Raw genomic sequence first — 41,623 nt, forward strand, 5'->3', positions numbered from 1 at the left:
CAGGAATCCGCGCAGTCCACCGACCACCGCAACAACTGGAATGTGGCGTTGAGCGCCGGCGGCAATCTGAGCCAAAGCACACCAACCGCCGCCGATGAAAAAGTCAGCAGCGACCACGGCTTCAACGCCGGAGCCAAAGTTGGCGTGGATTACCTGCAAGGCACCACCCAGCAGAACAGTCAGATCAAGGCTGACACGGTGGTGTTGAACAGCGCGGGCGACACGAGCCTGAGCGGTGCGCGGATCGATGCGCGCAACGTCAGTGGCAAAGTGGCCGGTGATCTGTCGGTCGAAAGCCGTCAGGACTCCAGCAATCACGCCGAGGTTGATGTGGATCTGGGCCTGAGCGCCAAAAAGACTCCAGCCGACGACAAGGGAAAACTCGCGGGCACCGACTACAAGCCAATGCTGAAAGTCGAAGGCGAATACGCGCACAAGGACAGCATCAAACAGGCTTCCGGTATTAGCGGTAGCCAGGGTGTGAACCTCTCTGTCGGTGGCGCTACGCAGCTGACCGGCGCGCGGATTACTGCCACCGAAGGCAAGGTCGATCTGGGCGGTTCGAAGGTCAGCAGCACCGACCTGAGCAATCTCGACTACGGTGTGAAAGCCGGCCTGGACCTGCCACACAAAACCGAAGAAAACGCACCGAAGGTTTCCCTTGAAAACGGCAACCTGAAAGTCGGCCCGGTGACGCTTGGCGGTCATCTGGACAGTCAGCCACTCCAGGCAGGTATTGACGAAAAAGGCTGAGCCACCCTGCGTTCAGGGCTGCTCAGCCGGGGGGCTTGACAGCCCTGCAATAATGGAATGTGCACCGCGATCTGCGCGGTGCACTTGATCACGATGCAGAGGAAGGTTTCCATGGACAATCAAGCACTCAAGGCCTTGTTCGACCAGCAGTCAGCTGTATACGACAAACAGTGGAGCGGCATGGCGCCCTTGCGTGATGCCCTGTATTTACTGCTGGATTCCGTGTTCGCGGGCTTGCCGGCGAATGCCCGGATACTCTGCGTCGGCGTGGGCACCGGTGTGGAAATGGCGCATCTGGCGCAGCAGTTTCCCGGCTGGGAATTCACCGCAGTCGACCCTTCGGGCGCCATGCTCGACGTATGCCGTCAGCGAGCGAAAGAGGGCGGTTTTCTCGCCCGTTGCCGGTTTCATGAAGGCTATCTCGATACGCTGACGGATGAATCCGGTTACGACGGTGCGACCTGTTTTCTGGTATCGCAGTTTTTGCTCGATCCCCAGGCCCGTATCGACTTTTTCCATGAGATTGCCCGTCGTCTGCTGCCGGGCGGGGTTCTGGCGAATGCTGATCTTGCCTCTGACACCGCATCGCCGGCCTATGAAGCATTGCTGCGTCACTGGATGACGCTGATGGAATCGGCCCAGGTGCCGGCGCAAATGCTCGAGCGAGCGCGTCTGGCCTATGCCCGGGATGTGGCGATCCTGCCGGCGCCGCAAGTCGCCGGTCTGATCGAGTCGGCCGGGTTCGAGGCGCCGGTCCAGTTCTTTCAGGCGGGTTTGATGCACGGGTGGTTCTGCTCGCGCAAGGCAGAGATTAACGCGGGTTAGAGCGCTGGAGGGGTAGGGAAAACAGCTTCGTCGGCATTCCCGAGGAATACGTTGCTTCGGCTTAATAGGAAGCATTACTATTCACGCCCCTTTCCTCAGCGCGCCGCAATGATCCCCATGCTGCCCCGCAGACCCGGCTTTCTCGAGCATTACGAAGAGTTGATCGGCACCTGGACCCGTCGCCTGCGCAATCGCTCGCAGGCCGAGGATCTGGCGCACGACACCTTTGTGCGGGTGCTCGAATCCGATTCGTCGGCGGTGCAGCAACCCCGGGCATATTTGCATCAGACCGCGCGCAACATCGCGGTGGACGGCTATCGGCGGGAGGACCGGCGGGGTGCCATGGAGTCGGAGGCGATCGATCTCAGTGAGTCGCCGACCGGCGATCCGGAGCATTACATGCATGCGATCCAGCTGGCCGATTCCATCGAACGCGCGCTCACGGAGCTGCCGGTCAACTGCCGACGAATCTTCGTCTGGCAGAAGATCGAGGGCCTGACCCAGGCGGAAATCGCCGAACGCCTGGGCCTGTCCAGGAACATGGTGGAAAAGTATATGATCCGCACCCTGCGGCATCTGCGTGATCGCCTGGACGGGGCGCAATCATGAGCCGTGGCGTCTTTTCATCCCCAGCCAAACAGGACATTCCATGACGGATACTCGTGATTGCGCGTGCGGGCAAACAACGGTGCGCGATGACGCGGCACGCTGGTTTGTGCGTTTGCAGGAGCCGGCCATCAGTGTCGATGAACAGCAGCGCTTCGACGCGTGGCTGAACCAGCATCCGCAGCACCGTGATGAGTTTCAGTTGCTGCAAGGCTTGTGGACGGCAGCGGATCTGCTGCCGGCGCCACGCCTCAAGGCCCTGTGCGAAACCCCGCCAGCGCGGCGCGAACGCCGTCCGTTGTTGCGTTATGCCGTGGCGGCCAGCGTGGTGGCGGTGGGGCTCGGGCTCGGTCTGTTCAGCGGTTTGAATCATCCGTCGGGTTACAGCGCTGAATTCGCCACCGGGCTCGGCGAGCGCAAGCATGTGGCGTTGCCGGACGGTTCAGTGATCGACCTCAACAGCCGCAGCCGCCTGCAGGTGCGTTTCGAGAAGAATCGCCGGCTCATCGAGCTGACCGAAGGCGAAGCGATGTTCAGCGTCGAGCACGACATTTCCCGCCCGTTCGTGGTCGAGGCCGGCAGCGGCAAGGTCACGGTCACCGGCACCCGCTTCGACGTGCGGCGTGACGTGACCCAGACCCGAGTCGCGGTGGAACAGGGCACGGTCAAGGTGCAGGGTCGTGATGCGGCGGATGCCGATTTCATCAGCCTGACCGCCGGCCTCGGCACGCGGATCGATGCCCGGGGCAAAGTGGCGCCAGCTTACGCGGTCAACCCGGCGGAACTGACGGCCTGGCGCAGCGGCAAACTGGTGTTCAACAACGCCAGCCTCAGCGAAGTCGCCGAGGAAGTGTCGCGTTATCGTGACAAGCCGCTGAAAGTCTCCAACCCCGCCGTGGCCAGTCTGCGCCTGACCAGCGTGTTCAAATCCGACAACACCGATGCCTTGCTCAAGGCCTTGCCGAGCATCCTTCCGGTGGCCGTGCGCACCCTTGCCGACGGCAGCCAGGAAATAATTTCAAAATAAAATTCAGGTTTTTTTCGAGTTCGTCGTCTTCCTGTTTAACTGCAACTGGTTTGCATTAACAGCCGCACACTTTTGCGATCCACAGGACTCCGTTCGACGTGAAAAACTCCACCACCAAAAACAAAAAATCCTCCTGGTTGCCGCTGGCGCTCGCGCTGGCGGTCAACGCCGCCGTGCCGATGGCTTTCGCCGCCGAAGCCATTCACATCCGTGCACAGCCGCTGGGTCAGGCCTTGAGCGAACTCGGTCAGCAAACTTCGTTGCAGGTTTTTTTCAGCCCGGACCTGGTCGCCGGCAAACAGGCGCCGGCGGTGGACGGCAATCTTTCTCCGGAGCAGGCCCTGCGCCAATTGCTGCAAGGCAGCGGTCTGGATTACCAGATCAATGAAGGCTCGGTGACCTTGTCGCCAGCCCCGACTTCCGCCGACAGCGGCCCGCTGGAGCTGGGCGTGACCGACATCAAAGTGGTCGGCGACTGGCTCGGCGACGCCGACGCCGCCGTGGTGCAGAACCACCCCGGCGCGCGTACGGTGATCCGTCGTGAAGCGATGGTCGAGCAGGGCGCGATGAACGTCGGCGACGTGCTGCGCCGCGTACCGGGCGTGCAGGTGCAGGAAGCCAACGGCACTGGCGGCAGCGATATTTCGCTGAACGTCGGCGTGCGGGGTTTGACGTCGCGTCTGTCGCCACGCTCCACCGTATTGATCGACGGCGTGCCGGCTGCGTTTGCGCCGTATGGCCAGCCACAACTGTCGATGGCGCCGATTTCTTCCGGCAACCTCGACAGCATCGACGTGGTCCGAGGTGCCGGCTCCGTGCGTTACGGGCCGCAGAACGTCGGCGGCGTGATCAACTTCGTGACCCGCGCGATCCCGGAAAAAACCACCGGTGAAATCGGCACGACTCTGGAAACCTCGCAGCACGGTGGCTGGAAACACATCGACACCGCGTTCCTTGGCGGCACCGCCGACAACGGCATCGGCATGGCGCTGTTGTACTCGGGCGTCAACGGCAACGGTTACCGCGAGCGCAACAACGGCAACGACATCGACGACGTGATCCTCAAGACCCACTGGGCACCGACCGAGCAGGACGATTTCAGCCTCAACTTCCACTACTACGATGCCAGCGCCGACATGCCCGGCGGCCTGACGCAGAAGCAGTACGACGACAAACCGTTCCAGTCCGACCGCGACTATGACGGCTTCAGCGGCCGCCGCAAGGACGTGTCGTTCAAGTGGATCCGGCAGGTCGACGAGCGCACCCAGGCGGAGGTGCTGACTTACTATTCCGACAGTTTTCGCGGCAGCACCATCGCCGCCCGCGATCAGAAAACCCTCAGCTCGTTCCCGCGTTCCTACTACACGCTGGGGATCGAGCCGCGTGTGTCCCGTGTGTTTGATGTCGGCCCGACCACCCAGGAAGTCAGCGTCGGTTACCGTTATTTGAAAGAGGCGATGCACGAGCAATCGAGCCGTCTGGCGCTGGTCAACAATGTGCCGGTGGTCACCAAAACTTCCGATGGTCACGTATTCCAGGACCGCACCGGCGGCACCGAGGCCAACTCGGTCTACATCGACAACAAGATCGACGTCGGCAACTGGACCGTGACCCCGGGCATTCGCTTCGAACACATCAGCACCGACTGGCATGATCGCGCCGTGCTCGACACCGCCGGCAAACGCGTGCCGGAGAAAAACCGCAGCATCGAGAGCAACGAGCCGTTGCCGGCGCTGAGCGTGATGTATCACCTGTCCGATGCGTGGAAGCTGTTCGCCAACTACGAGACGTCGTTCGGCAGCCTGCAATATTTCCAGCTCGGCCAGGGCGGTTCGGGTGACCAGACCGCCAATGGTCTGGAACCGGAAAAAGCCAAGACCTACGAAATCGGTACGCGCTACAACGATGACGTGTGGGGCGGGGAAGTGACGCTGTTCTACATCGACTTCGATGACGAACTGCAATACATCAGCAATGACGTGGGCTGGACCAACCTCGGCGCGACCAAGCACCAGGGTATCGAAGCTTCGGTGCACTACGACATGGCGGCGCTCGATCCGCGCCTCGACGGCCTGACCGCCAACGCCGGCTTCACCTACACCCGCGCCACGTACGAAGGCGAGATTCCAGGCTTCAAGGGCCGCGACCTGCCGTTCTATTCGCGTCAGGTGGCCACCGTCGGCCTGCGCTACGACATCAACCGCTGGACCTACAACATCGACGGTTTTGCCCAGTCCAAACAGCGTTCGCCCGGCACCGGCGTGAATGCTGATGGCAGCTTCAATGGCAATTACATCACCGAAGGCACGGCGGACGGGCAGTACGGCGACATTCCGGGTTACGTGACCTGGAACGTGCGTGGCGGGTATGACTTCGGTTCGCAGCTGTCGAACCTCAAGCTCGGCGCCGGGGTGAAGAACATCTTCGACAAGCAGTACTTCACCCGCTCCAGTGACAACAACTCGGGGATCTACGTGGGCACGCCACGGACGTTCTTCGTGCAGGCCAGCGTAGGCTTCTGATCTGCATCGATTGTTCCCACGTCGAACCGTCTGCGTGGGAACGATCTGAACAGATCAGATCAGGCTCAGACCTTCAGCGCTTTCCCGCCAATCGCCACCGCCACCAGCAACGTCGCCATCAACCCGAAGGCAAAACTCAGGCTGCTGGCGTGGGCGACAAACCCGATCACCGCCGGCCCTGCCAGAATCCCTGCATAACCCAGTGTGGTGATTGCCGGCACGGCGATGCTTTCCGGCATCACCGTCTGTTTGCCCACCGCCGTGTACAGCACCGGCACGATGTTCGAACAGCCGGCACCGACCAGCGCATAACCGAGCAGCGCGGCTTGCCAGCCCGGGGCGAACGTCGCCAGAAACAATCCCGCCGCCGCCAGCAGACCGCCAAACAGAATGATCCGCGTCGCACCCAATGCCCGGACGATCCGGTCACCGGTCAAACGGCCGGCCGTCATGGTCAGCGCGAACGCTGCATAACCCAACCCCGCATAGGCAGTATCGATCCCGCGTTCCTGGGCCAGAAACACTGCGCTCCAGTCCAGCGCCGCGCCTTCGGTGAGGAACACGATGAAACACATGCCGCCGATGAACAGCACGATTCCGTGGGGCACCGCGAACGCCGGCCCCGAGCTTTCACTGCCGTAAGGCAACATGTGCGGGACGGCTTTGAACAGCGCCGCGATCAGCACCAGGACCACCACCAGCATCGCCGCCAGTGGCGACAGCCCCATGCCGAGCAGGGCGCTCACGCCCGCTGCACCGACGATCCCGCCGAGGCTGAACAGGCCGTGGAACCCCGACATCATGTTCTTGCCGCTGGCCCGCTCAACGATCACTGCTTGCAGGTTTACCGTCGAATCCACCGTGCCGAGCCCGGCACCGAACATGAACAACGTGGCGATCAGCGCCGGAATCGACGACACCGTCGCCAGCAACGGCAACGCCGCACAGATCAGCAGCGTGCCGCCGGTGGCCACTTTTTTGCAGCCAAACCGCGTGGCCAGAATCCCCGCCAGCGGCATCGCCAGAATCGAACCGACGCCCAGGCACAGCAGCAACAACCCCAGCGTGCCTTCATCGAGCCCGGCCCGCGCCTTGGCATACGGCACCAGCGGCGCCCACGCGGCGATGCCGAGTCCGGCAATGAAGAAGGCGATGCGCGTGGACATCTGTTCGAGGCGTCCGGGAACGAACGTGTCTTGAGGGGTGAGGCTGGTCATAACGATCCTTGGCAAAAAACGTTTCAGCAGCGGACATCCTTGCACAGCTCTTCTGTGGGAGCGAGCTTGCTCGCGATAGTGTCGTGTCAGTCGACGCTCATTGACGGATACACCGCCATCGCGAGCAAGCTCGCTCCCACAGGGAATTGCGTTTTACAGTGACGCCTTTGACAACTTGAAACCGAGGGGCGGTTCATGACGCAGTTCTACGATGCACGGGGCAATATCTACGGGGTGATTTCACCGCAGGCGCTGCGCGACTCGGGTATCGATCTGCCCGCCAGTGCCACGCAGTGTGCCTTGTCACGACAGGCGTGGAGCCACGCCGCGATTACCTTGTGTTGCGATTGGCCCGAAGGTCGTCGTCCAGCGGGTAGCAAGTCCCATCGCAGCGATGGCTTGCTGATCGGCCCGTTTCAATCTTCGCCACCCTTCGACCTGCTGATCGTCAACACCGACGGCACGCTGGCCGAGCGCAGCGGCAACGGCCTGACGATTTTTTCTCAGGCACTGCTTGAGCAGGGGCAGATGCCGCAGGAGGGCGCGACGATGCGGGTGCATCACGACAAACAGGATGCGCAGTCGCCCGTGTCGACCTCGGTGAAACCGGCGCAAGTGGCGGGCGTGCAAGGCTTCTGGCTTGATCTCGGGCAGCCCGATTTCGGCCCGGCGGCGGTTGGTGCGCTCGGCGTTGAACCGGTTCCGTTCAACGGTGCGCAGGTCAGCCGTGTTCGACCGTTGGCGCAACTCGATCCTGCCTGGGCACACAGCCAGTTCGTACGCATCGGCAATCCGCATTGCGTGACGCTGGTGCAGGACGAAGCCGCATTGCCGAGCAACGCACAGATGCTTGAATCGCCGCTGACGGACAGCCTGACCGCCATCGCCTACGCCATGCCCACCGGCGCCGGCCAGCCGTGCCCGGCCGGGGTCAACCTGCAATGGGCGATGCGCGCCGGGGATCAACGCATTGTGGCGCGGGTGTTCGAACGGGGCGAAGGCCCGACCGCTTCCTCAGGCACCAGCGCCAGTGCGGTGGCGAGCGCGGCGTGGCGGGTGGGCTGGGTGTCGGCGGGAGAAGTTCAGGTGGTGATGCCGGGCGGTACGGCGCCAATCCTGCTGGAGGAGCGCGACGGAGAACTGACCGGCGTGCGTCTGTTCGGCACCGCAGTGCGCGACGAAAAATAGCTGCAACCTCAAGATCAGAAGCGCCCGACGGTGTCGTTCACGGCACCGCTGGTGAATGCGTTATTCGCGCCGGCCTGCCAATACACCGCCGCCTGAGTCTGGCCACGCACGATGCACTTCCACTCGAGTTTTTGCTGACCCGGCACCTCAACCCTGGCGCTCCAGCGGTTATTGGCCAATGTCAGTGCTAGCGCATGCTGCGGGTCCCATGCCCCGAACTCCAGCGATGAACCCGCTGCATAGACGCTTTCGCCCGGTTGCGGATTGGCGTTGTCGCAATGCACGTTGACTGCCACCGTCGCAGGTTCGACAGGGCCGGTCCAGATCCGGATATCGCCGTTATCCCAGCTCAATGTCGGCGTGCCCAGGCCCTGTGGCAGCTGCTGCAGATCGGATTTCAGGGCGATCACCAATGTGCCGCGCACGCCCTGTGTGGTGGCGACCAGCCCCTTATAGGCGGTGTTGAAGCGAACCGGCGAATCCGCGCGGACACCGGCGGCCTTGCGCAGTTTGATCAATTCCCGGATCAGTTGATCGCGCTGCCAGTCGTACATGTGCGGCCAGTACACGGTCGGTGTGCCGGGACTGCTGAGGATGTAGGCGTAAGCAAGATTGACCTGAGGATCGGGCAACGCCCAATGATGCTGGCCGCCGTAGGCGCCAGGTGAGTAACCGGTATCGTGGTTGTCGACGAAGGTTACTGCGATTGCGCGCCAGGCGGGATCCGGATTGCCATTCAAACCGTGGCGCCAATCGGCGAGTGAGCCGTTCTGCATGCGCTCCTTCAGGGCAAAATCGAACACTGTGCAATGCGAGCGATCCGACCAGTCCTTGAGCACATCCTGCCAGCTTGCACTGCGTCGCCAATCGCCCTGCAGGTATTCGTCGGGGCCTTTCCAGTTTTCGCCGACGCAGAACTGCTGGTTGCCGAAGGCGTTCATCCAGCGATCCACCGTTTCCGGTGCATAACCACGGACGAAGTCAAAGCGCAGGCCTTCAGCACCATAGTTATCGCGCAAGTTGCTGAATTCTTTTTTGAAGGCGTCGAAGACTGTTGGGTGAGCGGTGTTCAGATCCGCGGCGCCATCCATGAACGCGTCGCCTTCGTCACATTGCGCGCAGTCATGCCGCCACTCATTGCTCCCACGGGGGAACATGGAATAGACCGCTTGGTCGCTCATGTGATTGGGCACCACGTCGTAGACGACTTTTACTCCGGCATTCTTCAGAGCTGACGCCGCCGCCTTGAGTTGCTGATCGCTGCCATATTCGCTGTTCTTGTCGAAGTTGCTCCAGAAATAGCCTTCGCCACCACCGGAAGTCTGAGCCTGGCTGTTGGACCAGCTTGATTTATCCATCCAGGGTGGCGGGAACCAGACAAGGGTGAATCCATCTTTGCCAATGGTCGTCGCCTGTTGCGCAAGTACCGAATACCAAGGTGTTTGATTGCGGCTTGAGTTCCAGTGAAAGCCCTGCAACAGGATTTCTTCACCGCTGCCGTTGCGAACGCCAGCCATCGCCGCTGCCGTTGTGGCGATCATCAGGCAGACAGCGAAGCTCAGGCGAAATGGTGAAGTCCCTTTCATGGTCGTCCCCCCGGGAACGATGGATCCCTTGGGGCTTACTGTGAGCCGGCTCGCAGCAGTTGTCGCCTGTCAGATCTGACAGGCTGGCGCTAACCTTTCGCGATAAAACCGCTGCGAACCATAACCGCTGCTCAACCCTCCATGAACTCCACCACCGGCATCTGCCGTTTCATCAGCACCTTGCCGTTGCGGATCGAATACAGCGGCAGGCCCTGGCTGCGGATCACTTCGTAGTCGCTGTCCGCCGAGAGGATCAGCAGGTTGGCCGGGCGGCCCTGTTCCAGACCGTAGCGCTCACCGAGGTGCATGGCTTTGGCACTGTTGTCGGTGACCAGATCCAGCGCGCTTTGCAGGTTGCGGTAGCCGAGCATGTGGCAGATGTGCAGGCCGGCTTCGAGCACCCGCAGGATGTTGCCGTTGCCCAGCGGATACCACGGATCGACAATCGAGTCCTGACCGAAGCAGACATTCATCCCGGCTTCGAGCAATTCGTTCACGCGGGTCACGCCACGGCGTTTCGGGAAGTTGTCGAAGCGCCCTTGCAGGTGAATGCTTTCGGTCGGGCAGGAGACAAAACTGATCCCCGAATGCCCGAGCAGGCGGAACAGTTTGGCGCAGTAGGCATTGTCGTAGGAGCCCATCGCGGTGGTGTGGCTGGCGGTCACGAGCGCGCCCATGTCGCGGCTGCGAGCCTCTTCGGCCAGCACCTCGAGGAAGCGCGAATGCGGGTCGTCGGTTTCGTCGCAGTGCACGTCCACCAGGCAGCCGGTGCGCTCGGCCAGGTCCATCAGGAACTTCACCGAGCTGACGCCCTGATCGCGGGTGTACTCGAAATGCGGAATCCCGCCGACCACGTCCGCGCCCATGCGGATCGCTTCTTCCATCAGTTCGCGACCATTGCTGAACGACTCGATGCCTTCCTGTGGGAACGCGACGATTTGCAGGTCGATCAGATGACGGCTTTCCTCGCGCACTTCGAGCATCGCCTTGAGCGCGGTGAGTTGCGGGTCGGTGACGTCGACGTGGGTGCGCACGTGCTGGATGCCGTGGGCGGCCAACGTCTGAATGGTTTTCCTGGCGCGGGTTTTGGTGTCTTCCTGGGTGATGGTGACCTTGCGTTCGCCCCAGCATTCGATGCCTTCGAACAGCGTGCCGCTCATGTTCCAGCGCGGCTCGCCGGCGGTCAGGGTGGCGTCGAGGTGGATGTGCGGCTCGACGAAGGGCGGCACCACCAGATTGCCGCCGGCGTCGAGGTCGTCGGGGCCCAGGGTCGGCGCTTCGGTCTGGCGCGCGATGCTGCGGATCAGGCCGTCTTCAAGGTGCAATTCGTGCAGACCTTCCTGGTTGCGCAGTCGGGCGTTGATGATGTGCATCGGGCGAATCCTTTTATAGATCTTGTAGAGGGGCGGCCGCGTTGCGGGCGCCGAGCAGGCCGGTCACTGCGATATACGTTAACGCGGCAACGGCGATCCCGACCAGCGGCGCGACCCACGGCGAGCCGAACGCCGCGACGGTTCCGGCCGCGTAAGCCGCGAGCCCCGGCCAGTTGAACGCCGGTAACCGTGCGTCGGCCAGACGCGGATAACGTCCGCGCCAGCGGAAGAAAAAGTCGGCCATGATCACGCCGCCAATCGGCGGGATCACCGTGCCGAGCAGGATCAGATAAGGCACCAGCATGTCGTACATGCCCAGCAGCGCGAGCACCGTGCCAATCACCGCGCCGGCCAGGGTCACGGTCTTGCGGCGACCGGTGCGCAGCAGGTTGCAACCGGCGACGGCGAAGTTGTAGATGGTGTTGTCCTGGGTGCTCCAGATGTTCAGCAACAGCATTGCCATCGCCGCCATGGCGAAGCCCTGCAACAGCAGCACTTCGACCACGTCGGGTTGTTGATAGACGATTGCGCCATAGGCACCGATCAGCACCATCAGGCCGTTACCGATGAAAAAACCGATCAGGCTGGCCAGCACCGCGACCCGCGCCGAACGGGAAAAACGCGTCCAGTTGGTGGCCTGGGTCGCACCGCTGACGAAGGTGCCGAACACCAGCGTGATGGCGGTCGACCAGTCCAGCGAACCGCTGGGTACGACGCTGAGCAATCCGTCGAGGCCACCTACTTTCACCGTGGCGACCCACATCGACAGCATCAGCAGCAACATCATCGCCGGCACCGCGATGTACGACAGGATCTCCAGCCCGCGATAACCGACATACGCCGTGGCGCAGAACACCAGACCGAACAGCACCATCAGCCCCAGCACCGTGCCTTCGTTCAGATCGAAATATTTGCCGAGCACCACGGCGGCTGTCGCGGTGCCCCAGGCGTACCAGCCGATCTGGGTGAACCCGAGGATCAGGTCGCTGAGCTTGCTGCCGACTTCGCCAAAGCAGAAGCGTCCCATCAGCACCGAATTCAGGCCGCTCTTGAAGGCGATGTATCCGAGGCCTGCGGCGTACACGCCGAGCAGCAGGTTGCCGATGACGATGACGGCGAGCATCTCGCCGAAGTTGAACGCCACGCCGAGCTTGCCGCCGGCAAACATGGTCGCGGTGAAAAAGGTGAAGCCGAGCAGCACCATCGCCGTGGAGGCCAGGCCTTTGCGCGCGTGCATCGGCACTTCGCTGAGGGGGTAATCGTTGCCGGGATCGTTTTGCGTCATGGGGCGTTCCTTGCTGGAAAGGGGAGGACGCGAAGAGGTTGCAGCGGTCGTGCCAAACGCGATGTTGCGGGTATTTATAGACGAGACACGGATGATCGGCGCGAAAGCAGTGCATGGGGCGTCCTGCCGAACCATGTGGGAGCAGGGCCGTTCCCACAGGCGCGCGCAATGGGGTCAGAGGAACCGCTGCAGGGCGGCAACAATGGCTTCCGGCGCATCCTCCTGCACCAGATGCCCGGCATTCGGGATCGGGTGAAACTGCGATCCGGGAATCAGCTTGTGCAACTCGCGCCCGCGTTCGATGGGAATCCACTGATCCTCCTCACCCCAGAGAATCTGCACCGGGCAGCGGATCGTCGGGTACAGCGGCTGCGCTTCCAGCGTGTAGCGCTGATCCATCTGCGCGATCTGCCGGTAGAACGCTGCTTGCCCCGGATCGCCCAGCCACGGCTGTACGTAGGGCGCCAGTTCATCATCCGGAATGTCCCGGTGAATCGCCCCGCGAATATAGGTCGGGACAATGGCGCGCTGGATGTAATCCGGCAGGCCGCTGAACGCCGCTTCATGCTGGCGCACGTGCTGTACGAACGGCGAACCCCACGGCGTCAGCGCCACCGGGTCGATCAGGGTCAGGCTGCGGTAATCCTTGCCGTTGAGCAGATGCGCGCGCAACACGGTGGCGCCGCCGAAGTCGTGGGCGACCACGTCCGGGCGTTGCAGATTCCAGTGGTCCAGTAACCGCACGAGCAATTCGTTCTGCACGCCGAGGGAGACATCGGCGTCCGGTTGCTCGGATTGCCCGTAGCCCAGCAGGTCGAAGTAGTGCACGCGGTGCGTGGCGAAAAAGTGCGGCGCGATGCGGTGCCAGACGTAAGAAGAGAATGGCGTGCCGTGCACGAACACCAGCGGCGGGCCGTCGCCGCGCACCCCGTGGCGAATCTGTCGCCCGTTGAAGTCAAAGACCTGATCCAGCAGCCAGTCCGTCATGGGCCTGTCCTCTTGGCGGTTTCGAGCCAAAAAGCATAGGCGTAAAAAAACAGCCTCGGGGGCTGTTATTCAAACACTGAGGCGCCTTCTATCCCTGTGGGAGCGAGCTTGCTCGCGAAGGCGTCGTGTCAGGCAACACTTGCTTCACTGGCAAACCGCTATCGCGAGCAAGCTCGCTCCCACAGGGCTTTTCGGCGACTTCAGGATCGGTTACTCGCCGCGATAGATGCAGCCGCTGGTGCAGGTCTCGTGGATGCGGATCGCACTGAGTTCCGGCAGCAGGGGCTTCAATTCATTCCAGATGAATTTGGCCAGCACTTCGCTGGTCGGGTTCTCGAGACCCGGAATGTCGTTCAGGTAGTTGTGATCCAGTCGCTCGTACAGCGGCTTGAAAATCGCCTTGATCTCGGAGAAATCACGGATCCAGCCGGTGTGCGGGTCGATGTCGCCGCTCAGGTGAATCGCCACTTTGAACGAGTGACCGTGCAGGCGTCCGCACTTGTGGCCGTCCGGTACGTGGGGCAGGCGGTGGGCGGATTCGAAAGTGAACTCTTTGAAAATTTCCACAGTGATTTCAGCTCTGTTCAGATGGCGTTCGCCGCAGCGAATTCGGGCAGGCGGCGAGTTTACCAGCTTGTCCAGGGCTGTGCTGACTAAAGGGTCAGCAAGCGCTCGGCGAGGCGACCATTGGCAGTCAGTTCAAGGAATTCGTCGCCCAGCCGGCGGCTCTCGTCCATCGCCGCGCGCCAGTATTTCTGCCGGCTCGGCGCGTCGCCCATGAAGCGCTTGAAGTCATTACGGTCGGGAAGTTTGCCGTAGGGCAGGCGCGCCAGGTATTCCTTGGAGGGCGCGAGCAACAGCACGTCCTGCAAGCGCTCCACCGAGGCTTTGCGCCACGGCAGGGTCTTGTCGAACCAGCCCGGAATCACCCGGTCGGTGAAGTGCGGATAGAGCACGATGCCGTCGCCGCTGTAGGGCAGGTCAAGGTGATAGTCCAGCAAGCCGCCGTCGCGGAAGGTGCCGGCACCGGCGCCCGGCAGGTCGCGCACGCCCTCCATGACCATCGGGATCGAACCCGACGCCAGCAGCGCCTGACGCAGGTTTGTGGCATCGAGGGCGACGAAACGCGACGGGAAGTCATTCAGCGCATGCACCGGCGGCGCCAGACGCGGGTCGTGGATGATCAGCCGTTCGAAGTGCCGCGACAATCGCGCGCGGCCCCGCAGGTTGTCGGCGATCACCGAGCCCAGCGCCAGCCCGAGCCGGCCGCGATGGTCGTCCGCCAGCCCGCCGTGGCTTTTGACCACCATGATGTTCAAGCGGTAATGGGCGTTGGTCAGAAGGCTGGCGTCGCGCCCGTCGAGCAGGTCATCGAGCATGCGCTGCGAACTGCGGCTGACGTCGCTGATGGTCACGCCTTTGTTGAAGTTCTGCTCGGTGTACAACTGACCGAGGCGACGGATGCCTTCGGCGGCGTCCGGCAGACAGGCGCTGGCGAACCGCCAGGAACCGACCGATGCACCGATCAGCGAACGCTCACGCGGCGCGGCCGGCAACCACTCGCCGAACAACGCCAGATCCAGCCCCTGAATTCCCAGCGCCTTGGGCCCGCCGGCAGCGCCGGGCAGGGTGCCGACGTCGGCGGCGTTCAGGCCTTGGGCACGAATGCGCGCCATGGCCCGGGGGCCGGCCTTGAGGGTGAGGGACGGGAACTTGATGTGAATGGCGGTCATACCGGTCTCGATCGTTAGCAAGCGAAAGATTATAAGCACATGTTGCCAGCTCTGCAGGAGCAGGCCCGATGATGGCCATTCAGTTTCAGTTAAGTTCCCGGCGCTAAGGTGGCCACAAAGGAAGCACCACCTCACAGACGGAGATCTCCATGAAAATTCTCGCGAGCCTGTTCATCGCGTTCCTGCTGTTTGGTCTCACCGCCAACCGTGCTCATACCCGCGACCTGCTCGCAGATGAAGCCCGGAAACTGATCGACGCTGGTACCATTGTGCCGATTGAAACCGTCATGGCCACGGCCAGGGCTCGCCATCCGGGTTCGACCCTGATCGATATCGAACTGGAAAAGCGCTATGGCATTTACCTGTATCAGATCGAGCTGAAAGACTCGCAAGGTGTGGAATGGGAGCTGGAACTGGACGCAAGCGACGGGCTGCTGCGCAAGGACCATCAGGACACTTAATGAAATCGTTTTTACCTGATTCATCGACGCGCGCCACGGGCCTTCTGGCCCTGGCGCTCGTTGCATTCTGCTCGGTGACGCTGGCGCGCGACCTCAATCAGGACGAAGCCCTGCGCCTGCGTCAGCAGGGCGTGATTTTGCCGCTGGAGCAAGTGCTGCATAAGGCAATGGAGCGCTACCCCGAGGCGAAACTGCTGGAAGCCGAGCTTGAAGAGAAGCACGACGTCTACATTTATGAAGTCGAGCTGCTGACCGTCGAAGGTGTGGCTCGCGAGCTGCATTTCGAGGCCGCCACCGGCAACCTGATCAAAGACAAGGAAGATTGACCGATGCGCTTGCTTCTGGTGGAAGACCACGTACCGCTGGCTGACGAACTGCTCGCCGGCCTGCAACGTCAAGGCTATGCGGTGGACTGGCTGGCGGACGGGCGCGATGCGGTCTATCAGGGCAGCAGCGAGCCCTACGACCTGATCGTCCTCGACCTCGGTCTGCCCGGCGTGCCGGGGCTCGAGGTGCTGACGCAATGGCGCGCCGGCGGTCTGACGATTCCGGTGCTTATTCTCACCGCCCGCGATTCCTGGGCCGAGCGTATTGAAGGCCTGAAGGCCGGTGCCGACGATTACCTGACCAAACCCTTCCACCCCGAAGAACTGTATCTGCGCATCCAGTCGCTGCTGCGTCGCTCCAAGGGGCAGGCCAACCAGCCGACGCTCCAGGCCGCCGGTCTGCACCTGGACGAGGGCCGCCAGTGTGTCGTGCGCGACGGTGCCGACATTCAGCTGACCGCTGCCGAATTCCGTCTGCTGCGCTACTTCATGCTGCATCCCGAGCAAATTCTTTCCAAAAGCCACCTCGCCGAACACCTCTACGACGGTGAGACCGAGCGCGATTCCAACGTGCTTGAAGTCCACGTCAATCACCTGCGGCGCAAACTCGGCAAAAGCGTGATCGAAACCCGTCGTGGTCAGGGTTATCTGTTTGGCGGACAGGCTTCGTGAGATCGATCCAGCGCCGTTTGAGCCTGGGGCTGATCAGCGTGATGGTGATCGTCGGCCTGGTGCTGGTGCAAACCAGCCTGTGGCTGTTCGAAGTGGGCTTGCAGCGTTACCTCGAAGCGGGTCTGCGCAACGACAGTGAAAACCTGCTGGTGGCGCTGGTGCGTGGCCCGCAGGGGCTGCAACTGGATGAGCGGCACTTGTCGCCGGCGTATCAGCGGCCGTTTTCCGGGCACTACTTCCGTATCGATTTCGCCGACAGCCACTGGCGTTCCCGCTCGCTGTGGGATCAGGAACTGCCGATGCTTGAACACCCTGGTCTGCACAGCAACCTGCAATTGGGGCCGGACGGTCAGCAATTATTGGTGCTGCGTTCGGACTATCGACGGCTCGGTCAGTCGATTTCCATCAGCGTGGCCCAGGATTACACGCCGGTGCGCGAGAGCTTCCAGCGCATGCGGCAGATCGGTCTCGGCCTCGGGCTGGCCGGGTTGTTGCTGATTCTGCTGTTGCAACGCCTGACCGTGCGCCGCGCATTGCGGCCGCTGGAGAAGGCTCGTGAACAGATCGCCCAGTTGCAGCAGGGCCAACGTTCACAACTCGATGAGCAAGTGCCGGCGGAACTGGAGCCCCTGGTGGCGCAGATCAACCATTTGCTGGCGCACACTGAAGACAGCCTCAAGCGTTCGCGCAATGCCTTGGGCAATCTTGGGCATGCGCTGAAAACTCCGCTGGCGGTGCTGCTCAGTCTGGCGTCGAGTGAACAGCTCGATGCACATCCGCAATTGCGCAAGATCCTCAAGGAACAACTGGAACAGGTTCAGCAACGGCTGAATCGCGAGCTCAACCGCGCGCGCCTGGCCGGCGATGCGCTGCCGGGGGCGTTGTTCGATTGCGACGCCGAGCTGCCGGGGCTGCTGTCGACGTTGAACATGATTCATGGCGAACATCTGGATCTGAGTTACGTGGCTCCTTCGGGCCTGCAATTGCCGTGGGATCGCGAAGATTTGCTGGAACTGCTGGGCAACCTGCTGGACAACGCCTGCAAATGGGCGGATGCCGAGGTGCGGTTGAGTGTGGTCGAGACGGCTGAAGGTTTTGTGTTGAGCGTGGAAGATGACGGGCCGGGGATTCCCGAGGCGCAGCGGGCCCAGGTGTTCAGCCGGGGGACGCGGCTGGATGAGCAGACCCATGGGCATGGCTTGGGGCTGGGGATTGTGCGGGATATTGTCGAAACGTGGGGCGGGGTGCTGGTGCTGGGCGAAAGCGAGTGGGGCGGGTTGAAGGTGCAGATTCAGTTGCCTCGGCGGTGAGCCCGCCCCCACAAGGTTTGTGGTGAGCGGGCCTGAGCGTCACACGCGAAACTGATCCATCAAACTCTGCTGCTGATTCGCCAGACTATTGAGCGACTGACTCACCCGCGCCGATTCATTCGCCTGCCCCGACAGCGACTCCGTCACATCACGAATCGTCGCCACGTTGTTGTTGATCTCTTCGGCCACCGCGCTCTGCTCTTCGGCAGCGCTGGCGATCTGCAGGTTCATGTCGCTGATTACTGTCACCGCATCGCCGATCTGGCGCAGTGCGGTGACGGCCTGGCCGACCTGTTCGACGCTGCCCTGGGCCTGACGATGGCTGTTGCCCATCGAACCGACCACGTCCTGGGTACCATTCTGCAATTGCTCGATGACCTGGCGGGTTTCTTCCACCGATTCCTGGGTGCGGCGGGCGAGGTTGCGCACTTCGTCGGCGACCACCGCAAAACCGCGGCCGGCTTCACCGGCGCGGGCGGCTTCGATGGCGGCGTTCAGGGCCAGCAGGTTGGTCTGCTCGGCAATGGCGCGGATGGTTTCCAGTACCGTGCCGATCTTCTCGCTGTTGGCGGCCAGGCCTTCGACCTGCACCATGGCGGCGCTCATGTCGGCGGCGAGGGTGTCGATGCTGGCGGTGGTGCGGTCGATCACGGTCAGGCCCTGACGCGTGGCGCGGTCGGCATCCTTGGCGGCTTCGGCGGCTTGTGCCGCACTGCGGGCCACGTCCTGGGCGGTGGCGCTCATTTCGTGGGACGCGGTGGCGACCTGATCGACCTGACGGTATTGCTGCTCCATGCCGGCGCTGGTCTGGGTCGCAATCGCCGAAGACTGGTCGGCGGTGTTGCGCGCATCCTGCACCGAGCGTTTCACCTCGGCGATGATCGGTTGCAGCTTGTCGAGGAAGCGGTTGAACCAACCGGCCAACTGGCCGAGTTCGTCTTTCTTGTCGTAGGCCAGACGCCGGGTCAGGTCGCCTTCACCGCTGGCGATGTCTTCGAGCATGTGCGCTACGCCAAGGATCGGCCTGGTCACGCTGCGTGCCATCAGCCACACCAGCAACAGGCCGATCAGCGCGGCGAGTACGCCCAGGCTCAGTTCGATCAGGGTGCCCGAGGTGTTGCTGGCATCCAGCTGTTGCTTGAGCGCTTCGGCGCGTTCTACCAAGACTTTTTCCGGCACATCGAGCAGCACGCCCCACGACGGGCCGCCAGGAATCGGCTGGAACGGCGACAGCACTTTCAACTGCGCGTTGCTGTGCAGGCTGCTGACGGTTTGGCTCGACGCAAGCAGACGCAGCAGTTCGGCGCCGCTGGCGGTGTCCACGGCATCGAGACGCTGGCTGAGTTTGTTGGCGTCCGGGCTGTAACCGGCAAGCAGGCCGGCGGGGCTGATGATGCTCACGGCAGTCTGGCCGTCGTAGAGCTTTTTGCTGGCGCTCTGGCTGATTGCTTGCAGGCTGTTGAGGTTGATGTCCACCGACAGCGAGGCGATGACTTTGCCGTTGACCATCAGCGGGAACACGATGCTGGTCATCAGCACCTTTTGCCCGTCGATCACATAAAAGTAGGGTTCGATCACGCACGGCTTGAGCGTGGTGCGCGGGCAGGTGAACCAGGCGTTGGCCGCCTGGCCGCTGGGGCCGGTGCTGGTGTCGGCCATGTCGCTTTCCGGCAGGGCCATGGAGGTTACTTTGCCCGGTGTCGGTTGCGACCAGTACAGGGCGAAGCGGCCCTTGTCGTTGCTGCCTAATTCAGCTTGCCCGGCAAATAGCTCGTCTTTGCCGTCCAGCGCGTTGGCTTCGAACACCAGCGACAGGCCGAGCAGATCCGGGTTGGCCTGCAGCGCCGATTTCACCTGACGGGTCATGTCCTCACGCAGGTCGAAAGCGTCCAGAAAGCGCTTCTCGGCCTGTTCGCGCAGGAACAGCACCTGACGCGAAAAACCATGACCATATTGATAGGCGTCCATGAACTGCTGGCGAATGCCCGCCGCCTGGACTTCGCCTTGGGATTCAATGCGGGCCTGGGCCGACTCGGTGAGCATTTCCATGCTCGAAGCCTTTACCAGTTCGGAACTGTGCTCCATGCGATACAGCGAAAGACCCACCAACAGGGTCACGATACCGGCCAGGCAGAGCCCGGCGAGCAGGGTGATTTTCCATTGGATGGAAAGTTGTCTGAGCGACATGGAGACGTCCTTATTCGATAAATATCTGAGACTTTGCACTGTAACGGCCGCGTTTCGAGTTTCTTTATGGCGTAAATGCAATACGGCGAATTGACGCATGTTGTGGCCGATATGCCGTCTTCAGCAACCTGATCATGGAAAGTTACACAGTGCCGCGACCGCTCGCTTTGACACTGCGCCCGCTCTGCGGCACAGTGCGCGCCCTTCTAATAAGACCCTCTATGCAAATCCGCTGGCGAGCCGCGTGGCTTGCCGGCCGGACTCATCCTGTCTGGCGGTGGATGGCTTCACCGTCGTGTTTTTGAGGTAGTGAAATGAATGCAGTGATTGCTGCGGTCGGCGTCATGCTGATCCTCAGCCTGTCCCGGGTGCATGTAGTGATCGCGTTGATCGTCGGTGCGCTGGTCGGTGGCCTGACCGGTGGTCTGGGCATCGACGCCACGCTCAAGGCGTTCAACAGTGGCCTGGGTGGCGGGGCGACGGTGGCGTTGTCCTACGCGTTGCTCGGCGCTTTCGCCGTGGCGATTGCCAAGTCCGGCCTGGCCCATGCGCTGGCCGACAAGGCCCTGGCGATGGTCGACCGCCAGCATGCGAGCGGTGGTGGCAGCGTCAAATGGCTGCTGATCGGCCTGCTGTGGGTGGTGGCGATCGCTTCGCAGAACATCCTGCCGATTCACATCGCGTTCATTCCGCTGCTGGTGCCGCCGCTTCTCTATGTCCTGACCAAGTTGCAACTGGATCGCCGGCTGATCGCCTGCGTCATGACTTTCGGCCTGATCACGCCGTACATGTTCTTGCCAGTGGGCTTCGGCAACATTTTTCTCAACGAGATCCTGTTGGCCAACGTTGCCCGCAGCGGCGTGGACATCAGCGGCATCAACGTCACGCATGCCATGGGCATTCCGGCACTGGGCATGCTGGCCGGCCTTGGCATGGCATTCATCAGCTATCGCAAGAAGCGCGTCTACGACCTGGGGAAAATCGAGCAGGTCGAGCAGGTGGCGGTGCAATACAACCCGCGAAGCCTGTTGATCGCCGGTGTCGCCATTGCGGCGGCCTTCATTATTCAGCTGCTGCTGGACTCGATGATTATCGGGGCGCTGTCCGGTTTCCTGATCTTTTCGGCATCGGGCATCGTCAAATGGCGCGAGACGGATGATCTGTTCACCGAAGGCATGAAGATGATGGCGATGATCGGCTTCATCATGATCGCCGCATCCGGATTCGCCGAAGTGATGAAGGCCACTGGCGAGGTGCAGACGCTGGTCGAGTCTTCGGCGTCGTGGATCAATCACAGCAAGGGCATCGGTGCCTTGCTGATGCTGCTGGTCGGGCTGCTGGTGACCATGGGCATCGGCTCGTCGTTTTCGACGGTGCCGATCCTGGCGGCGATTTTCGTGCCGCTGTGCGTGCAACTGGGCTTCAGTCCGATCGCCATCGTTTGCATCGTCGGCACGGCCGGTGCCTTGGGCGATGCCGGTTCGCCCGCGTCCGACTCGACCCTTGGCCCGACCTCCGGTCTGAACATCGACGGCCAGCACCATCACATCTGGGACACCGTGGTCCCGACCTTCCTGCACTACAACTTGCCGCTGCTGGCGTTCGGCTGGGTGGCCGCAATGGTCCTCTGACTTGATTGTTGATCGTTCCCACGTCGAGGCGTCGAACCGTCCGCGTGGGAATGCAGCCCGGGACGCTCCGCGTTCCAAAGCGTGACGCAGAGCGTCACAAGAGGCATTCCCACGCAGAGCGTGGGAATGATCTGCGTCGAGCGTCCGCGTGGGAACGATCTCAAGCCCCAGCTCAACTTTTGGTTTCGCGTGCCGTTATAGCCTGTAACCACGCCAACAAAACCAAAAAAGTGAGTTCCCTATGCGCCTGAGTCTCAAGGCTAAAGTCCTGTCCCTTGCCGTCCTTCCGGTCTTGCTCTTTGCGCTGGTGATCAGCCTGACCACGCTGTTCATCCTTCAGGAACAGGCGCGCAAGGAAGTCGAACAGACTCGCGAACGCCTGCTTGGCGACGCCAAGGCCACCCTGGCCAGCTATGTCGCGGTGGCCATGACCACCATCAAACCGTTGTACGACGCTGCCGCTCCCGGTGACGCCGAGGCGCGGGCGCAGGTCATCAAACTGTTGTCGAGCATCAAGTACGGCAAGGACGGCTACTTTTTCGGCTACGACTCCGAGACCGTGCGCCTGTTCAAGGCCAACGATCCCGAAGGCGTGGGCAAAAGCTTCAAGGACAACCGCGACCCGAACGGCGTCTACGTCAATCGCGACCTGGTGAAAGTCGCGAAGGACGGCACCCACTACCTGCAATACAGCTCGCCGCTGCCGGGCAACGCGCAAGTGCTGGTGCCGAAACTCGGCTACACCGAATACCTGGCGAAGTGGGACATGGCGGTCGGTACGTCGGTCAACCTCGATGGCATCGAAGCGCAAGTGGCGGTGGTCGAGGCCAAGGTGCAGGAACGCATGCAGGGCGTGGTGCTGAGCATCGTCGGCGTGGCGGTGGTGGTGCTGCTGGTGATCGCGGCGGCGGGAATGCTGCTGGCCAATACCATCCTGCGACCGCTGACCCTGATGAAAGCCAACCTCGATGACATCGCGGCGGGCGAGGGCGACCTGACGCGGCGCCTGACCATCACCAGCCAGGACGAACTCGGCGAACTGGCCGGCTCGTTCAACCGCTTTGTCGACAAAATCCACGGCCTGGTGCGGCAAATCACCGAGATGACCTCGCAACTGACCGGACTGGTGACGCAAGTCTCGGATCAGGCCCAGCGCTCCGATCAGGCCATGGAGCGTCAACGCCACGAAACCGATCAGGTGGCCACGGCGATCAACGAAATGTCCGCCGCCGCCCAGGAAGTCGCCAAGAGCGCGCAGAACGCTGCCGTCGCCGCGCAGCAGACCGACGAAGAAGGTCAGACCGCCAAACGCGTGGTGGCCGGCAGCATCAAACAGATTCATGCGCTGGTGGACGACATCCGCAGCAGCGGCGTGTCCCTCGACAGCCTGCAACAGGACGTGTCGTCGATTGTCGGCGTACTCGGGGTGATCCGCTCGATTGCCGAACAGACCAACCTGCTGGCGCTCAACGCCGCGATCGAAGCGGCCCGGGCCGGTGAGGCCGGACGCGGGTTTGCGGTGGTGGCGGACGAGGTGCGGGCGCTGGCGTCGCGCACACAGATCAGCACTCAGGAAATCCAGGGGATGATCGATCGCTTGCAAGCGGGGACGCAGTCGGCGGTTGAAGCGATGCGCCGTTCCAGCGAGGCGGGTGACGGTACGTCGGCCCAGGCCAATCAGGCGGGGGCGTCGCTGGATGCGATGGCGGATCTGATTGCGACGATCAACTCGATGAATGCTCAGATTGCCAGCGCCGCTGAAGAGCAGACGGCGGTGGCGGAAGAGATCAACCGCAGCGTGCATCAGATTGCGGTGGCGGTGGATAACGTGGCGGATGAGACACAGTTGGGGGCGCAGACTTCGCGCAGTCTGGCGGAGTTGGGGCAGCGGCTTGGGAAGTTGGTGGGGCAGTTCCGTATCTGATGGCGTTGTCGGGACAGATCATCAGGGTCTGTCCCAATACGGCACCTCGCCAAAACACTCAACAAAGAAATCAATCACCGTCCGCACCTTCACCGACAACCGCCGGCTCCCCGGCCACAGCACCGCAATCTGCTGCGGCTCCACGCTGTTCGACACCTGATACTCCCCCAGCAACGGCACCAGCGTGCCCTCACGCACCGCTTCACCGATCAGCCATGACGGAAACATCACCAGCCCCAGTCCTTGCACAGCGGCCTGGGTCAGCGTGTCCGCGTGGTTACCGGTGATCGGGCCCTTGACTGCATACGGCGTCCACTCGCCCTGATCCTGACGGAAGAACCAGCGTTGCTGGCCGGTCGCGCCCTTGTAGGCCAGACACTGGTGGCGGGCGAGGTCGTCGGGATGCCGGGGCGCGCCGAAACGCTTGAGATACGCCGGGCTGGCCGCGACCTGAAAACGGTGCGGCGCCAAAATCCGCGCCTGCATGCTCGAGTCGTGCAGCGGGCCGATGCGGAACAGCAGGTCGGCGCCTTCCTGCAGCGGATCGATGTAGTGGTCGGTCTGCTGGATGTCCATTTGCAGCTTCGGATAGCGCTCGCACAATCGCCCGAGCCATGGCGTGAGGTGACGCTGGCCGAACACCACCGGGGCGTTGATCCGTACCAGGCCGGTCGGTTCGCTTTGCTGTTCCTGCAAGGCCTGTTCGGCCTCCTCCAGTTGCACCAGCACCAGCCGCGCGTGATGGCCGAGCATGCGCCCGGCTTCGGTCGGCGTGACCGCGCGGGTGTGACGGTAGAGCAATTGCTGGTTCAGCGCCTGTTCCATCAACTGGATCTGCCGGGAAATCGACGAGGGCGCAACACCCTCGCGGCGGGCGACTTCGGAAAAACTGCCATGGTCGAGCACCGCCACAAACAGCCTTAGCGCCTTGAATCCCAGTTCGTTGAGCCCGTGCATCGTCTGTCCTGTTGTGCGAGTTGCGCAAAAGTGTTGTCCGGATGCTCCCATTTATCGCACAGCTGCGCCAGCCGATAATCCGCGCCATCGTTTCCTTCAGAGGTTTTCAGATGCAGTCGTTTGATGAAGTGAGTGCTGCGCCGGCCCCGGTCGCCCGGCCTGGTTTGCGTTTGTTGCTGTTGCCGCTGGTGATCATGGCCGGCATGGGTTTGTCGGTGGAGGCCGGATTGCTCGGGCCCTTGGGTGAGCAGGTCGGGCATTTGTGGGCGACCTTGAGCATCTTCGGGGTCGGGACGGCGATTCTGTTTTTGTTGTTGCTGTTTGCGGGGCCACAGAAGGGGCCGGCGCTGACCGACTTGCCGCGCTGGCAGTTGATCGGCGGATTTCTGGGGCCGATGTACGTGGTGGTGTTGACGCTGGCCACGCCGCATATCGGCATCGCCATGACCATGATCGCGATTCTGTCCGGGCAGGTCGGCAAGAGTGTGCTGATCGACCATTTCGGCTGGTTTGGCGCCACGCGCAAGAAGGTCAACGGTGAACGGTGGCTGGCGTTGGGGTTGATTGTGGCGGCTTTGGTTTTGATTGCGCGGGGGTGAGTGATGAGTCTGGTTATTTTGTTGGCGGTGGTGGTGTTGGCCGGTGCGGTGTTGAGTGTGCAGGCGGCGATCAACGGGCGGTTGGGGGAGACCGTTGGGGTGCTGCGCAGTAGCCTGTTGACGTTTGCGGTCGGCGCCGTGAGTACGGGGCTGCTCATCCTGTTTTTCGAACCGGCCCAGGCGATCAGCCTGCTGGACGTACCGAAATGGCAGCTCAGCGGTGCACTGTTCGGCGTGGTGTACATGATGGTCATGGTGGGTGCGGTGCCGCGCATCGGTACTGCGGTGGCGACGGTGGCGGTGATTGTCGGGCAGTTGGGAATGGGGATGTTGATCGACAATTTCGGTTGGCTGGGCAACCCCGCCATTGAGCTGTCGGGCGCGCGGATTCTGGCGATGGTCTGCCTGGGGCTGGCGCTGGTGTTCATGTATCGCAGCAGTGTGCGGCAGGCGGACTGACAGCTTCTACACTGGTGGTACGACCTGCTCTTCAGGTCTCAGACAACCACCACCGAAGGAGTCTGTCCCATGCCAGATAGAAAATGCGATTGCCCGGGCTGTAATTGCAAGATCAAGGAAGGCGACCACGCTTATGTGGCGCACGGTAAACACTATTGCTGTGAAGCCTGCGCGCATCACCATAAGGACGGTGAAGCATGTACCGGCAAGGGATGCCACTGCGCGCATCCTAAATAACGCAAGCCATGAAAACGTGGAGCCTAGTCAGGCTCCACTTCCAGTTTCAGGCTGTCATCGTCCAGCCGTTCGACATGGCGGACAGTCCCTTGCAGCCGACGGCCTTCAACGCTGACAACGACGGTTTTGGCTTTTTCGAGGTCTTGCGGCAAGGGCGCCGGCACGCGCAGGGAGAAGCGGAAGGGATCATTTTCGACGGGCTCCAGACCCACCGGACAGTCGACGCTTCGGGTCATGCGGCCAAAGAGCGTGTCCAGACCATAGTCCAGGTGCGCCGGGCTGTTGATGGTTGTCATGTGTGTTCCCCCGAAATAATCCCCAGCTGCGCGCAAGCTTAGCTTGCCGGACGCCACGTCACGTTTTCCACGCCGAATTTTTCTGCCATCGGCTTGCTGGTCTTTTGCACTTTCTCCCGGCCGAAACGCGGGATGCGGCCGACCCCTGCGTCGCAGCTTGCCCAGTGCCACGCCTCGGTGTTGTCCATTCTGTCCGAGCGGATAATGAACGACTTGGGCGCGCCGTGAAGGGTGTATTCGATGACAAACAGTTTTGCGTTGTTCATAAAGCCGGTCTTCCTCCCTGTGGTAATAGAAGGATCGCTGGGCATCGGGAAAATTCACTCGGATTGTCCGACGGTATCTATCAATGGCGAGGGACCGGGCTGACTGGTTACCATGACGCCTTCGCCAATCCCGATGAATGTTCCACATGGCCCTCGCCGCACCTCCTGACCTCACTGACACCGATGTGCCCGTACAGCCGCTGGCGCGCACCTATCCGCGCGGGTTGTTCATCGAGCCGCACGAGCATGTCTGGGGCCAGTTGCTGTATGCGATGAGCGGGGTGATGTGGGTCGAGACGCCGCACGAGGCGCTGGTGGTGCCGCCGCAGCGGGCGGTGTGGTTGCCGCCGGGGGTGCCGCACGGGATTCGCGTGGTGTCGGATTTGCAGATGCGCAATATCTATCTGCGCCCGGCGCTGGCGGCGACGCTGGATGAGACGGTGCAGGTGATTGAGGTCGGCGGTTTGCTGCGCGAGTTGATCGTCGGGCTGGTGGCGCAAGGTGACAGCGGAGATGCCGAGTATTACGAGGCGCTGGTCGGGCTGGCGCTGCTGGAGCTGAAACGTGCAAGGCGTTCACAGCTGAAGATCCCGTTGCCGGACGATGCAGACCGGCGGTTGATGAGTCTGTGTCAGGCGGTGATGGCCGCGCCGTCGCTGGACATTCCTTTTGAGCAACATGCCGAGAACGCCGGGGCCAGCGTGCGCACCCTGGCGCGGTTGTTCAAGGAAGGGCTGGGCATGGGCTTCGCCGAGTGGCGGCGTCAGGTGCAGTTGGCGACGGCGGTGGCGGAGTTGATCCAGGGCGTGCCGGTCAGCGCGATCGCCCGTGAGCTGGGTTATTCGCCGAGCAGTTTCAGCGACATGTTCCGCCGGGAGCTGGGTGTCGCGCCTTCGCAGTTCGATGGCGGGCCGCTCGCCGGCTGATTTGGCCGAAATTCAGAAGTCCTTGGCCGGTGCCGGTCGCAGCCTTTCCCTAGACTTCGCCCATTCCCTTTGTGTGGCGGAGTGATCCCATGAATTACCTGATTTCACTGGGCGTCGGTCTGGGTGTCGGCCTGCTGTATGGCGCGCTGGATGTCCGTTCTCCGGCGCCGCCGACCATCGCGCTGGTGGGCCTGCTGGGCATGCTGGCGGGCGAGCAGTTGTGGCCGATGGGCCGGCAACTGGTCAGTGGCTGGCTGTTCTGAATCCTGTCTTTTCCTTCGGTGGAGATTTCCATGAAAGCACTGCAATTCGATAAAACCGGCGAGCTGTCGTCCCTGCGCTTCGTCGAGGTGCCGACGCCGGTGCCGGGGGCCGACGAGGTGCTGGTGCAGATCAAGGCGGCGGGCCTCAATCCCAGCGACGTGAAGAACGTGCTCGGGCGCTTCCCGTACACCACGCTGCCACGTATTCCCGGTCGGGACTTTGCCGGTGTGGTGGTCGAAGGGCCGCAGGCGTTGATCGGTCAGGAAGTCTGGGGCACCGGGCGTGAGCTGGGCTTTTTTGCCGATGGCTCCCATGCGCAGTTCGTCAAACTGCCGGCCAATGGCGTGGCGCACAAGCCTTCGCATTTGAGCTTCACCCAGGCTGCCAGCCTCGGCGTGCCTTACACCACGGCGTGGGATGCACTGGAGCGCAGTCTGGTCAGTGCCGAAACCCGTTTGCTGGTGATCGGCGGCGGGGCGGTGGCGGCGGCGGCGCTGGCGTTGGCCAAGGTGCGCGGCGCGCAGTTGCTGGCGGCAGCGCGGCGTCCGGAGCAGGTCAAAGACTTGCAGGCTCAGGGTTATCAGACGATTCAGCTGGATAAACCCGAGGATCTGGGTGCACAGGTCAACGCGGTGTATCGCGGTGGCGCCGATGTGATCTTCGACACCACCGGTTTCTGGCTGCCGGCCTCAGTCGCGGCATTGGCGCCCTTCGGGCGGATCGCGATCATCGCTGCGCCGGTGGACGGGCATGTGCAACTGCCGGCACTGGCGCTGTATCGCAAGGGCGGTTCGGTAGTCGGTATCAACTCGTTGCTGTACGGCGTTGAAGCCTGCGCGGCGATGCTCGAGCAGTTCGGCCGGTTCTTCGACGAAGACCTGCTGCCACTGCCGCAAGGGCTGGTCGAAGCGCCTCTGGCCGAAGGGCAGGCGCGCTATGCGGATGTGAATCAGGGCAGCGGTGACAAAGTGATTCTTATCCCCTGATCGTCGCTGTTATTCATGTCATCACATAGCCCTGTGGGAGCGCGTTCGCACCCACAGGGCTTTGTGGGTTTCAGGACTGCGGGACGCCGTTCTCCCACGCCGACCAGTTTTTCAGGATGTCCTGCACCAGCGGATTCCCCGTGCGATAGAGGTTTTCCAGGGCCGGCACAAATCCGCCCTGATCGGCGTACTTGAGCAGGTTGTCCACTTCGCTGCCACCCGGCGCCGGGCGGTCGAAGTCAGAGCCGGCGCGCACCACGGCGAGGCGCTGCACGTCCACCAGGCCCTCGCGGCTGGCGCGCAACAAAGCCTCGTAGGTGGAGTTGTCTTCCTGTTGGGTGGTGCAGTACTCGCCCTTGTTGTCGGTCAGCAATTTGGTCCAGACCTCGGCGCGTTCGCTCAGGCGTGTGCCGGAGAACCAGGTGTTGCCCGCCAGCGTGTCGCAACGGGTGACCACCGGCGGCTGATTGGCCGGTGCTGCCGGGTATTTCAGGCGCCATTCGGCCGACTCTTTGCTTTCGCTCAGTTTGACCTTGTGGCTCAGGGCGAAGGCCTTGGCTTGCAGTTTCGGGTTGAGTTCGAAGACTTCGGTCTTGTAGTCCAGCGGTGGTTTTTCGTTCGGGCCTTTGGTGTTGATGCCGAGGTAACCGGTCGGCCAGCTCGAGGGTGCATCGCGCGAGTCCAGTTCCCACTGGGTGCCGAATTCGACCAGATAATGCGCCCACGCAGCGGTACCGATGGTCCCGTGTTTCGGGCTGATGCCGGCAATCCCGGCAATCAGGAAGTAGCTTTTGCGCAGGTCGAATTTCGGCGACAGCGCCAGTGCCAGGGTTGAGGCGGCGGCGTTGGTCTGGCCCATGCCGGTCGTCATCAGGCACACCTGCTGCGTGTTGCAGCGAATCGTCGGGTACTCGGCCGACAGGCCCGGTACGCGGATTTCCTGCTTGAGTTCGAGGCGATCGATCCAGTGCTGTGCCTCCGGGGCGAACATGGTGATCAGCACCACTTTCGGTTGAATCGGTGCCTCGGTCGCCCACGCGGGGGACGAGAGCAGGGCGGCAGCGGCCAGTGATACACGCGTCATTGCTTTCATGTTTGCTCCTTGATTCAGAACTGATAACCGATGCCGGCGTAATAACCCCAGCCATTGGAACGTGCGCGGAAGTTGCCGTCGCCGAAGTTCAGCTCGCTGCCGTCCTCCCAGTTGCCGCCGTTGTGGAAGTAACGGCCGACCAGGGTGAAGCGCAAGTGGGTGAACGAGTACAGCAACACGTTGGTCGCCACCGTGGCATTGGCGGTGCGCGCCGGGTTGTCCTTGTGCAGGTCCGAGCCGAAATCGAAGTTGGTAAAGCCGATGTAGGTCAGCGACGCACCGTTGCTGAATTTGTCGATCGGCACGATGTACTTGAGCTGTGCGCGGTAGCCGTCCCACGAGTATTCATTGCTGGCGCCGTAGTTTTCCCACTGGTAGCGCCCGTACAGGTTAGCCGACAGATTGACCCGCGAATGGGTGTCGATGTCGGTGCCTAAACCGCTGTACAGCGTGTTGGCGCGATTCTCTTTGCGGCTGCCGTGATCGTAGATCCAGTCGAACGCCACGTACCATTCCTTGAACGGCCCGATGGCCAGGCTGCGGCCGGCGAGGTAGTCGATGGAGATGCGCGGTTCGTGCTCCATGAACACCGGCGAACCGTGGTCCCACACACCTTTGTCGTGGCTGTTGCCGATGTTGAAGATTTTCGGGATGTCGATGTAGCCGTACAGCTCGAACGGGCCCTTGCGCCCGAAATACTCGTATTCCAGGTAGATGTCGTCGGCCGGTTGCGGGCCGAAGCTGATGTCCTTGCTGCCGATCAGGGTCAGGTCCTGGTTGTACCAGTCCGACAGGTATTCGCCTTTTTTCGGTGGGCTGACTTCGGGGCTGAGGGCTTCGCCCTGGGCGGATTCTTCGGGCAAGGCAGGTTGTGCCAGTGCTGTCTGGCTGAGAACTCCGGTAACGCCGGCCAGTAGGAGGGAAACAGCAAAGGTACGCATACCGCGACGGCGGTGGCTGGAAGAAATGTGCATTCAAAGTCCTTTTTGTGGATCGGCCCCGTAACGGCGGGGTGGTGCGATTGTGGAGGCAAAGTGTCGGGATTGACGCTTCGCAAACGTTTGCACAAGTCATACCAGTTTTGCGCGCGCACCTGATGGATCCTTATTCCTGAAGGCTCTATCACAAAAGTATTAATGCCATTTAACCAATGTTCCATTGCAGGGCATCAACTAGCGTCTTTGGGGAATGAGACGGTTGGAAGACCGTCGCGCTCTTGATGCGCGTGTTCGATTTGCCTGCCGTTGCGCGCTTTCAAGGATGAAATTGACCACGAAAGGAGTATCCCGTGGAAGCAAGGTTTGGTGTCGCCCTCGTTTCGCGTTTTTCCCCGCTTTCCCTTGCTGTGCACCTGAGCGTTGCCGGATTTCTGTTCGGCGGTGTCAGTGCACCGGCGCTTGCAACCTGTTCCACTGCCGGATCCACGGTGACCTGCACCGGGGTGCCGAGTCTGCCGCTGTTTCTCAATGACTTCAGCAGTGCCAGCAACGGCCTGACGGTCAACGTCAACTCGGGCGCGCAGATGAACGCGACGCTCGGCGGCAAGGTGCTCAACCTGACGGGCGTCAACATCAGCCTGAACAACTCCGGCACCATCGACCCTGCATTGCTGGGCCTGGTGTCCGTGCTCAGCGGCGGCGCGTTCATCGGAACGGGCGCCTCCAGCACGGTCAGCGTGCTCAACAACGCCAGCGGCCTCATTCGTGGCACCGGCATGTTGCTCGGCCTCAACCTGACCAGCATCGATGGCCTGGGGATAGGGGTCAACAATGCGGCGGCCGGCACCACCACCATCACCAACAACGGGACGATCACCTCGACCGGTCTGTCGGTGGGCGGGATCACCCTGGCCGATACGCCGGTGGTGGGTGTGTATGGCGGTTCACAAGTCGTCATGAACAACAGCAGCACCGGCACGATCAACGGCCGGGTGGCCTTCGAGACATCGGCGGCGGGTAATACTTTCACCAACGCCGGTAACATCACCGGCAGCGTGTCGATGGGCGCGGGCAGCACCAATACGTTCTACGCGATCACCGGTTCGAGCGTAAACGTCGGTGACGGCGTGCAAGTCACCGTCGGCCTCGGCGGCCTGATCGGCATCAACCTGACCTTCGCCCCGACCGGTACGATCGATGGCGGTGCAGGTGGCACCAATACCCTGATTCTGCAAAACCCCATAGGTGTCGGCGGCGGCACCACCGGTTCAGGCACGGCGTCCAGCGCCACCTATGTCAACTTCAACAACCTGACCCTCAACAGCGGCACCTGGACCCTGCAGGGACCGTTGGTCAGCGGGGCGACGACCCTCAATGGCGGTGTCGCGCTGTTCAATGACAATGGCGCGTTCGGCAGCGGTGTATTGACGTCCAATGGCGGCATCCTGCAGGCCAGCACTGCCGGACTGAACATCAGCAACCTGATCTCGCTGGGTGCCGGCGGCCTGACGGTGCAGGGGACCAACGCCACAACGCTCAGCGGCGTGCTGTCCGGCAGCGGCGGCCTGACCAAGATCGGCAGCGGCCAGCTCAACCTCAACGGGGTCAATACCTACACCGGCAGTACCGTGCTCAATGGTGGCGTGGTGCAGGTGGGGAACAATCAGGCCTTCAGTACCGGCGGCATTACCGTTGGCGGCGCGTCGAGCATTTCGGCCTCCGGCCCGATTTCGTTGAACAACGCGCTCACCCTCAACAGCACACTGACGGCGACCGGCACCGGGGCCCTGACCCTGGGCGGGCTGATCAGCGGCGCCAGCGGCCTGACCAAGACTGGCAGCGGCAGCCTGACGCTCAGCGGCGCCAACACCGGTTACAGCGGCACCACGACCCTGAGTGCCGGCACCTTGCGCGTCGGCAACAACAATGCCTTGGGCACCGGGGTGCTCAACACCGCCACCGGCACCAGCCTGGACAGCACCGCCAACGTGACGTTGGCCAACAACATCGGCATCACTGGCGCGTTGAACGTGCTCGGCAGCAATGCCCTGACCCTGTCCGGCATTCTCTCCGGCACCGGCGCGATTACCAAGAGTGGCACGGCCAGCCTGACCCTGACCGGCAACAACACCAACAGCGGCACCACCGCGCTCAACGGCGGTACCTTGCTGGTCGGCAGCAACACCGCCCTCGGCACCGGCGCGCTGAATGCGGCGGCGGGTACCACGCTGGATGCGACCACGGCGGTGACCCTGGCCAACGCGGTGGCGCTGGCGGCGGACCTGACCATTGGCGGAACGCAGGCACTGGGCCTGAGCGGGGTCATCAGCGGTGCCGGCAACCTGATCAAGAACGGCACCGCGAACCTGACCCTCAGCGGCAATAACACGTTCTCCGGCGGTACGACGCTGAATGCCGGGACGCTGATTGTCGGTTCCAATACCGCGCTGGGCACGGGCGCACTGACCACGGCGGCGGGCACTACGCTCGATGCCAGCGCCACCGTGGCGCTGGGCAATGCCGTCGCGCTCGGCGGCAACCTGAACATTGCCGGCAACGCCAACCTGACCCTGGGTGGCGTGGTCAGCGGCAACGGCGGGCTGACCAAGAATGGCGCGGCCAACCTGATTCTCAGCGGCGCCAACACCTTCCTCGGCGGCACCACGTTGAATGCCGGTACTCTGACTGTCGGCAATGCCGGCGCACTGGGCAGCGGCAGCCTGACCGTCGCCAACGCCGCGACCCTGGACAGCAGCGCCGCCGTCAGCCTGAACAACGACGTAGCGCTCAACGGCAATCTGAGCATCGGCGGCAGCAATGGCCTGACCCTGGGCGGTGTCATCAGCGGCGCCAGTCAATTGATCAAGAACGGCACCGCCAACCTGACCCTCAACGGCGTCAACACCTTCACCGGTGGCACGGCGCTCAACGCCGGCAGCCTGACCGTCGGCAACGCGGCGGCTCTCGGCACCGGCACGCTCACCGTCGGTGGCTCGGGCGGCTCGCTCAACAGCAGCGCCAACGTCACGCTGAACAATGCGATTGCCCTCAACGCCAGCCTCACGGCCGGTGGCGCCAACCCGCTGACCCTCGGCGGCGTGATCAGTGGCGGCAGCAACCTGATCAAGACCGGCGCCTCGACGCTGAGCCTGACCGGCAACAACACCTACACCGGCAATACGGCGTTGAATGCCGGGACCCTGAGCGTGGGCTCCAACACCGCGCTGGGCACCGGTGTACTCAATGCGGCAGCCGGCACCACGCTGGATGCCAGCACCGCGACAAGCCTGGCCAACAACGTCAACCTCGGCGGCAACGTGACCCTCGGCGGCAGCAATGCCCTGACGCTCAATGGTGTCGTCGCCGGTGTCGGCGGCCTGATCAAAAACGGTCCGGCCGATCTGATCCTCAACGGCGCCAACACCTACTTCGGCAACACCGCGTTGAACGTCGGCAAACTGATCGTCGGCAGCAACATCGCGCTGGGCAGTGGTGTGCTGAATGCGGCCGCCGGCACTACGCTGGATACCAATGCCACCGTCAGCCTGGGCAACCAGGTCAACCTTGCCGGCGCGCTGAATGTCGGTGGCAGCGCCGACCTGACCCTCACGGGCACCGTTGCCGGGGCCGGCAGTCTGGTGAAAAACGGTGCGGCCAACCTGAATCTGAACGGCACCAATACCTACATCGGCGGCACTACCTTGAACGCCGGTACCGTGACCGTCGGCAACAGCTCGGCACTGGGCACGGGGGCCTTGACCGTCGGCGGTGCCGCGACGCTCGACAGCAGTTCCTCGCTGGCCAGCCTGGCCAACGCGGTTGTCCTTAACGCAGCGCTCAGTGTCGGCGGTACCCAGAACCTGGCCCTCGGCGGTGTCGTCAGCGGCGCCGGCCAGTTGATCAAGAACGGCGCGGCCAACCTGACGCTCAATGGCAGCAACACCTTTGGCGGCGGCACCACGCTCAATGCGGGCACGCTGACGCTGGGCTCGGCCGGTGCCCTGGGCAGTGGCGGCCTGACCGTCGGTGGCGCAGCAACGCTGGATAACAGCAGTGCGCTCAGCGTCGGCAACAACATCACGCTCAATGCCGACCTGACCGTGGCCGGCAACAACGGTCTGAACCTCAGCGGGGTGATCGACGGTGCGGGCAACCTGATCAAAACCGGCCTGGATGACCTCGCCCTCAGCGGCACCAACACCTTCACCGGTGCGCTGAACATCCTCTCCGGCAGTGTCAGCACCCTGACCGGCGGCGCACTCGGCAATACCTCCGGCGCCAACGTCAGCGCCGGCGCCAGCCTCAACCTCGGCAGCAACGCCAGCCTCAATGGCCTGAGTGGCAGCGGCGGCGTGCAGATCGGCGGCGGTAACACTTTGACCGTGGGCGGGGTCAGCAGCACCAGCACCTTCGACGGCGATCTCAGCGGCAATGGCGGTTTGACCAAAGTCGGCACCGGCACACTGAACCTGACCGGGATCAATGGCCTCGTCGGCAACACTGCCGTCAACGGCGGCACCCTGAACCTCAGCGGTTCGCTGGCCAGCGCCCAGGTCAGCGTCAATACCGGCGCGAGCGTCACCGGCAGCGGTTCGATTCTCGGAACCCTCAACGTCAACAATGGCGGCCACCTGGCGTTGTCTTCGGGCAATACCCTGTCTGCCGCGTCACTGGTTCTGGCTGCCAACAGCAATATCGATGCGAACCTCGCGACGCCATCGACCACCTCCCTGATGAACATCGGCGGCAACCTGACACTCGACGGCAATCTCAACGTTACCGATGCCGGCGGATTCGGCGTCGGGGTCTATCGCTTGTTCAACTACACGGGGGCACTGACCGACAACGGCCTGACCGTGGCCGGTGTACCTGTGGGGTTTGGCCTGGGCGATCTGGTGGTGCAGACCTCGGTCGGTAACCAGATCAACCTGTTGGTGTCCGCGCCGAACGCCAATATTCGCTTCTGGGATGGCAGCCAGACGATCCCGAACGGTACGGTCGATGGCGGCAGCGGAGCATGGGATGCCGTCAACACCAACTGGACCAACGTCAACGGGACGCTCAACCAGAGCTGGGCCGGCGACTTCGCGGTGTTCCAGGGCACGGCGGGCACGGTGTCGGTCAACGGCACGCAGCTGTTCACCGGGATGCAGTTCCTCACGGACGGCTACAACGTGGTCAACGGTACGTCGGGACTGCTGACCGCCGTCAACGGCAGCGGCGGCACCACGGCGATGCGGGTTGATCCGGGCGTGACTGCCACGGTCGGCGTGAACATTGACGGCAGCGGGATTCTCAACAAGCTCGACAGCGGCACCCTGGTGCTCAACGGCGCCAACAGCTACACCGGCGGCACGCAACTCGATGGCGGCACCCTGGTGGTCGGCAGCAATACCGCACTGGGCAGCGGCGCGCTGATCGCCAACGCCGGCACGCAACTCGACAGCAACACCGCCGTGACCCTGACTAATGCGACCACGCTGAACGGTAACCTCACCGTGCTGGGCAGCAATGCGCTGACCCTCAACGGTGTCATTTCCGGTACCGGTGGCTTGATCAAGAACGGATCGGCCAGCCTGACGCTCGGCGGCAACAACGCTTTCCTCGGCCCGGTGGCACTGAATGCGGGCGGTCTGATCCTGGCGTCGAACGCGGCGCTGGGCTCCGCCACCCTGAACGCGGCGAACGGTACCACCCTGGATGCCAGCGGCGCCGTCACGGCGGGTAATGCGATCAACCTGGCAGGCAACCTTGGCGTGGTCGGCAGCAACGATCTGACACTCAGCGGAGCCATCAATGGCGCCGGCAGCCTGACCAAGAACGGCGCAGCCAATCTGATCCTCAGCGGTGCCAACAACTTCCTCGGTGGCATCACCCTCAATGCCGGCACCCTGACCGCCGGCAGCAACGGCGCCCTCGGTCTGGGCAACCTGACCGTGGCCGGTGCCTCGGCGCTGGACAGCAACACCTCGGTGTCGCTGGGCAACAACGTGGTGCTCAACGCCAATCTGACCAACACCGGCAACAGCGATGTGACCCTCGGCGGTGTGGTCAGCGGCAGCGGGGCACTGATCAAAAACGGGGCCTCCAACCTGACCCTCAACGGCATCAACACCTACAGCGGCGGCACCACGCTGAACGCCGGCACCGTGACCCTTGGCACCTCGGCGGGCCTGGGTTCCGGCGCGGTGACCGTGGCGGGCGCCTCGACTCTCGACAGCACGGCGCCGCTGGTGCTGGCCAACAACCTCAACGTCAATGCCAACCTGAGCGTGGCCGGCAACAACAACCTGACGCTCGGTGGCGTGATCGCCGGCGCGGGCACACTGACCAAGAACGGTCTGGCCGACCTGACGCTGACCGGCAACAACACCTTCAGCGGTACCTTCGACGTGCAGGCCGGCAGCCTCACCACGCTGGGCAACTCGGCGCTGGGCAGCAACGCCGGGGTCAATCTCGGCGCTGCGGCGACCCTCAACCTCGGCGGCTCCGGCAGCCTCGCCAGCCTGACCGGCAGCGGCACCGCACTGATCGGCGGCGGCAACACACTGAGCATCGGGGGTAACAACGCCAGCAGTATTTTCGACGGCGTGCTCACCGGCACCGGCGAACTGAGCAAACTCGGCACCGGCACGCTAACCCTGACCGGCCTCAACAGCCTGACCGGTAACACCACGGTCAACGCCGGTACTTTGAACGTCAGCGGTTCGCTGGACAGCGCCAGTGTGCTGGTCAACAGCGGCGGCACCCTGACCGGCAGCGGCTCGCTCGGCGGGGCCGTGACCGTGGCGGACGGCGGCCATCTGGCCGGCGCTACCGGCAGCACGCTGTCGGTGAATTCGCTGGTGTTCAACGCCAACTCCAACTTCGATGTCGGCCTCGGCACACCGGTTTCCGGTGGCGGCAACGCGCTGGTCAACGTCGGCGGCAATCTGACCCTCGACGGTACCCTCAACGTCAGCGATATCGGCGGATTCGGCAGCGGCGTGTATCGCCTGATCAACTACACCGGCGGCCTGACCGACAACGGCATGCTGATCGGCACCGTGCCGGGCAGCGTCACGCCGGGCGACCTGACCCTGCAAACCGCGCTGGCCAACCAGATCAACCTGCTGGTTACCGCACCGGGCGTTACCGTGCAGTTCTGGGACGGCAACCAACTCGTCGCCAACGGTTCGGTGGATGGCGGCAGCGGCACCTGGGGCACCGGCACCACCAACTGGACCGACGTCAACGGCACCACCAATCAGGCCTGGGGCAACAGCTTCGCGGTGTTCCAGGGGACGGCGGGCACCGTCACGGTGAACGGTGCGCAAACCATCACCGGCATGCAGTTCGTCACCGATGGCTACAGCCTGCAGAACGGCACGGCCGGTTCGCTGAATCTGGTCAACGGATCGCTGGGTAACGCGACCGTGCGGGTCGACCCGAACGTCACCGCCACCGTGGGCGTGGCGCTCAACGGCGCCGGCACACTGGGCAAGTACGACACCGGCACCCTGGTGCTCAACGCGGCCAACGGTTACACCGGCGGCACCGCGCTCAACGGCGGCAAGATCGTGGTCGGCAATAACTCGGCCCTTGGCACCGGCGTATTGACCGCCGCCAACGGCACGGCGCTGGACAGCAACACAGCGGTCAGCCTGGCCAACGCCGTGGTGCTCAACGGCGGACTCACCGTCGCCGGCTCCAACGCATTGACCCTCGGCGGTGTGGTCAGCGGCAGCGGCAGTCTGATCAAGACCGGCGCATCGAGCCTGACCCTCAACGGCAGCAACACTTACAGCGGCGGTACTCAACTGTCCGGCGGCTCGCTGATCCTGGGCAACAACAGCGCGATCAGCAGCGGTGCCCTCAGCGTGCTGGGCAACGGCACCCTGGACAGCACCTCTGCACTGCAACTGGCCAACGCCATCAACCTGGGGGCGCAACTGATCCTGGCCGGCAACCAGGACACCACGCTGATCGGCGCGATCACCGGCAGCGGCAGTCTGGTGAAAAACGGCAGTGGCGACCTCGTCCTCAGCGGCGCCAACACCTACAGCGGCGGTACGACGCTGAACGGCGGCAGCACCCGTGGCGACACCAGCAGCCTGCAAGGCGCCATTGTCAACAACGCGACGCTGACCTTCGAGCAGAACAGTGACGGCAGCTACACCGGCAATCTGACGGGCGCCGGCACACTCAATAAAACCGGTACCGGCGCCTTGCTGCTGACCGGCAACAATACCTTCACCGGCAACACATCGGTGCAGGCCGGTTCGCTGAACGTCATCGGTGTGCTCAACAGTGCCAACGTCAATGTCGCCAGCGGGGCGAAAATCGGCGGCAGCGGCGTATTCGCAGGCGCCGTACAACTGGCCAACGGTGCGACGCTGACGGGCGGCGGCACTGCAACGCCGTTGTCGGTCGGTTCGCTGGCGTTGTCGTCGGGCACCAACCTGGACTTCTCCCTGGGCTCGGCTGCGAGTTCCACCACGGTGGTCAACGTCGCCGGCAACCTGTCCCTCGACGGCACGCTGAATATCAGCAACGCCGGCGGTTTCGGCACCGGGGTCTATCAACTGTTCAGCTACGGCGGCAGCCTGACCGACAACGGTCTGGTCTACGGCAGCCTGCCGGTGTCGGCGGCCAACCTGACCCTGCAGACCGCGCTGGCCAATCAGGTCAACCTGCTGGTGCAGAACACGCCGGGTGAAGTGCAGTTCTGGAACGGCGGCACCACCAACCCGGATGGCAGCATCGGGGGCGGAAGTGGCGTGTGGGGCCCGGGCACCAACTGGACCGATCCGAGCGGTACTCAGGCGCTGGCGTCGAACGGTCAGTTCGCCGTGTTCGGCGGGCAGAGCGGGACGGTCACCGTGCAAGGCAATCAGAACTTCACCGGGTTGCAGTTCCTCGCCAGCGGTTACAACCTGGTTCCAGGTGCTGGCGGTACGCTGACCCCGGTCAACGGTCCGGGCGGCAGCCTCGCGCCGGTGCGAGTGAATGCCGGTGGCAGCACGGAAATCTCCGTACCGCTGGTGGGCAGTGGCGGCATCGAGAAGCTCGATTCCGGCACTCTGGTTCTCAGCGGGGCCAACACCTACAGCGGCGGCACCACCGTCAGCGGCGGTACGCTGATCGGTAATACCCTCAGCCTGCAAGGCAACATCCTCAACAACGCCTCGCTGGTGTTCCAGCAGAACGCCAATGGTCAGTTCAACGGACGCCTGAGCGGTGTCGGAACCATGGCCAAACGCGGTGCAGCACGCTTGCTGTTGACCGGTAATCAACCCTTCAGCGGCACCGTGGCGGTGGATCAAGGTGTGCTGCAAGTCGGCAGCCGCGCGGCGCGAGCCTCTCTCGCCGGGCAGGTCACCGTGGCCAATGGCGCAGGCCTGAGCGGGAATGGCAGCGTCGGTTCGGTGGTCAACCATGGCGTGGTGGCTTCCGGTGGCGAGGACGGCACCTTGAGTGTCGCCGGCAACCTGAGCAACGCCGCCGACGGTGTGCTGGCCCTGACCGTCAGCTCGCCGACCGCCACACCGCTGGCGGTCGGTGGTAGCGCCACCCTGGGCGGCGGTCTGCAGGTCAACAGTCTGGCACCGTTCACCGGCAATACCGTGTACTCGCTGATCACTGCCGGTGGCGGGGTGAGCGGCACCTTCAGCACCGCCGATCTGCCGCAATACGCGTTCCTGAATACTGCGCTGGTGTACGACGCCAACGCGGTGAATCTGGTGGTCAGCCGCAACGGCAACTCGTTCGTCGACGTCGCCGCCACCCGCAACCAGCGCAACACCGCTTCGGCGTTGATGCGCAACGGCGCGGCGGGCAGTGCGTTGCAGGGCGAAATCGTCAACCTCAGCGTGGCCGGGGCACGCAACGCCTTCGACAGCCTGTCGGGGGAAATTCATGCCAGCACCGCCAGCGCCATCCTCGAGGATTCGCGCTACGTGCGCGACGCGGTCAACGACCGTATGCGCCAGCCATCGTGCAGCGCGCCGGACGATCCACGCCGCGCCCTGGCCCCAAGCGACAACCAGCTGAGCAGCAACGGCTGCCACGGCGAAATGGTCGGTTGGGCCCGTGCCCTCGGCGCCTGGGGCGAGTCGGACGGCGACAGCAACAGTGCGAAACTGGATCGCAACCTGAGCGGCTTCATGCTCGGCACCGACAAGCAGCTCGACGACCAGTGGCGCGTCGGCATGGCCGCCGGTTACACCCGCAGCGATCTGGATGCCCATGACCGTCGCTCGGATGCCACGGTCGAGAGCTACCACCTGGCGGCGTACCTCAACTCGCAATTCGACGCTTTGGCAGTGCGTCTTGGCGCGGCGTACAGCTGGCACGACATCGAAACCAAGCGCGATGTCAGCGTCGGCGCCTACAACGACCGGTTGAAGGCCAATTACGACGCGCGCAGCGCTCAGGTGTTCGGTGAAGTCGGCTATGCCATCGAAGCGGCCGGAATTGCCCTGGAACCGTTCGCCGGTCTGGCGTACGTCAACTACGACAGCGACAAGGCCAAAGAGAAGGGCGGAGCAGGGCGTCTGCGCGCCGAGTCCGATCAGGACATCACCTTCTCGACCCTGGGCGTGCGCGCCGGCAAGGTCATCACCCTGGCCAACGGCGGGCAATTCACCCCGCGTGCGGCGCTCGGCTGGCGGCATGCCTTCGGCGACACCAAGCCTGACGCCGACCTGACCTTCATCGACGGCGGCGCCTCGTTCAACACCCAGGGCGTGCCGATTGCCAAGGACAGCGCAGTGGTCGAAGCAGGCGTGGACTTCCAGATCAGCCCGACCGGCAAACTTGGCATCGGCTATTCGGGGCAGCTGTCGAACGAGAGCAACGACCATGCGATGACCATCAGCTTCAGCCTTGGGTTCTGATTCAGGAGCGAAGCACTTCAGCCGCCCGCAAGGGCGGCTTTTTTTTGGTTCTTCACGGATTACCGGGAAAGACGCTCTTGATCTTCATGAAAAAGAATTCGCTATCCCGGTA

The 41,623-nt window shown here is 63.0% G+C and carries 31 protein-coding genes and 3 pseudogenes (1 of these 34 running past the window's edge); 20 read left to right on the forward strand and 14 right to left on the reverse strand.

Translation table 11 applies throughout. The annotated features are described in order from the left end of the window. The 5 genes from MKZ87_RS21870 to MKZ87_RS21890 form a co-directional block, all read left to right on the forward strand. Nucleotides 1–753 carry the 3' portion of a hemagglutinin repeat-containing protein gene (locus tag MKZ87_RS21870; RefSeq protein ID WP_266201985.1) on the forward strand. The gene continues 3,717 nt to the left of window position 1, outside the view, so only the last 753 of its 4,470 coding nucleotides appear in the window; its start codon lies beyond the left edge, outside the window; it ends in the stop codon at nucleotides 751–753. Nucleotides 754–864: 111 nt separating this feature from the next. After that, nucleotides 865–1,578 carry a class I SAM-dependent methyltransferase gene (locus MKZ87_RS21875; RefSeq protein ID WP_085705189.1) on the forward strand — a complete coding sequence of 238 codons (714 nt, stop codon included), beginning with the start codon at nucleotides 865–867 and terminating at the stop codon, nucleotides 1,576–1,578. A 108-nt stretch (nucleotides 1,579–1,686) separates the two neighbouring features. Next, nucleotides 1,687–2,187: a sigma-70 family RNA polymerase sigma factor gene (locus tag MKZ87_RS21880; protein ID WP_011335117.1), complete on the forward strand. Its 501-nt coding sequence runs from the start codon at nucleotides 1,687–1,689 to the stop codon at nucleotides 2,185–2,187. Between the two features lie 40 nt (nucleotides 2,188–2,227). After that, complete coding sequence (locus MKZ87_RS21885; protein ID WP_085700445.1) at nucleotides 2,228–3,211, forward strand: FecR family protein; 984 nt, start codon at nucleotides 2,228–2,230, stop codon at nucleotides 3,209–3,211. Between the two features lie 98 nt (nucleotides 3,212–3,309). After that, nucleotides 3,310–5,733: a TonB-dependent siderophore receptor gene (locus tag MKZ87_RS21890; RefSeq protein ID WP_266201986.1), complete on the forward strand. Its 2,424-nt coding sequence runs from the start codon at nucleotides 3,310–3,312 to the stop codon at nucleotides 5,731–5,733. A 65-nt stretch (nucleotides 5,734–5,798) separates the two neighbouring features. Here the strand turns inward: MKZ87_RS21890 and MKZ87_RS21895 are convergent, their stop codons facing one another. Next, nucleotides 5,799–6,950: an MFS transporter gene (locus MKZ87_RS21895; RefSeq protein ID WP_227232984.1), complete on the reverse strand. Its 1,152-nt coding sequence runs from the start codon at nucleotides 6,948–6,950 to the stop codon at nucleotides 5,799–5,801. 195 nt (nucleotides 6,951–7,145) lie between these two features. On the opposite strand from MKZ87_RS21895, the gene MKZ87_RS21900 reads away from it, so the two are divergent. Further along, complete coding sequence (locus MKZ87_RS21900) at nucleotides 7,146–8,138, forward strand: diaminopimelate epimerase (RefSeq protein ID WP_085705197.1); 993 nt, start codon at nucleotides 7,146–7,148, stop codon at nucleotides 8,136–8,138. Nucleotides 8,139–8,152: 14 nt separating this feature from the next. On the opposite strand, the gene MKZ87_RS21905 is transcribed toward MKZ87_RS21900, so the two are convergent. The 6 genes from MKZ87_RS21905 to MKZ87_RS21930 form a co-directional block, all read right to left on the reverse strand. Next, nucleotides 8,153–9,724 (reverse strand): glucan 1,4-alpha-maltotetraohydrolase domain-containing protein, encoded by a 1,572-nt coding sequence (locus MKZ87_RS21905; RefSeq protein WP_085700441.1) that lies wholly within the window; start codon nucleotides 9,722–9,724, stop codon nucleotides 8,153–8,155. 131 nt (nucleotides 9,725–9,855) lie between these two features. Then, nucleotides 9,856–11,097, reverse strand: coding sequence for a cytosine deaminase (gene codA / locus MKZ87_RS21910; protein WP_085705199.1), 1,242 nt, complete (start codon nucleotides 11,095–11,097; stop codon nucleotides 9,856–9,858). A gap of 13 nt (nucleotides 11,098–11,110) precedes the next feature. After that, the gene (gene codB, locus MKZ87_RS21915) at nucleotides 11,111–12,382 is read right to left on the reverse strand and encodes a cytosine permease (protein WP_085700439.1); all 1,272 of its coding nucleotides are present in this window, start codon (nucleotides 12,380–12,382) and stop codon (nucleotides 11,111–11,113) included. Between the two features lie 174 nt (nucleotides 12,383–12,556). Next, complete coding sequence (locus MKZ87_RS21920) at nucleotides 12,557–13,369, reverse strand: alpha/beta fold hydrolase (RefSeq protein ID WP_085705203.1); 813 nt, start codon at nucleotides 13,367–13,369, stop codon at nucleotides 12,557–12,559. A 210-nt stretch (nucleotides 13,370–13,579) separates the two neighbouring features. Further along, nucleotides 13,580–13,936 (reverse strand): 6-carboxytetrahydropterin synthase QueD, encoded by a 357-nt coding sequence (gene queD, locus MKZ87_RS21925; protein WP_085577504.1) that lies wholly within the window; start codon nucleotides 13,934–13,936, stop codon nucleotides 13,580–13,582. A gap of 86 nt (nucleotides 13,937–14,022) precedes the next feature. Continuing rightward, complete coding sequence (locus MKZ87_RS21930; protein WP_085705205.1) at nucleotides 14,023–15,102, reverse strand: hypothetical protein; 1,080 nt, start codon at nucleotides 15,100–15,102, stop codon at nucleotides 14,023–14,025. Nucleotides 15,103–15,251: 149 nt separating this feature from the next. Between MKZ87_RS21930 and MKZ87_RS21935 the strand changes: the two genes are divergently transcribed. The 4 genes from MKZ87_RS21935 to MKZ87_RS21950 are packed head-to-tail and all read left to right on the forward strand — an operon-like array spanning nucleotide 15,252 to nucleotide 17,871. Further along, nucleotides 15,252–15,563 carry a PepSY domain-containing protein gene (locus tag MKZ87_RS21935; RefSeq protein ID WP_085700436.1) on the forward strand — a complete coding sequence of 104 codons (312 nt, stop codon included), beginning with the start codon at nucleotides 15,252–15,254 and terminating at the stop codon, nucleotides 15,561–15,563. After that, nucleotides 15,563–15,889 carry a PepSY domain-containing protein gene (locus tag MKZ87_RS21940; RefSeq protein ID WP_085700435.1) on the forward strand — a complete coding sequence of 109 codons (327 nt, stop codon included), beginning with the start codon at nucleotides 15,563–15,565 and terminating at the stop codon, nucleotides 15,887–15,889. Before MKZ87_RS21935 ends, MKZ87_RS21940 begins: the two co-directional genes overlap by 1 nt. 3 nt (nucleotides 15,890–15,892) lie before the next feature. Next, nucleotides 15,893–16,561 (forward strand): response regulator transcription factor, encoded by a 669-nt coding sequence (locus MKZ87_RS21945; RefSeq protein ID WP_085705207.1) that lies wholly within the window; start codon nucleotides 15,893–15,895, stop codon nucleotides 16,559–16,561. Further along, nucleotides 16,558–17,871, forward strand: coding sequence for an ATP-binding protein (locus MKZ87_RS21950; protein ID WP_085700433.1), 1,314 nt, complete (start codon nucleotides 16,558–16,560; stop codon nucleotides 17,869–17,871). Before MKZ87_RS21945 ends, MKZ87_RS21950 begins: the two co-directional genes overlap by 4 nt. A gap of 39 nt (nucleotides 17,872–17,910) precedes the next feature. Here the strand turns inward: MKZ87_RS21950 and MKZ87_RS29130 are convergent, their stop codons facing one another. Together MKZ87_RS29130 and MKZ87_RS29135 are read right to left on the reverse strand one after the other, a co-directional pair. Then, the gene (locus MKZ87_RS29130; RefSeq protein WP_371807414.1) at nucleotides 17,911–18,666 is read right to left on the reverse strand and encodes a methyl-accepting chemotaxis protein; all 756 of its coding nucleotides are present in this window, start codon (nucleotides 18,664–18,666) and stop codon (nucleotides 17,911–17,913) included. Between the two features lie 102 nt (nucleotides 18,667–18,768). Next, nucleotides 18,769–20,157: pseudogene (locus MKZ87_RS29135) on the reverse strand (HAMP domain-containing protein); the annotation flags it as partial. 215 nt (nucleotides 20,158–20,372) lie between these two features. Here MKZ87_RS29135 and MKZ87_RS21960 point away from each other — a divergent pair. The 3 genes and pseudogenes from MKZ87_RS21960 to MKZ87_RS29145 all read left to right on the forward strand — a co-directional run. Continuing rightward, nucleotides 20,373–21,689 (forward strand): Na+/H+ antiporter family protein, encoded by a 1,317-nt coding sequence (locus MKZ87_RS21960; RefSeq protein WP_085700431.1) that lies wholly within the window; start codon nucleotides 20,373–20,375, stop codon nucleotides 21,687–21,689. A gap of 241 nt (nucleotides 21,690–21,930) precedes the next feature. Continuing rightward, nucleotides 21,931–22,707 (forward strand): annotated as a pseudogene (locus MKZ87_RS29140) (cache domain-containing protein); the annotation flags it as partial. Between the two features lie 312 nt (nucleotides 22,708–23,019). Beyond that, nucleotides 23,020–23,613 (forward strand): annotated as a pseudogene (locus tag MKZ87_RS29145) (methyl-accepting chemotaxis protein); the annotation flags it as partial. A 21-nt stretch (nucleotides 23,614–23,634) separates the two neighbouring features. Here the strand turns inward: MKZ87_RS29145 and MKZ87_RS21970 are convergent. After that, the gene (locus MKZ87_RS21970; protein WP_085705211.1) at nucleotides 23,635–24,570 is read right to left on the reverse strand and encodes a LysR family transcriptional regulator; all 936 of its coding nucleotides are present in this window, start codon (nucleotides 24,568–24,570) and stop codon (nucleotides 23,635–23,637) included. A 110-nt stretch (nucleotides 24,571–24,680) separates the two neighbouring features. On the opposite strand from MKZ87_RS21970, the gene MKZ87_RS21975 reads away from it, so the two are divergent. From MKZ87_RS21975 to MKZ87_RS21985, 3 genes are all read left to right on the forward strand, one after another. Beyond that, nucleotides 24,681–25,169, forward strand: coding sequence for a DMT family transporter (locus MKZ87_RS21975; protein ID WP_085705228.1), 489 nt, complete (start codon nucleotides 24,681–24,683; stop codon nucleotides 25,167–25,169). Between the two features lie 3 nt (nucleotides 25,170–25,172). After that, nucleotides 25,173–25,628 carry a DMT family transporter gene (locus tag MKZ87_RS21980; protein WP_085700428.1) on the forward strand — a complete coding sequence of 152 codons (456 nt, stop codon included), beginning with the start codon at nucleotides 25,173–25,175 and terminating at the stop codon, nucleotides 25,626–25,628. A gap of 69 nt (nucleotides 25,629–25,697) precedes the next feature. After that, a complete protein-coding gene (locus tag MKZ87_RS21985) occupies nucleotides 25,698–25,865 on the forward strand; it encodes a metallothionein (protein ID WP_085705213.1) in 168 nt (55 codons plus the stop codon). 23 nt (nucleotides 25,866–25,888) lie between these two features. Here MKZ87_RS21985 and MKZ87_RS21990 read toward each other — a convergent pair whose 3' ends face one another. Together MKZ87_RS21990 and MKZ87_RS21995 are read right to left on the reverse strand one after the other, a co-directional pair. After that, complete coding sequence (locus MKZ87_RS21990) at nucleotides 25,889–26,161, reverse strand: hypothetical protein (RefSeq protein ID WP_085700426.1); 273 nt, start codon at nucleotides 26,159–26,161, stop codon at nucleotides 25,889–25,891. A 38-nt stretch (nucleotides 26,162–26,199) separates the two neighbouring features. Then, the gene (locus MKZ87_RS21995) at nucleotides 26,200–26,427 is read right to left on the reverse strand and encodes a DUF6555 family protein (protein WP_065259393.1); all 228 of its coding nucleotides are present in this window, start codon (nucleotides 26,425–26,427) and stop codon (nucleotides 26,200–26,202) included. Between the two features lie 146 nt (nucleotides 26,428–26,573). Here MKZ87_RS21995 and MKZ87_RS22000 point away from each other — a divergent pair, with 146 nt between their 5' ends. From MKZ87_RS22000 to MKZ87_RS22010, 3 genes are all read left to right on the forward strand, one after another. Beyond that, the gene (locus tag MKZ87_RS22000; RefSeq protein WP_170929772.1) at nucleotides 26,574–27,353 is read left to right on the forward strand and encodes an AraC family transcriptional regulator; all 780 of its coding nucleotides are present in this window, start codon (nucleotides 26,574–26,576) and stop codon (nucleotides 27,351–27,353) included. An 89-nt stretch (nucleotides 27,354–27,442) separates the two neighbouring features. Beyond that, nucleotides 27,443–27,616 (forward strand): DUF1427 family protein, encoded by a 174-nt coding sequence (locus tag MKZ87_RS22005; protein ID WP_085705215.1) that lies wholly within the window; start codon nucleotides 27,443–27,445, stop codon nucleotides 27,614–27,616. Between the two features lie 30 nt (nucleotides 27,617–27,646). Beyond that, nucleotides 27,647–28,603: a quinone oxidoreductase family protein gene (locus MKZ87_RS22010; protein WP_085705217.1), complete on the forward strand. Its 957-nt coding sequence runs from the start codon at nucleotides 27,647–27,649 to the stop codon at nucleotides 28,601–28,603. Between the two features lie 70 nt (nucleotides 28,604–28,673). Here the strand turns inward: MKZ87_RS22010 and MKZ87_RS22015 are convergent, their stop codons facing one another. Together MKZ87_RS22015 and MKZ87_RS22020 are read right to left on the reverse strand one after the other, a co-directional pair. After that, nucleotides 28,674–29,696: a purine-nucleoside phosphorylase gene (locus MKZ87_RS22015; protein ID WP_085705218.1), complete on the reverse strand. Its 1,023-nt coding sequence runs from the start codon at nucleotides 29,694–29,696 to the stop codon at nucleotides 28,674–28,676. 14 nt (nucleotides 29,697–29,710) lie between these two features. Next, the gene (locus MKZ87_RS22020) at nucleotides 29,711–30,670 is read right to left on the reverse strand and encodes a nucleoside-specific channel-forming protein Tsx (protein ID WP_085705220.1); all 960 of its coding nucleotides are present in this window, start codon (nucleotides 30,668–30,670) and stop codon (nucleotides 29,711–29,713) included. A 314-nt stretch (nucleotides 30,671–30,984) separates the two neighbouring features. On the opposite strand from MKZ87_RS22020, the gene MKZ87_RS22025 reads away from it, so the two are divergent. Beyond that, nucleotides 30,985–41,511, forward strand: coding sequence for an autotransporter-associated beta strand repeat-containing protein (locus tag MKZ87_RS22025; RefSeq protein WP_266201987.1), 10,527 nt, complete (start codon nucleotides 30,985–30,987; stop codon nucleotides 41,509–41,511). The last annotated feature ends 112 nt before the right edge of the window (nucleotides 41,512–41,623 follow it).

The organism is Pseudomonas sp. MCal1 (assembly GCF_026341415.1).
GTDB lineage: Bacteria > Pseudomonadota > Gammaproteobacteria > Pseudomonadales > Pseudomonadaceae > Aquipseudomonas.

What these genes read in the sequence shown, in the direction of transcription:
- MKZ87_RS21875 (WP_085705189.1), top strand. Translation starts at nt 865, where the DNA reads ATGGACAATCAAGCACTCAAGGCCTTGTTCGACCAGCAGTCAGCTGTA.
- MKZ87_RS21880 (WP_011335117.1), top strand. Translation starts at nt 1,687, where the DNA reads ATGATCCCCATGCTGCCCCGCAGACCCGGCTTTCTCGAGCATTACGAA.
- MKZ87_RS21885 (WP_085700445.1), top strand. Translation starts at nt 2,228, where the DNA reads ATGACGGATACTCGTGATTGCGCGTGCGGGCAAACAACGGTGCGCGAT.
- MKZ87_RS21895 (WP_227232984.1), bottom strand. Translation starts at nt 6,950, where the DNA reads ATGACCAGCCTCACCCCTCAAGACACGTTCGTTCCCGGACGCCTCGAA.
- MKZ87_RS21900 (WP_085705197.1), top strand. Translation starts at nt 7,146, where the DNA reads ATGACGCAGTTCTACGATGCACGGGGCAATATCTACGGGGTGATTTCA.
- MKZ87_RS21905 (WP_085700441.1), bottom strand. Translation starts at nt 9,724, where the DNA reads ATGAAAGGGACTTCACCATTTCGCCTGAGCTTCGCTGTCTGCCTGATG.
- codA (WP_085705199.1), bottom strand. Translation starts at nt 11,097, where the DNA reads ATGCACATCATCAACGCCCGACTGCGCAACCAGGAAGGTCTGCACGAA.
- codB (WP_085700439.1), bottom strand. Translation starts at nt 12,382, where the DNA reads ATGACGCAAAACGATCCCGGCAACGATTACCCCCTCAGCGAAGTGCCG.
- MKZ87_RS21920 (WP_085705203.1), bottom strand. Translation starts at nt 13,369, where the DNA reads ATGACGGACTGGCTGCTGGATCAGGTCTTTGACTTCAACGGGCGACAG.
- MKZ87_RS21930 (WP_085705205.1), bottom strand. Translation starts at nt 15,102, where the DNA reads ATGACCGCCATTCACATCAAGTTCCCGTCCCTCACCCTCAAGGCCGGC.
- MKZ87_RS21935 (WP_085700436.1), top strand. Translation starts at nt 15,252, where the DNA reads ATGAAAATTCTCGCGAGCCTGTTCATCGCGTTCCTGCTGTTTGGTCTC.
- MKZ87_RS21940 (WP_085700435.1), top strand. Translation starts at nt 15,563, where the DNA reads ATGAAATCGTTTTTACCTGATTCATCGACGCGCGCCACGGGCCTTCTG.
- MKZ87_RS21945 (WP_085705207.1), top strand. Translation starts at nt 15,893, where the DNA reads ATGCGCTTGCTTCTGGTGGAAGACCACGTACCGCTGGCTGACGAACTG.
- MKZ87_RS29130 (WP_371807414.1), bottom strand. Translation starts at nt 18,666, where the DNA reads ATGGAGCAGCAATACCGTCAGGTCGATCAGGTCGCCACCGCGTCCCAC.
- MKZ87_RS21960 (WP_085700431.1), top strand. Translation starts at nt 20,373, where the DNA reads ATGAATGCAGTGATTGCTGCGGTCGGCGTCATGCTGATCCTCAGCCTG.
- MKZ87_RS21970 (WP_085705211.1), bottom strand. Translation starts at nt 24,570, where the DNA reads ATGCACGGGCTCAACGAACTGGGATTCAAGGCGCTAAGGCTGTTTGTG.
- MKZ87_RS21975 (WP_085705228.1), top strand. Translation starts at nt 24,681, where the DNA reads ATGCAGTCGTTTGATGAAGTGAGTGCTGCGCCGGCCCCGGTCGCCCGG.
- MKZ87_RS21980 (WP_085700428.1), top strand. Translation starts at nt 25,173, where the DNA reads ATGAGTCTGGTTATTTTGTTGGCGGTGGTGGTGTTGGCCGGTGCGGTG.
- MKZ87_RS21985 (WP_085705213.1), top strand. Translation starts at nt 25,698, where the DNA reads ATGCCAGATAGAAAATGCGATTGCCCGGGCTGTAATTGCAAGATCAAG.
- MKZ87_RS21990 (WP_085700426.1), bottom strand. Translation starts at nt 26,161, where the DNA reads ATGACAACCATCAACAGCCCGGCGCACCTGGACTATGGTCTGGACACG.
- MKZ87_RS21995 (WP_065259393.1), bottom strand. Translation starts at nt 26,427, where the DNA reads ATGAACAACGCAAAACTGTTTGTCATCGAATACACCCTTCACGGCGCG.
- MKZ87_RS22000 (WP_170929772.1), top strand. Translation starts at nt 26,574, where the DNA reads ATGGCCCTCGCCGCACCTCCTGACCTCACTGACACCGATGTGCCCGTA.
- MKZ87_RS22005 (WP_085705215.1), top strand. Translation starts at nt 27,443, where the DNA reads ATGAATTACCTGATTTCACTGGGCGTCGGTCTGGGTGTCGGCCTGCTG.
- MKZ87_RS22010 (WP_085705217.1), top strand. Translation starts at nt 27,647, where the DNA reads ATGAAAGCACTGCAATTCGATAAAACCGGCGAGCTGTCGTCCCTGCGC.
- MKZ87_RS22015 (WP_085705218.1), bottom strand. Translation starts at nt 29,696, where the DNA reads ATGAAAGCAATGACGCGTGTATCACTGGCCGCTGCCGCCCTGCTCTCG.
- MKZ87_RS22020 (WP_085705220.1), bottom strand. Translation starts at nt 30,670, where the DNA reads ATGCACATTTCTTCCAGCCACCGCCGTCGCGGTATGCGTACCTTTGCT.